50 protein-coding genes, 1 tRNA gene and 1 pseudogene (2 of these 52 running past the window's edge) are annotated in these 57671 nt (G+C 59.8%); 29 read left to right on the top strand and 23 right to left on the bottom strand.

The genetic code is table 11. From position 1 onward, the window contains the following. From J8I33_RS13510 to J8I33_RS13500, 3 genes are all read left to right on the top strand, one after another. Nucleotides 1–298, top strand: the final stretch of a protein-coding gene (locus J8I33_RS13510; protein ID WP_245172006.1) for a 2,3-dihydro-2,3-dihydroxybenzoate dehydrogenase. The gene continues 497 nt to the left of window position 1, outside the view; the window shows 298 of its 795 coding nt (coding positions 498–795); the start codon falls outside the window, past its left edge; the stop codon is at nt 296–298. A 34-nt stretch (nt 299–332) separates the two neighbouring features. Then, nucleotides 333–518, top strand: coding sequence for a hypothetical protein (locus J8I33_RS13505; protein WP_209925522.1), 186 nt, complete (start codon nt 333–335; stop codon nt 516–518). 63 nt (nt 519–581) lie between these two features. Next, entirely contained in the window at nt 582–1817 is a 1236-nt protein-coding gene (locus tag J8I33_RS13500) for an MFS transporter (protein ID WP_209936831.1), read from the top strand. Between the two features lie 106 nt (nt 1818–1923). Here the strand turns inward: J8I33_RS13500 and J8I33_RS13495 are convergent. After that, nucleotides 1924–2010 (bottom strand) — tRNA-Leu (locus J8I33_RS13495). Nucleotides 2011–2114: 104 nt separating this feature from the next. Next, complete coding sequence (locus J8I33_RS13490; protein ID WP_209936825.1) at nt 2115–3104, bottom strand: aliphatic sulfonate ABC transporter substrate-binding protein; 990 nt, start codon at nt 3102–3104, stop codon at nt 2115–2117. 671 nt (nt 3105–3775) lie between these two features. On the opposite strand from J8I33_RS13490, the gene J8I33_RS13485 reads away from it, so the two are divergent. The 4 genes and pseudogenes from J8I33_RS13485 to J8I33_RS13475 all read left to right on the top strand — a co-directional run bounded on the left by J8I33_RS13485 (nt 3776) and on the right by J8I33_RS13475 (nt 6401). Beyond that, the gene (locus J8I33_RS13485; protein ID WP_245172005.1) at nt 3776–4252 is read left to right on the top strand and encodes a transcriptional regulator; all 477 of its coding nucleotides are present in this window, start codon (nt 3776–3778) and stop codon (nt 4250–4252) included. Between the two features lie 122 nt (nt 4253–4374). Further along, nucleotides 4375–4625, top strand: a pseudogene (locus J8I33_RS34445) (addiction module antidote protein). 11 nt (nt 4626–4636) lie between these two features. After that, entirely contained in the window at nt 4637–5275 is a 639-nt protein-coding gene (locus J8I33_RS13480) for a DUF2026 family protein (RefSeq protein WP_209936818.1), read from the top strand. Nucleotides 5276–5366: 91 nt separating this feature from the next. Next, the gene (locus J8I33_RS13475) at nt 5367–6401 is read left to right on the top strand and encodes a tetratricopeptide repeat protein (RefSeq protein ID WP_209936809.1); all 1035 of its coding nucleotides are present in this window, start codon (nt 5367–5369) and stop codon (nt 6399–6401) included. A gap of 128 nt (nt 6402–6529) precedes the next feature. On the opposite strand, the gene J8I33_RS13470 is transcribed toward J8I33_RS13475, so the two are convergent. From J8I33_RS13470 to tssB, 21 genes are all read right to left on the bottom strand, one after another. Continuing rightward, nucleotides 6530–7636 (bottom strand): hypothetical protein, encoded by a 1107-nt coding sequence (locus J8I33_RS13470; RefSeq protein WP_209936802.1) that lies wholly within the window; start codon nt 7634–7636, stop codon nt 6530–6532. A 238-nt stretch (nt 7637–7874) separates the two neighbouring features. Beyond that, entirely contained in the window at nt 7875–8180 is a 306-nt protein-coding gene (locus J8I33_RS13465) for an H-NS histone family protein (protein WP_209936794.1), read from the bottom strand. 59 nt (nt 8181–8239) lie between these two features. Beyond that, complete coding sequence (locus J8I33_RS13460; protein WP_209936788.1) at nt 8240–8947, bottom strand: hypothetical protein; 708 nt, start codon at nt 8945–8947, stop codon at nt 8240–8242. 146 nt (nt 8948–9093) lie between these two features. After that, nucleotides 9094–9612: an Hcp family type VI secretion system effector gene (locus tag J8I33_RS13455; protein ID WP_059937824.1), complete on the bottom strand. Its 519-nt coding sequence runs from the start codon at nt 9610–9612 to the stop codon at nt 9094–9096. 322 nt (nt 9613–9934) lie between these two features. Next, nucleotides 9935–11035, bottom strand: coding sequence for a hypothetical protein (locus J8I33_RS13450; RefSeq protein WP_209936782.1), 1101 nt, complete (start codon nt 11033–11035; stop codon nt 9935–9937). Nucleotides 11036–11156: 121 nt separating this feature from the next. Continuing rightward, nucleotides 11157–11411, bottom strand: coding sequence for a hypothetical protein (locus tag J8I33_RS13445; RefSeq protein ID WP_209936775.1), 255 nt, complete (start codon nt 11409–11411; stop codon nt 11157–11159). A gap of 65 nt (nt 11412–11476) precedes the next feature. Beyond that, entirely contained in the window at nt 11477–12442 is a 966-nt protein-coding gene (locus tag J8I33_RS13440) for a hypothetical protein (protein ID WP_209936770.1), read from the bottom strand. 67 nt (nt 12443–12509) lie between these two features. Then, complete coding sequence (locus J8I33_RS13435; RefSeq protein ID WP_209936764.1) at nt 12510–12959, bottom strand: hypothetical protein; 450 nt, start codon at nt 12957–12959, stop codon at nt 12510–12512. A gap of 11 nt (nt 12960–12970) precedes the next feature. Then, nucleotides 12971–13963, bottom strand: coding sequence for a hypothetical protein (locus tag J8I33_RS13430; RefSeq protein ID WP_209936747.1), 993 nt, complete (start codon nt 13961–13963; stop codon nt 12971–12973). A 4-nt stretch (nt 13964–13967) separates the two neighbouring features. Then, nucleotides 13968–14324 (bottom strand): DUF4150 domain-containing protein, encoded by a 357-nt coding sequence (locus J8I33_RS13425; RefSeq protein WP_209936740.1) that lies wholly within the window; start codon nt 14322–14324, stop codon nt 13968–13970. A 1-nt stretch (nt 14325) separates the two neighbouring features. Beyond that, nucleotides 14326–15570, bottom strand: a complete 1245-nt coding sequence (locus J8I33_RS13420) for a DUF2169 domain-containing protein (protein WP_209936733.1) — start codon at nt 15568–15570, stop codon at nt 14326–14328. A gap of 16 nt (nt 15571–15586) precedes the next feature. Continuing rightward, complete coding sequence (gene tssI / locus J8I33_RS13415; RefSeq protein ID WP_209936726.1) at nt 15587–17683, bottom strand: type VI secretion system tip protein TssI/VgrG; 2097 nt, start codon at nt 17681–17683, stop codon at nt 15587–15589. A 27-nt stretch (nt 17684–17710) separates the two neighbouring features. Then, nucleotides 17711–18544: a type IVB secretion system protein IcmH/DotU gene (icmH, locus tag J8I33_RS13410; RefSeq protein WP_209936709.1), complete on the bottom strand. Its 834-nt coding sequence runs from the start codon at nt 18542–18544 to the stop codon at nt 17711–17713. A gap of 4 nt (nt 18545–18548) precedes the next feature. After that, nucleotides 18549–19883, bottom strand: coding sequence for a type VI secretion system baseplate subunit TssK (gene tssK, locus J8I33_RS13405; RefSeq protein ID WP_209936705.1), 1335 nt, complete (start codon nt 19881–19883; stop codon nt 18549–18551). After that, on the bottom strand, nt 19880–20827 hold the full coding sequence (gene tssJ / locus J8I33_RS13400) for a type VI secretion system lipoprotein TssJ (RefSeq protein ID WP_209936700.1): 948 nt from the start codon (nt 20825–20827) through the stop codon (nt 19880–19882). The genes tssK and tssJ overlap by 4 nt, the downstream gene beginning before the upstream one ends. Continuing rightward, entirely contained in the window at nt 20824–22203 is a 1380-nt protein-coding gene (gene tagH, locus J8I33_RS13395; protein WP_209936697.1) for a type VI secretion system-associated FHA domain protein TagH, read from the bottom strand. Before tagH ends, tssJ begins: the two co-directional genes overlap by 4 nt. Further along, nucleotides 22200–23207, bottom strand: coding sequence for a type VI secretion system baseplate subunit TssG (gene tssG, locus J8I33_RS13390; RefSeq protein ID WP_209936695.1), 1008 nt, complete (start codon nt 23205–23207; stop codon nt 22200–22202). The genes tagH and tssG overlap by 4 nt, the downstream gene beginning before the upstream one ends. Further along, nucleotides 23171–24937, bottom strand: coding sequence for a type VI secretion system baseplate subunit TssF (tssF, locus tag J8I33_RS13385; protein ID WP_209936693.1), 1767 nt, complete (start codon nt 24935–24937; stop codon nt 23171–23173). The genes tssG and tssF overlap by 37 nt, the downstream gene beginning before the upstream one ends. 20 nt (nt 24938–24957) lie before the next feature. Next, a complete protein-coding gene (gene tssE, locus J8I33_RS13380; protein ID WP_209936691.1) occupies nt 24958–25380 on the bottom strand; it encodes a type VI secretion system baseplate subunit TssE in 423 nt (140 codons plus the stop codon). Between the two features lie 14 nt (nt 25381–25394). Continuing rightward, entirely contained in the window at nt 25395–26870 is a 1476-nt protein-coding gene (gene tssC / locus J8I33_RS13375) for a type VI secretion system contractile sheath large subunit (RefSeq protein WP_209936689.1), read from the bottom strand. A gap of 48 nt (nt 26871–26918) precedes the next feature. Beyond that, entirely contained in the window at nt 26919–27425 is a 507-nt protein-coding gene (gene tssB, locus J8I33_RS13370) for a type VI secretion system contractile sheath small subunit (RefSeq protein ID WP_209936687.1), read from the bottom strand. A 454-nt stretch (nt 27426–27879) separates the two neighbouring features. Between tssB and tssH the strand changes: the two genes are divergently transcribed. The 22 genes from tssH to J8I33_RS13260 form a co-directional block, all read left to right on the top strand. Next, the gene (gene tssH, locus J8I33_RS13365) at nt 27880–30468 is read left to right on the top strand and encodes a type VI secretion system ATPase TssH (RefSeq protein WP_209936684.1); all 2589 of its coding nucleotides are present in this window, start codon (nt 27880–27882) and stop codon (nt 30466–30468) included. Next, the gene (locus J8I33_RS13360; RefSeq protein ID WP_209936682.1) at nt 30465–32048 is read left to right on the top strand and encodes a sigma-54 dependent transcriptional regulator; all 1584 of its coding nucleotides are present in this window, start codon (nt 30465–30467) and stop codon (nt 32046–32048) included. The genes tssH and J8I33_RS13360 overlap by 4 nt, the downstream gene beginning before the upstream one ends. Then, nucleotides 32045–32767, top strand: coding sequence for a type VI secretion system-associated protein VasI (vasI, locus tag J8I33_RS13355; RefSeq protein ID WP_209936680.1), 723 nt, complete (start codon nt 32045–32047; stop codon nt 32765–32767). Before J8I33_RS13360 ends, vasI begins: the two co-directional genes overlap by 4 nt. Next, nucleotides 32764–34182, top strand: a complete 1419-nt coding sequence (gene tssA / locus J8I33_RS13350) for a type VI secretion system protein TssA (RefSeq protein WP_209936678.1) — start codon at nt 32764–32766, stop codon at nt 34180–34182. Before vasI ends, tssA begins: the two co-directional genes overlap by 4 nt. Nucleotides 34183–34227: 45 nt before the next feature. After that, on the top strand, nt 34228–37920 hold the full coding sequence (gene tssM, locus J8I33_RS13345; RefSeq protein ID WP_209936676.1) for a type VI secretion system membrane subunit TssM: 3693 nt from the start codon (nt 34228–34230) through the stop codon (nt 37918–37920). A gap of 148 nt (nt 37921–38068) precedes the next feature. Then, entirely contained in the window at nt 38069–39589 is a 1521-nt protein-coding gene (locus J8I33_RS13340; protein ID WP_209936674.1) for a hypothetical protein, read from the top strand. A gap of 1228 nt (nt 39590–40817) precedes the next feature. Continuing rightward, on the top strand, nt 40818–41966 hold the full coding sequence (locus tag J8I33_RS13335) for a cupin domain-containing protein (RefSeq protein WP_209936673.1): 1149 nt from the start codon (nt 40818–40820) through the stop codon (nt 41964–41966). Between the two features lie 123 nt (nt 41967–42089). After that, nucleotides 42090–43238 carry a hypothetical protein gene (locus J8I33_RS13330; protein WP_209936668.1) on the top strand — a complete coding sequence of 383 codons (1149 nt, stop codon included), beginning with the start codon at nt 42090–42092 and terminating at the stop codon, nt 43236–43238. Between the two features lie 20 nt (nt 43239–43258). Beyond that, on the top strand, nt 43259–44527 hold the full coding sequence (locus tag J8I33_RS13325) for an HlyD family efflux transporter periplasmic adaptor subunit (RefSeq protein ID WP_209936664.1): 1269 nt from the start codon (nt 43259–43261) through the stop codon (nt 44525–44527). Between the two features lie 3 nt (nt 44528–44530). Beyond that, on the top strand, nt 44531–46687 hold the full coding sequence (locus tag J8I33_RS13320) for a peptidase domain-containing ABC transporter (protein WP_209936658.1): 2157 nt from the start codon (nt 44531–44533) through the stop codon (nt 46685–46687). 116 nt (nt 46688–46803) lie between these two features. Beyond that, nucleotides 46804–48330, top strand: a complete 1527-nt coding sequence (locus J8I33_RS13315) for an efflux transporter outer membrane subunit (protein ID WP_245171993.1) — start codon at nt 46804–46806, stop codon at nt 48328–48330. A gap of 106 nt (nt 48331–48436) precedes the next feature. Beyond that, the gene (speD, locus tag J8I33_RS13310) at nt 48437–48898 is read left to right on the top strand and encodes an adenosylmethionine decarboxylase (RefSeq protein ID WP_209936651.1); all 462 of its coding nucleotides are present in this window, start codon (nt 48437–48439) and stop codon (nt 48896–48898) included. 30 nt (nt 48899–48928) lie between these two features. Beyond that, on the top strand, nt 48929–49771 hold the full coding sequence (locus J8I33_RS13305) for a class I SAM-dependent methyltransferase (RefSeq protein WP_209936644.1): 843 nt from the start codon (nt 48929–48931) through the stop codon (nt 49769–49771). A gap of 3 nt (nt 49772–49774) precedes the next feature. Next, on the top strand, nt 49775–50455 hold the full coding sequence (locus J8I33_RS13300; protein ID WP_209936637.1) for a hypothetical protein: 681 nt from the start codon (nt 49775–49777) through the stop codon (nt 50453–50455). A gap of 1 nt (nt 50456) precedes the next feature. Beyond that, a complete protein-coding gene (locus J8I33_RS13295; RefSeq protein ID WP_209936632.1) occupies nt 50457–51230 on the top strand; it encodes a phytanoyl-CoA dioxygenase family protein in 774 nt (257 codons plus the stop codon). After that, nucleotides 51227–52048 carry a phytanoyl-CoA dioxygenase family protein gene (locus J8I33_RS13290; protein WP_209936625.1) on the top strand — a complete coding sequence of 274 codons (822 nt, stop codon included), beginning with the start codon at nt 51227–51229 and terminating at the stop codon, nt 52046–52048. The genes J8I33_RS13295 and J8I33_RS13290 overlap by 4 nt, the downstream gene beginning before the upstream one ends. Further along, nucleotides 52045–52884: a hypothetical protein gene (locus J8I33_RS13285; protein WP_209936618.1), complete on the top strand. Its 840-nt coding sequence runs from the start codon at nt 52045–52047 to the stop codon at nt 52882–52884. The genes J8I33_RS13290 and J8I33_RS13285 overlap by 4 nt, the downstream gene beginning before the upstream one ends. Further along, nucleotides 52881–53345, top strand: coding sequence for a hypothetical protein (locus J8I33_RS13280; RefSeq protein WP_209936612.1), 465 nt, complete (start codon nt 52881–52883; stop codon nt 53343–53345). The genes J8I33_RS13285 and J8I33_RS13280 overlap by 4 nt, the downstream gene beginning before the upstream one ends. Beyond that, complete coding sequence (locus J8I33_RS13275; RefSeq protein ID WP_209936606.1) at nt 53338–54411, top strand: pyruvate kinase; 1074 nt, start codon at nt 53338–53340, stop codon at nt 54409–54411. The genes J8I33_RS13280 and J8I33_RS13275 overlap by 8 nt, the downstream gene beginning before the upstream one ends. 244 nt (nt 54412–54655) lie before the next feature. Next, nucleotides 54656–55795, top strand: coding sequence for a hypothetical protein (locus tag J8I33_RS13270; protein WP_209936602.1), 1140 nt, complete (start codon nt 54656–54658; stop codon nt 55793–55795). Beyond that, nucleotides 55792–56931: a crosslink repair DNA glycosylase YcaQ family protein gene (locus tag J8I33_RS13265; protein ID WP_209936595.1), complete on the top strand. Its 1140-nt coding sequence runs from the start codon at nt 55792–55794 to the stop codon at nt 56929–56931. The genes J8I33_RS13270 and J8I33_RS13265 overlap by 4 nt, the downstream gene beginning before the upstream one ends. 3 nt (nt 56932–56934) lie before the next feature. Continuing rightward, nucleotides 56935–57671, top strand: partial view of a hypothetical protein gene (locus tag J8I33_RS13260; protein ID WP_209936589.1) — the 5' portion only. The gene runs 352 nt beyond the window's last position; 737 of the gene's 1089 nt are visible here — the first part of the coding sequence; the start codon lies at nt 56935–56937; its stop codon lies beyond the right edge, outside the window.

Here is a 57671-nt window from a genome sequence, read left to right as displayed (position 1 = left end):
CGCGCACCAGTTCACCCGCTGCCTCGGGCTCGAGCTGGCCGGTCACGGCATCCGCTGCAACATCGTCGCGCCGGGCTCGACCGACACGCCGATGCAGCGCCAGCTCTGGGACGGCCCGGCCGGCCCGGCGGGGGTGATCGCCGGTTCGCTCGACACGTATCGCACGGGCATTCCGCTCGGTCGCATCGCCGCGCCGGACGACGTCGCCGAAACGGTGCTGTTCCTGCTGTCCGACGCGTCGCGTCACGTCGCGCTGCACAGCCTGTGCGTCGACGGTGGCGCGACGCTCGGCGTCTGACGGTGTGCGACTTCCCTTCGAGAGCGCTTCAGCGATGAAACATGTCCCCGCCGAAGCCGGCACCGTGGCCGAACCGTACGGCGACGAACGACCGTGCGTCGGCATGCGGCTGCCGACGCCGGACGCACCGCGCCGCGATCTGCCGGCGACTGTCGCGACCGGGGACGCGCTGCTGCGCGCGCGTCGCCGCTGGTTCGCGCGAGGCGGCCGTGCCGGCTGACGGCGGCATCGGCGTCTTTGCGTGCTGCGCACGCGTTCTTCTTCAACCCACAACGGAATGGACATGTCGACGACTTCCGCCGAACCCCTGCAAGCTCCGGCCGACGCCGGCTCCCGCTACCTCCCGCTATTGCTCGCGAATCTCGCGATGGTGGCCGGCACCTACGCCTTCGTCGCGATCGCCGGCCCGCTGGCGCGCCGGATGAACCTCGAACCCCTGCATATCGGCGCGGTCATCGCGAGCGTCGGGCTCATCTGGATCGCCGCCGCGCCGCGCTGGGGGCGGGTGGCGGACGCGCGTGGCCGGCTGCCGGCGATGCGCGCGTCGATCGTCGGCTTCGTCGCCGGCTTTCTGTTGCTGGCCGGCTATGTCGGCTGGGCGCTGCGCGACGGGGCGGTTTTGCCGCCGGTCTGGGCGAGCTTCGTCGCGCTGCTGGCGACGCGCGCGGCGATGGGCGGCTGCTATGCGGGCCTGCCGGTTGCGGCGACTGCGTGGCTCGCGGACCGGACCGCGACCACCGGGCGCGCGGCGGCGCTCGCACGCTTCGGCGCCGCGGGGGCGGTCGGGATGGTGATCGCGCCGCCAGTTGCCGGCTGGCTCGCCGGTTACGACATGACGCTCGCGCTCGTGGTGTTCGCGCTGTTGCCGCTCGTCGGTCTGCCGGGGTTGCGCCGCCTGCGCGACGACGGGCCGCGGCTCGCGGGGCACGCGCAGGCGCGGCTGAAGCCGACCGATCCGCGCCTGCGCCTGCCGTGGTGGAGCGCGTTTGCGCTGTACAGCGTCGTGATGATCGCGAACAGCGCGCTCGGCTTCTACGTGATCGACCGGCTGCAGGTCGGCGCGCGCGACGCGTCGGCGGTGGTCGGCTACGCGCTCGGTAGCGCGGGCGTCGGCCTGATCGCGATGCAGGCGCTCGTCGGGCGGCTGCGGCGGGTCGCGCCGCGGCAGTGGCTGCGATGGGGCGCGCTCGTCGGCGGCGTCGGCTTCGTGTCGGTGCTGGCGGTCGAGCCGGCGCAGCCGTTGCTGATGTGCGCGAGCTATCTGGTCGCGGCGTGCGGAATGGGCGCGGCGTTCCCGGCAGCCGCGGCGCTCGCGAGCACGCGGGTCGAGTCGCACGAGCAGGGCGCGTGCGCGGGCGCGATGTCGGTTGCGCAGGGGCTCAGCATGGTGGTGGCGCCGCTCGTCGGCAATGGGCTCTACGAACTGCATCCAGCCGCGCCGTTCGTGGCGATCGGGGTGGTGCTGGCCGGGGTGTTTGTCGGGACGTGGCGGGAGCGGCGGGGGGCGTCGGGGCTATAGCACCACGCGTTGGCGGGAAGCGAACCCGCCTGCTTGCGCAGGCGCTTTGCTTCCTGGGCTGGAAATGAAAAAAGGCCGGCAGAAGCCGACCTTTTTTGAAAACAGATGGTGCCCAGGAGAGGACTCGAACCTCCACGATGTTGCCACCGCTAGGACCTGAACCTAGTGCGTCTACCAATTCCGCCACCTGGGCACGTTTCGCTTGCTGCGATGCGAAAGACCGCCATTATAGCGTGCTGACGAAGCCTGTCAATACAATTTCATTCGGGACGATAAAAATATGGTGCGGCGAGATCGTTACGCGCCGACCGGTTCCGCGCGCTTCGCCGTGAAGTTCCAGCGCCGTGCCTGGGTCGTATCGATGCGGGCGGGCAGCAGTCCGGCCGCCAGGAACGTATCGGCGATCTTCTGCTGTTCGCCGAAGTTTTGCGGCGTCACCGTGCGAACGAGGTAGCTGCGTCGCGCATTCGCCCGCGCGATCGTCGCGGCATCGAGCCCCCAGATCGGCGCGAGCGTGTTCGCGGCCTCCTGCGGACGGTCGCGCAGCCACGCGCCGGCCAGCGACAACTGGTCGAACAGAATCTGGACGACGTCGGGGCGCGCGGCCGCAAAGCTGCTCGATGCGAGGTAATAGCGCTGGTACGACGCGAGTCCGCTGCCGTCGGCCAGGATCCGCACGTCGGGATTCCGGTCGACCGACGCGACATAGGGGTCCCACGTGATCCATGCGTCCACGCTGCCGCGCTCGAATGCGGCGCGGCCGTCCGCGGGCGTCAGGTAATGGATCGCCACATCGGCGGGCGCGAGCTTCGCGCGTGCGAGCGCGGCAAGCAGCAGGTAGTGGCTGCCGGCCGCCTTGGTGACCGCGATACGCCGGCCCTTGAGATCGGCGAGCGTGCGCAGCGCGCTGTCCTGCTTGACGACGATCGCCTGCGCCTTCGGCGAGGGCGCCTCCTGCGCGACGTACACGAAACGCGCATGCGCGGCCTGCGCGAAGACGGGGACCGTATCGGCCACATCGGCACTGACGTCGACGGCGCCGACGTTCAGCGCTTCGGTCAGCGGCAATCCGCTCGCGAATTCGTGCCATGACACGCGCAGGCCGAGCGGCGTCAGCGCCTGCTCGAGCGTGCCGCGCGTCTTGAGCAGCGTGATCAGCGTCGACGATTTCTGGTAACCGATGCGCAGCGTGGCCGGCGCGTTCTCGGCGTGCGCGCCGACACCGGCGGCAGCGAGGCCCGCGGCCAGCATCGCGCGTGCGAATGCGCGGCGGTTCATCGACGTCATGATGGGGGCTCCTCGTTGGATGCGTTGAAAGCGAGGCGGCTAACGTAACAACGGGGAGGGTGTTTGATAACCGATAAATTCTGCTATCGATCGGAGCGGCCGACATAAGGGCGCGAAGACAGGCGCTTTGCTTCCTGGGCTGGAAATGAAAAAAGGCCGGCATAAAGCCGACCTTTTAAAAACAGATGGTGCCCAGGAGAGGCTTAGAAATATTTCATTAACTAATTGATAATATTGATATTTTTGTATTTTACACTGTGTAATGTACCGTTTGATGTACCAGTTTGAGCGAGTGGAAGTAGGTGGAACGAAATGCGTTTTGGTGGAACTGAGCGTAAGTTAAAGGTGTGTGGCGAGATTACAACGTTTGGAATCTCTGCTCTCCATGAGGCACCTTTTCGATAGGTGCCTTGACGCGTGGGCGCGCCGTCTGCCCAACGTCGTCTTGCTTACCGATCGCTACCCCGCTTGTTTGAGCCAGCCATTGGGGCTTGAGGTTGGTTCGGCTTGAACTCGTCGCCGATTGGGATGGATCGGCTAGCCCGCGCAATCTGCGTGGCGATGTCGGCTCGCGTGAACGTACATCGCCCCGATATCGCACGTGAACGACTCGTGTCGTCTTCGGATTACGATTAGAACAGGCATTCTGGTCAACCACCTGTATCTGACAGATGCCAACAATCGAAGAGAAAGGGGCCTTTTCCGCGCGCTTGAAGTTTGCCCTCCGGCGCAGTTCGCCGACACCAATTGGTGCAACAGCTCTTGCATTGCAGTTCAATCTGCGCTTTTCCACGGGCAGCCCGATCTCGCCACAAACCGCGCACAAGTGGCTATCGGGGCGAGCGATCCCGACGTCGGACAAATTACGTGTACTGGCAGCATGGCTCCGTGTCGATCTGCATTGGCTGCATTACGGGCCGCCGCCGAGTTCGTCAGCGCTATCTGTGCCGAAGCCGTTACCTCGCGATGCCAGCTATCCGCCGACATCTGAAATGATGACGCTGGCGGCGAAGATCGCTGCGCTACGCACGAGTGACCGATACTTGATCGAGGCACTGATTGACGTGCTGTACGACACCGCTGTCGAGCGAGACCGGCCCGAAAACATCCGCGGGGGTAGCCGCGCGGCGCCAGGAAACCATCGGTAGCGCCACCTATTAGGACGCGGGCCTTGGCAACGCCCGAGTCGGTAGCTTGATCATTGTTCGTTTATAAACGAAGATGAATTTCTATCGAATCGGGGACTACTTGACGCCGGGCGAGCGTCAGGATTTCTACCAAGAATGGCAACCTTGCCGATGGTGACCAAGCTGAGTTGCTGATCGTGTTGCACCAGATGGCGTAGGCGTTTGGTGCGGTGCAGGCCGTGGCCGGACAGGCGTGCCTGAATCCGCCACAGCTCTATCGCACGCTGTCGCCGAAGGGAAATCCGGCGCTCAGCAGCTTGTCCGCCATCCTTAAGGCGATATGGGTATGCGGCTGGCAGTGCAGCCGTCGGCCTCATCGGCTCACGCGACCTAAACATAGACCACATGAAATCGAAGCCTCTCATTCCCTTGCTTGACTACTTGCGCATTCACAGTGTCATCAAGTCCGTACTCGACAGTGTCGATGCGCATACAGCGCATGCGTGCATGTTCTTCAGTGTCGCTGGTGCTCGCATTCTTCGGGAGTTCTACAAGAAGGATGCCATACCAGTCGCCGGTGCCGCGTTCTTGCTTGTCGATGAAGAACGGCGCAATGCGATGTCCTTCGCGTCTTTGACAAATGGTCTGGTTCAAAGTACGGATACATCGTTTCATGCATGGGTGCTCTGTGACGGCTACGCAATTGATTTCATGACACCGGTTTTCCCGGAGACCTGTAAGGCAGAGGGTCACCCCTTCATTGCCCAGCGGCGCATCTTCCAGAAGCGATGGGCCGATATGGCTCAAAGCCATGAGCACTTGGACTGCGAAGGCGACTACTACTTCGTGCCCAATCCGGAATTGACGGCTGATCTGCTGGAGTCGTTCTTCAAGAAGCCTGCCGGTGGGGATCTCGTCAACGTTTGCCTGCACTGGTATCGAAAGCCACCGAAATCGATTCTTCCCGAGTTGCAAATGCAGAACGACCTGGGGGAAGTCATTCGGATCAAACTGCAAAACTGCACGGTGTCCGGCGCTTGGTGATCCGTTGGTGACGCGATCTAGTCGTCGATCTGGCTGTACATGGAATGGTCTGTGTGCTGCCGAGCATCAATAACAATCAGAGGGGCGTGCGATGGGCTTCATTTCCAAGGTGATGGAACTACTTGGCGGGTCGAAGAAGCCGGTTCCTGCGGAGATACCCCCAGTGAGCTCGCCCATGCAACCTGAGGGTGGTCGCACGGCACGTAACGCAGTTGTGCGGGACGACTGGCTCTCGTTGACGAAGCCGGACTTTTTTGGCCAGGCACATCGATCTCCGGGCAAGCGTTGGATCGTCGGCTGCAATGATTCCGATGGGGTCAGTAGAGGTGGGTACAGAGAGAGCGGCAACGGATGGGTGGTTCTGGTCGATCATCAGATGGACAAAGTCGTGCACGAGCTGAGGTGCTTTGCCCGCCCGACGGATGCCGCAGTTTCGGATGCGGGTACCTACATCGTTCTCGATTCGGGCTTCGGATCGGCGCTGCAAGGCGACGTTGTCGCTTTGGATTTGGATGGGCATGAAAGATACCGGCGACATTACCGCGCCAACGTCTTCAACGTCGGACTTTCAAGGTGTGGGAGATACGCGGCTGTCCAAACCGCCAATGCCCCTAATGACGACGGGAATCTGCTGGAAGTCCTCGACCTTGATAGAGGCGCCGCGGTGTTCTCCGTGCCGCCGGCCACTGGATGGGCCGACAAGTATTCGTTCGATGTGGATGCTGAAGGGCGCCTCAAGGCAGTCGGCGTTGAACACAAGAGGCTCGGCCGCTTCAGCTATTCCGCGTCCGGCGAGTTCCAGGATGCTCAAGCGTTTCAAGCAGCACGGCTCGATAAGGGAGACTACGCCACGAAGATCATGTCGGCCCGTGACCTGCTCAAGACCGACGCGACGCCGGACAATGCCAGGAGAGCATTGAGTACGGCCGACGCCGCGCTCGCAGAAGGTGCAAAAGACACGCCCGATTGGGCTTCAACCGCACATCGCGTGCGCGGCGAAGCCTATGAACTGCTTGGCCAATTGCCTGAGGCGCTTGAGGCCTTCGATCAAGCCTTGTCTCTGAATCCGAAGGTCGGGGTGCAGAAGCGGGCGGTGGCGCTCCGCAAAAAGCTTGGCACCGGCTGATTGGGGCATCGAGGCGCTCGCAATGCCGTCGAGGCCATCAGATACCGCGACTATGCACGGTTTTCTTCGCGGGCAACGTTTTTCTGGAAAGCATTGGCAAGAAGGGGGCTTCGGCCTCTTTCCTTGAGTCACCGCTGCTCGTCGAGATACTTGGCCATTTCGGCGAAGCCATTGACAACCGTGCAATCGGAAAAATTCCTGAAACCGATTCTCGCGTCGGACAGAAGGTACACTAGCTTTCTGTCAGCAGTAAACAGGGCTTGAGCCACAGGCAAGGCTGAGGCGGCCACCATGAAGTCGTTCGGATCTCCCTTCTGATAACGGCGCTTGGAATCGAGCCGCATCAATCCGTACAACGAACTCAACACGCGCAATGTTGGCAGCGCGCGTGACGATGGCATCTGATGCCAATGGTACAGAGCGGTGAGGGCGTAAAGGGCGATTTCCTGCGGGGTGGTGACTACTCCTTCTTCCGCGAACCATGCCGCGATGCAACCCTTTAGCTCGACGAAGATGCCCGTGTTGAGGTTTGCGATTTCTTCCTGATGTTCAATCTTTCCGGTATTGAGATCGGCGATACCGTGAGAGTTGTTCCATTTCCCATGCGGTGATGAGCCAGCGACTTTCAGTTGAATGGAAAAGGGCAGCTCCGCGAGTGCATCAAAAAACGCCTTGTTGAAGGTGTCTTCGTCCAACTTCGCTTTCAACAACTCGTGGAGCGAAACTGCCGGTATCCCAAGCAGCTCGACGGGGCTGCACAGGAAGTCTTCCAAACCTTCGCTGGTCTGCAAGTCGGTTAGCCGAAGCTTGCGTAACTCAGAGCCGATGCGCTCGGGAGATGGGGCAATGCAGAGCCCTTGGGAAAGCTCGTCAACCAGCCGTGTCACCGTATCGCGGGTAGCAGGATCAACCATCGAGTCCAACTCGAAAAAGGTGGGCAAGCCGATGGGGAAAGCAAACTTTCCTGTATTCGCTGCTTGTTCAAGGCTGGCCGCAAAGAGCTTCATCTCGGGCGTGACTTTTTCTTCTCTCCCAAGGAGGCAGTCAGCTAAGCATCTCCACGCATTCGTATCAAGGTATATCAGCCGGAACGCGCTGGCACGGGAGGCCAACTCCTTGCGTTTCGCTTTGACATGGACGCTAAAGGAAATTTCGGGATGCGCTTGGTGAATCTCGATGTAATGATCGATTCGCTTGGCAGCTGCCTTGATGGCTGAATCGAGGATCTGTGGCATGTGAAATGATCAACAATGATGCCCGGCGCGATCTTGATGGCGGGGCCGATAGAAGAATGATTGGCGGTGCAGTCGAGCGCGACTACACGCCACGTTGCCAGGGCCGAGATATTGAAGAGCGAGCGTTCCGGCGTCGTCGGTTGCGGTCGCACCAATCAGGCTCTTGGCACTTGGCGTCCAGTGGAGCATCCCATGTGCGGTGCTTTACTCCGCGCAAACCGAGGATCATCAATCGAGCTTATGAAGCCTCGACATCGATGAGAAATCGCATTGGATTCTTGCCCAGCCAGCTTGGAGCGCGTCCACGCCCGGACCAGGTTGCGCCGGTTCTTGGGTCGCGGTATTTCGGTGGGGGTTGCTTGCGTGTACGCATGCCGCCACGGCCGCGCGGCGGGTCAATATCATCGATGGTCAGCTCGTATTCGGCCATCAGTTCGCGGATTTGGGTGACGACGGCGGAGATTTCCTCTTGCCGCTTTGCCTCGATTTGTTCTTCGAGTTGCGCGCGCTGAGCAAGCAGTTCTTTGTAGGTTGCAGTTGTCATCGACGATTCCTTGAAATGAAAGGGGGCTGGTGTCGCTGCGCGCTTGCGGCGCGAATGTTTCAGTGCAGTAATCTGCAGGGTTTGTTGCGCGTGGCGGTGGTGGTCGCCGTGCTGATTTGATCGATAGCGTCGGCCATGTAGAGCGCGATGCCTTCCATCTCGCAGTGGTCGGCTTTCGTGGCGAAACCGCTGGCGCCGAGATCGAGAGGATGGGGTTCGACGATCTCGCTGGCTTCGATCAGCCCGGTGCGATGTTCGGCGGCATAGGCCAGTGCCTTGCGGAAGACGGCGAGCCTGCCATGGGAGAAGGCGCTGGCCATGATCGATGCGACGTTTGGGCAGCGGTCGAGATCCGATAGCAGGGCGACCACACCGGCTTCACTGAGATAGCAGCCAACCCGGTAGTTGGCGCCGAGGGTGTTTTCCCATTCGCCGAGCTGACCAGGTGGGATCAATTCGTTCCAGCTTCTCGTATAGCGCACAAACTCCGGGAATCGATTGATGACGAAGCTGCAGGCGCTCCCACGCAGATACCAGTATTTTCGATAGTAGCCGGCGACGGCCGCGAGGCAGAAGCCCAGGTTGTCGTTGAAGCTCGAATTTTCGAATTCGATATCGAGCAGTTGGCCGACAGTGTGGCGATCCTGCGCATCGAGTTGGAAGCGATCGAAGATCGCGGAGCGCGCGGCGCGATCCTGTCGCAAGTCGAGAAAGCATACCTGGATTTCTTCCTCGCGCATCGGATGGTAGGAAATGTCGAATCCCATTGAACGACTCCTTGGGTTGCAGACTGCCTCGATCGAGGCAGTCTGATAGGCAGAGGTCGACGACTTGCATTCATGTTGACCGGCGGCATGTGCGTGGACCCGGCCGGCGTACGGAACACAGGTGCTGGCCGGGTCCGTGTCGCGTTTTACGCTTCCTGCGGCTTGCGCCAGTCGTCCGAGGCTTCAGTGCCGGCCACGGCGTGGGTCCAGGTGATCTTGCGGTAGGCCATGGCAACCTTCACCAGTTGCGTGTACTCCGCCTTGCTGGGATCCTGCGCGTGCGGCAGCACGGTATTGATCGTGACGATGGTGGCGTCTTCCAGCTTGGTGGTGAAGAAGTGCTCCTGCTTGCCCTCGGTGGAGGTGCGATACCACTTCACTTCCACTTCCGGCAGCGTCTCGCCGGCCGCCAGTGCCTGGTACAGCAGCGGCGTGGCCTTGTTCAGCGGCGCGGTGAAGGTGAACGGCTTGTGCACGCGCTGGCCGGACGGCTGGCCGCTTTGCGGGTCGGTCGGCGTGGCGATCAGGTGCTCGATCTCCTGGACCAGGATCTGGTCTTCATGGCCTTCCTGGTAGACGTTGCCGACCGAATCGGCGGTGAAGGCGCCCTGGGTGATGTTGCCTTGGGTCTTGCCCTGGATGCTGATGTAGGCGGGTGTTGGCATTGCTGTACTCCATGTTATGGCGGGCCCCTATGGCCCGAGGTGCCATCGGTGATGGCTGGAGCCTTAACTGCAATCACTGTGCCAGGCGCGTGAAATTTCAATAAAACGCTTCAATATCAATGCGTTGAATGGTCTTTGATGATGCGGAATTGACCATCGAGAGCTTCATGCAGACCCATTCCCCCTGACCCGCGAGCCAAAAATGGCTCGCGGCGAGGCAACTATTTGAAATGAAAAGAGAAAGCGGCGGGTCATATCTGACCTGCCGGGCCATTTGTGGCCCGCCATCGCTCGTGGCAACGGCAGAGCTGTTTCAACGAGGCTACCGCGCGTGCTGAGCTTCGACACAAGCCTGCGAGAGCACATCGATGAAATCGAGAGCCCTTGTTCGAATGTGCCTGCCACGGGCTTCATACTCGGCGAATGGATTCGAACAAAAGAAGTTCACCGACTCGCGCTGCTGTTTGTCAGCATCGGGGGCATCGCTTTGCCATTGCCGAGTCTCGTGGAACGTGTGTCGCTCGAAGAGCACTTTGGCAAGGGTTTTGTCCATCGTTTGCCCGAGCATGACCGTATCGAAGCGCTGCTTGTACTGCCGTGACACGTCGCATATCTGCAGTAGATCGATGTCGCCCAGCCCCTTGAGTATGCCGCGTTTCAGCTCGTTCATTTGGGCAAGTGCTTCCGATAAGTTTCCGCTGGCAAACACTGGCGCATCGGGCTCGCTACCAGACTGTTGCCGTATGAGCTGCTCGATTCGGCTCGCGAAGGTGAATTTTACGTACCAGGGGCTGAAGTACTGGAGCGGCAGGTCGTCGGGAATCGCCTTGTAGGCGATGGCGAGCGGAATCTTGACGCGAGTTCCTTGCCGGAGGGTGAGCTTCCAGTCAGCCGTGTCGATTTCCTGCACGAACCTTGCCAGAAAGCGCGCGTCGCTATCTATAAGGTTCAGCGCGCTCACCAAGTCTTCGGGTGTGCTGAAGCCTATGGCATGGACGGGCAATCGCGTGATCGAGAGGAATCCTAGCAAATCCGACATGGCGGACTGCGCACCATCCGTGGTGACTGCTGCCCGGCGCCCCAGGTGTTCGTACACGGCCACGGCAGAAATGGCCAAGCGGGTGGGGCGGTCGCTCCAGCCGCTAACAAACCGGCAGAATGCGGTGTAAGCATGCGCATGCAGAGCGCTCGTCGCATTGTTTTCGCGATGCTTGAAGTCCTGAATCAAACTGTTGTCGAGGACCAGGCAAAGCTCCCCATCGAGCTCGTAGCCGGCTGCATAGTCGGTCACGAACTGCATTGTCAGATGGACAAACTTGGCCAGCTCTTCGTCGCTTCGGTTCTCCAGCAACCGGCTGATCTCACTGACAAAGGCTTCCTTCACGGAGGCGGGTGCTTCATAGTTATTTTCCAAGCTGGTCATGGCTTCTTCGGAGAATGTGGCCTGCTTTTGTGTATCGGCAGTCGATCGCAACGGCAACGCAGTATGACCAACTGGCAAATCGGCAGCACGGCGGGAACAACGCCCGCGGCGCAGGCGCTGGCTACAACTTCGCGGCTATCTTCGCAGCGAACTCATCTGCGGCCTTCTCCACATCCTTGGGCGTTCCCGGCAGGGCCGGCAGATCCTTCACGCGATGGTAAATGACGGCCCGCAGCTCGCTTTCCGTGGGGCGCGGGGTGAGCTTCTTGAGGTTGGAAACCGCCTGCCTGAGCACCTTGGTGTCGCTGGGATGAGGGCTGAACCAGGTGGGTCGTGAGGCCCAGCATTCGATCGCTTGCTGAACGTCTTCTCGCATGAAAACTCCCTTCATGAGTTGATTGATCTGGAATGCCCCAATCTCACTATTGCCAAGGATTGCTCTTAATCATGATCTTCAATGCACTTCCAGGTACCGGGGGCAATAATTTTTACCCTAATTAGGCGATTATCAATATTGCTAAATAAGACGTGAAGGGTGTACTCGTCAAAATGCCATACTGCATGCCCCGTCAACTCTGTGTTCGATTGTTGTGCCGGCGTTTCCGATATCTTGGAAAAGAGGGTTGCAGGGCTGTCTTCAAAGTCAAGTCCTTTTGGCAGCGGGCCTCCCCATCCGGCCGAGTCTTGATCTCGGTTTCGATGAAATGAGATGGAGCGAAATAATGCTCCGCTTCCACTTTCGACAAACCCGAGTGAGGCACCGAAAGATTCATTCAAATCTAGTTCGCCGTCGAGTTCGATGGACTCATATTCTTTCTTGGTCAGGGTGTCGGACCAAAGATTTTTAAATTCTGTATCATGCACGGTGTTGCCGAATGCATGGTGTATTTTTTCAATGCTTGGGTAAATAACTTTTGTCGTTTGAATAATAGGCTTGGGCAGCATTCTGCACAGAACCTTGTCAATGCCTGGTTCGTTATTTTTCTTATATGCTACGGTCAATCGATAGCCTTCGAGATCCCATGTGTCACTGACGAAGGAATGCCGAGTGGCCTCGTGGTCGGACAGCTTTTCACGGACTTCCGATCGACTATCTGAGAAGTCGAGGCCCGCTGGCAAGTGGCCAGAAAAGGGATGAATCTCATCTGTGCCAGAGTAAAAATACGCTTGTGCGAGAAGCAATTTTCCATGTCCCCAGCGAAAGCGACTGGTGGCAAGCTGAAACTCCTCATCTACAAATCCTAGTTCCAGCCCCTTCTTGCGAACCAAAACCCAGTCGTAGAACATTGAGTTGGAGGTGTCGGGTCGCTGCGGGCGACGGAGCGTGTTCAGCGCATGAAATAGGCTATTTAATCGCTCGTCATCACTGGCTACACCAAACATTGATACGATATCTGTCGCATTCATGCCGTGAAATTCCATTGTCCGTTTAATTGATCCAGAGCCTCAATTTTCGAAGAAATTATTCGATTGGCTAAATTGGTAGCCCGACGGAGACGATTATTGCTTTGCCGCCATTGTCGAGTGTGACGTGAACTCGGTGGTTTCCACGAACCCAGCGTAAGCGGCTCTCATCTGGATTTCTCCATTCTGGATCGCCAAGCAAGGAAATAAGATCGGATTTTTTTTGTCCGAATTTTATGCCATATGGTAGCGTCCCTTGGAAAATAGAGAACCCATCTATTTCTTTTCCATAGTATCGGACGTTAAACAATACAAGTGCTCCATCCGGATAATCTCGTTCCGGAAAATTCCGTGACTCAGAGTCCGAAAAGGTTAATTCAATTCCGGCAGCCTCGTTTAGTAAATAGGTATCCTTGTCTCCGCGAGGCAACACGGGGGTCTCATCTATGGAAAGCTCTTTCAGCAGAAGGTCGAGCTTTTCTTCGCCGTAATAGTATCCCAAGAATTCAAAGTATTCCATCACTGACCTCATTATTTGGGTTTAATAATTTCGTTTAATTTGGTGTCAAACCATTTGTTGTCTTTCAGAACTCTCTTTGCGGCCTTCTTGTATGCCTTTTTGCATCCTCCGTCCGCATCGTACTGATCGATTTTTTCGAGCATTGCTTCGACGTCTCTGCGAGCAGAGCCGGCAAGGTCTCTCGCGTCGTTTGCCGCACTAGCAAGAGACTGTCCATACGTTGGACTGATGTCAATATGCGCTTGTCTCGGAACTGCGATGGAGTTTCCCCACTTTTCGATTGCTTTTGCTTCAGCCTTGGTGAGTGGTTCTCCTTTCAGGGCTTCGGCACGCGCTTTCAATGCTGCTTTGGACGGAATGTGGTCCCGGTCGAACTTTCCCTTGCCGTTCTTTTTCTTCAGCTCACCGTATTTGCCGTATTCACCACACTTTAGCTTCTTGCGACCTTTGCCTTTACCGCCCAAGTTCTTCTTTTTCTGTGCGTTCTTGGCTGCTTCATCCGCGGCCTTTTTCTCGGCTTCTTCCTTGGCTTTTTTCTGGGCCGCGTCCCTGGCTTTTTTCTCAGCAGCCTCCTTTGCCGCTCGCTCCGCGGCTTCCTTGGTGGCCCTGGCGGAAGCTTCCTCGGCAGCCTTCGCGCCGCGTCGTCCGACTTTGCCCGCTGTGCCCAGCCAGCCCGCGAAGGGAATGGCCGAGACCAAGGACAAGCCTGCGCCTACAAAGTCGCCACGGGCCAGACTGATGCCGGCGTTGGCCAGGTCGGCGATTTCGCCAACGCCGGGAACCAGACCGACAACATCGAGCGTGGTCTGGAGGCCGTCCAGCATCTTATCGCCTGTATCGACCTCCTTGCCAGTCTTCGCCTCCACCGGCGGATTGGAGTCTTCGGCGGCCTTGCCGCTGGCTGGCGCCTCGCCGTTGACGCGCCCCTGGGTGTTCCCGTTGGGCGTGGTGCTGGCGCCGCTTCCTCCCTTAGCCGGGCGGGCACTAACAGGTATCTTGCTCACGGCGTCAACTCCCATTCATCCAGAACAGGTCGTCGTGCCGGACCAGATAGCGTCCCCCGGCCCGCACCGTGCTGCTGTGTTCCAGCGGGTGGCATTTGCCTTCCACGGTGCCACTCTTGATGCCCTTGGCCTTGCCAGCGGCGTCGCCGATGGTCTTGGGCGTGTAGCTGCGCTGGTAGACGACCACGGGGTGGCCGTTGTAGCGCACGCTGGGGACCACGCCGGTGCTGGTGTCTAGCTCGGCGGTGACCGGATAAGGCACCGGCGGGATGCTGCTGCCCATGGGGGTCTTGCAGACGTCGGGCGCGATGCCGATGACGGTCCACTTGCCCTGCTTGCGGGCAGTTACGTTGTCGGCCATGTCAGGCGTGCTCCTGTTCGTGGCGCGGTGCGCGGCGGATGATGGGGGCGCCCGGATCGGTCTCGAAGCGAGCTTCGAGCTCGCGGATGTCCAGGCTGGCCGGCAGGCTGATGCGGTGGGTCATCGACAGGGTCATGGCGTCGGTGTCGATGCGCAGGGTGTCGGTGAGCATGGGCAGCGGCAGCATCACGCCGATGTCCATGCGCATGAGCACGAAGGGGCGGTGGCCGGGCAGCGCGATGTCGCAACGCCCGTCACGGCTCAGCCGCGGGTCGACCAGGTTGAACAGGGTGATGCGGGCATCGGGCGCGGGGTAGGCGACCTGCTGGTCGGGCGGGGCGCCGTTCCAGTAGGTGAAGTCGAAGTCTTGCGGCAGGCCGGGCCAGTGGTTGTCTTCCCAGTTCTGGTCGTAGGTGCCGGCCAGGGCCAGGCGCGGCGCCCAGGCGCGGCCGACGGCGCCGAAGCCTGCTGGTGTGTAGCCGTAGCCGGCGGCGACTTTTGCCATGGCCGGGGCGTCGAGCGGGCCCGCGGGGTGGCGCGGGCGCAGCAGGCGCTCGATGGGTTCGCCCAGGTGCTCGATCTGCGGCGCCGGCAGGCGCACCAGCATGTCGCCGGTCTGCTGGTAGTGCAGCTTTTCATGGCGGCGCTCCAGCCAGCCGCGGCCCAGAGGGTTGCTGAAGCAGACTTCGTTGAGCAGGTACTCCGGCGCCTCGGGGTCTTCGGCATGGCGCGGGTTGGGTATCTGGCTGGCGCCACCGAAGGCATGCTCCCAGCGCAGCGGCACACAGGTGGCAGGTTCCGGTTCGGTGAGGCGCCAGCCGATGAGGCCGTGGCGAAACTCGCGCGGGCCGGTGAAGCTCAGGGTCTTGTCCAGCAGCAGGAGCGGCGTGCGCCGCTCGCTGTTGTGGGAGGCGGTGATGCGCAGGCCGGCTTCCCAGGTGCGCGCGGGCCGCCCGGCAGGCGCATGCGCGTGGCCGACGACGATGACGTCGCAGTGGGGCTTGAAGGGCGCCAGATCGCTTTCTTCGAGCACGGAACTGGTGCCGGGCTCGCCGTAGTAGGTGTCGGCCATGCACAGCGGCAACGGGTCTTCGTCCATGACCACGGCGCGGCACTGGCCGGGCTGGCCTGGAATTGGCTCGAGGCGGTAGCCGACCTTCATGGCGACGACGGGGTGTTCCTGGCCGTCCGGAGCGAGCGCGCTGTAGCACAGCGCGCCGAAGGGCGTGAGGTTGTGGAATTCCATGGCGGCGCTCCCAGCGCTAGTTGATGTCGACGACCTTGCTGGAGATCTGCGTGTGCTCGGTGGAGGAGAAGTCGAACTGCACGCCGTTGATGAGCACGGTGCCGTCGGATTTCATGACCAGGCTGGACTTGCCGACGGTGACGCGGAATTCGTCGCCCACGGTGGTGCTGTAGGTCTTGCCGACGATGACCGACTTGTTGACGCCGACCTGTTCGCTCTGGCTCAGGCCCACGGTGGTGTTCATGGCCGCGCCCACGCTGGTCTGGTAGGCGGCGCCGACGGACAGGGCCTTGGCCAGGGCTATGGTTTCGATCTTGGTCTTGGCGACGGTCTCGACCTTGTGCCCGCCGACGGTGACGCGACGGTTGCGGCCGATGGAGACGGTTTCGTTCTTGCCCACGTCTTCCTTGCGGTGACGGCCGATGGAGATGGTTTCGTCGTTGCCGACGTCTTCCTTGCGGTTGTTGCCGATGGAGATGGTTTCGTCGACGCCGACGTCTTCCTTGCGGTTGCGGCCGATGGAGACGGTTTCGTCGTTTTCCACACGCTCGCTGCGGTCGTGGCCTACCTTGGTGGTTTCGTCGTTGTTGACGATGTTGTTCTGGTCTTTCTGCGCGTGGATGAAGACTTCTTCCTGCCCGGCCTCGTCCTCGAAGCGCATTTCGTTGAAGCCAGTGCCCTTGTGGGTCTGGCTTTTGATGGTCATGCGGGTCTTGTGCTGGGGCAGCGGGTACGGCGGCATTTGGGTGGCCATGAAGGTCCGGCCCACGATGATCGGCTGGTCGGGATCGCCGTTCATGAAAGTCACGAGGACTTCCTGGCCGATCCGCGGGAGGACGATAGTGCCCCAGGTGGCGCCGGCCGAATGCTGCACGGTGCGCACCCAGCAGGAGCTGTGGTCGTCGAAGCTGCCCTGGCGATCCCAGGGGAACTGGATCTTGACGCGCCCCCATTCGTCGCAATAGATCTCCTCGCCCGGCGGGCCAACCACCAGGGCGGGCTGCGTGCCATCGATGCGCGGCCGGGGCAGGGGCTCGGCGCGCCATTCGGTGCGGTCGGTGACCAGCTCGGCGGTGTAGCGGTAGCGGGTGCCCTGGTCGGAGCCGGCACTGTCTTCGGCCTGGCTGGTGTGCTGCACGCCGTGGTGGCGCATGCGCACCGGGCGCCAGCCGCTGTTCCATTCCGTACGCGGGTGGCCGGTGAGCTCGAAGGAGATGCCGGGGATGAGCCGCGGGTCGTCACCTTCGACCAGGGCTATGCGCGCGTCGCGCCGGTGGCCGCGCAGACGCGCTTCGGTGAAGGGCTTGCCGGCCTCGTCAACCTTGTAGCGTCCGGGGTAGGCGTAATGCTCGTAGGGGCGGCGCGGTTCGTGCGCCAGGTCGCCGACCCGGCTGTGTTCCTGATCGTAGTGCGGGTGGGTGAAGACGTAGTCGCGCTGGGTCTGTTGCGCGGTGCGCACGTTTTCGACGTAGCGGAACCGGCGCAGCGCCGGTTCGTCCTGGTCGCCGCCGGCGTTGGGGTTGTAGACCACCGGGCCGCCAGCGATGCGGCCCTGCACGAACAAGCGGTCGCTATGGGTCAGCTTGTGACCACCCGCGGAATGGAGGAACTGGAAGTAGAAGCCCTCTTCGCGGGCGATGCGTTCGAGGAAGTCATAGTCGGTGTCGCCGGCTTGTACGCAGTACTCGCGTGTGAGATGCGTGTCGGTGACGATCTGCTCGTACTCGAGGATGCCATGGCGTTTGAGCACGCTCTGCAGGATCTCGGGCACGCTCTGGGTCTGGAAAATGCGCCAGTCGGAGCACAGCTTGAGCCGGGCCAGTTCGGGCTCGACCACGGCGCGGTAGCGCGTGCGGCGAAAGCCGGTTTCGCCCTGTTCCAGGGTGCTGACCAGGCCGTGGACATAGCGCACGGGCTGTGCGCCTTGCCACAGGGTGAAGAGGGCGGGGCGGTCGAGCACCTGGCCGAAGTCGACGGCGGGGCTGGTGCTGGCGAGGTCCAGCTCGAGCCGATAGGTTTCGGACAGGGCTTCGTGCAGGGTGAACTCGATGACTTCGAAGTCCATCCCTCCCACGATCTCGAAGGTGAAGCGCAGGTCTGACTGATGTGGCATGGCGTGCTCCTTGCTGGCCGAATTCCTTCAGGACTTCAGAATGTTGTTCAGCGATTGCAGGACCTGGTCGGTGGACCGGGCCAGCTTCACTTCGAAGACGGTGTAGGCGCCGGCCAAGACGACCAACGCCAATGCCCAGGGCGCCCACAAGGGGAGCGAGCGGCCGAGCCGTTGGCGCTGGTGGGCAACGTTGGCGTGCGCATCGGTCAGCCGCTCGGCGGTGTCGCCGCGCAGCGAGCGCAGCAGCTTGTGCAGCTTGGCGATGATGGCGTTGAGGGTGTCGGGGTGGTCGTGCTGCCGTGCGTATTTGCCTTTGAAGCCCAGGCACAGGCACAGGTATTTGAACTCCAGCACGTCGCGGTATTTTTCCGCGTCCAGTTGCATGCGCGCGAGCACGGTGAAGAACTTTTCGCCGCCCCAGGTTTCGTTGTGGTGGTAGCTGAGCAGCGAGCGTTGCGACCAGACGGAGTTGCCCCAGGGGGTGGCCATCACTGCTTCGTCGATGTGCGCGCACAGCGCGTAGCGGTAGGCGAGCAGCGTGGCGTTGTCGTAGCCGTGCTGGCGGACTTCGTCGCTGAGGCCGGTGATCTGGTCGCGCACGGTTTCGTAGAGGCTTTCGACTTCGCTGAATTTGTCGAGCCGGCGCAGCCGTATGACGAGGCCGAGCAGGGGCTGCGCTGCGTCGACCAGCGGGTTGAGGCTGTGCCCGCGCAGCGCGAAGCCGAGGTCTTCGTCGTGGTCGAGCTGGGTGACGTGTTCGTAGGCGAGATCCCGCTTGCCGCCGACCTGCGGCGGTGTGGGAACGCGTTTCAACGTGCGGCGGTCGTTGCCGATGGTGACTTCGGTGCCTTGGATAGCCATGGTGTCAGTTCCTGATGGCCCAGAACTGCAGTTCCAGCCCCGGGTAGTTGCCGGCAATGTGGAAGCCGAAGCCCGGCGCGCCGGTCATCATTTGCCAGTTGACGTTGCTGCGGTCGAGCTGGAAGTAGCTGAAGCCGGCGTGGTAGGGCAGGTGCCGCGGCGCGACGGGCAGCGGGATCATCGGTATGCCGGGCAACTGCAGGCGAACGAATTCGTCGAGCTTGCCGATGGATGCGACCTTGACCTGTTGGAGGAACTGCTGGTGGAGTTGCTCGAGCGGCATCTGCGCGCGCACGGCGAGAATGAAGTCGGCGCCGTCGTACAGGCGCATGTCGGGCACGGCAGCCGTTTGTACTCCGTACTTGTGCTGCACCAGCGGTAGTGCTATCGCACGCGGTTGCAGCACGGTGCTCAGCACGCGGCGCAAGGTGTCCTGCAACTGGCGGAACGATTGGCGGGGCTGGTCGTGCTGGTAGGCAGGGTATTCGTCGGGCAGTCGGCCTTCGTCGATGAAGGTGACCAGCTCGCCGCAGGCCTGGCTGAAGGCGATGTACAGGTTTTCCGGGTGTGTCTGGCGCGTTTGCGCGAGATGCCGGAACAGCGGGTACAGGCGGTTGAGCGTTTGCAGGAGGTTGAAGTCGGTGACGTCGGCCACCCCGGACTGGCCGGGCGAGGCGATACGTTCGGCGATGCTTTTGGCGCGCTCGCGCATGAGCGATGTCGCTTCGTCGAGAAAGCGTGCCAGGGGGGGCATGGCCTGGGTCGACAGGCCGGTGGGCATGAAGTCCTGGTCCAGCACGAGGCTGCCGTCGGGCAGTCGATTCAGGATTCGCGCCAGCGCCAGGCCGGTATAGGCGCTGCGATCGTCTCGCTCCAGCGCCAGTTGCAAATTCAGCCGGGCCAGCGCGACAGGGGTGTAGTCGCCCTCTTCGCTGTGGGTGTCGCGGATTTCTTCGAGCCCGTGGATGTACCGGGCATTGCCGTAGGTGTTGGGCCAGCGGATTTCCAGGCCGCCTTCGGACTTCAGGGGCAAGGTGAGATAGACGGTCTGGTTGATCGCGTCGGTGTCGGTGATCGCCAGCGGCTCGGGCGGCGCATGGTCGGCCGGGATATCGAATACGGTGCCGTCTTGCATGACGCCGCGGGCGCGAATGATGGCGACCTTGCCGAACGCGAGGAACTCCTGGTTGATCTCCAGCTCGGTGAAGCCGTAGAGGTGTTGGCTGACGCTGTTCACACGTTGGCTGGCGTGGTGTTCCAGGACACGGGCCTGCTGCTGGAAGTGCTGTGGCTTGACGAACAGGCCTTCGTCCCAGATGACGGGTCGCTTGCTGGTCATGGTTTTTTATCCGGGTTGGGTGAATTGGTGCCCACGCGCGGCGGTGCCGGAAGGCTTTCATCGGTGATGGCGGCGCGGGTGTTGCTCAAGGTGACCAACAGTGCGTACTTGCGCCCGCGCGGCTCGACGCGGAACACTTGTTTGACGGCCTCCGGGGTGGCGTCGTGGAAATCGGCGACGACCGCGATGAAGCGGGTGTTCTTGTCGATGTCGGCGTAGGGGATGAACTTGAACTGCCCCGGGGCCAGCAGATAGTCGTCGGCGTTCAGGTAGGTGCTGCCGAGTGTCTTCTTGAGGTTGTCGCGCAGCAGGGACGGGTCGGCATTGAGCAGCACCGAGTCGTCCTTGAGCTGCACGATCTTGAAAGGCACCGGCGTGGACACATAGCGCTCGACGCGTGCTGGCAGCGGGGTGTCGGGGATGGCCTGGCCATCGCGGTACTGGCCCAGGCCCGCGAGCGGTAGCGGAGCGGGAATGGCCGGGACGCGTTTGCCCCGCGTGAAAACGCGGTCGCTCTGGCGCGGGAGGCCCACCGGCAACGGCGGCCAGGGGCCGTCCTTCTCGATGGTGGCGCGCGGCGTGGCGGGACGCGGCGCATCCTCGTTCTCCAACTGGCTGAGCATGGCCTGGAGCGTCTCGATCAGGCCCGTGCGGGTGGCGCTTTGCAACTGGACGGCATACTGCCCGTCGACGGTACGCGTGGCGGGGGAGGCGCCGGCCTGCTCCGGTCCGGTCTCATCCTTGCCGTCATCGACGGTCGGGTTGGGATTGACGAGCGGGTCGGCATAGAGGCTCAGTGCGATCTGCGTGGGCTGATTCTCGGCTGAGCCGACCTGGATGGATGGGTCCATCAGCACCTGGCCGGTCTTCTTGAAAACGTTGCCCACGGTGCTGCACCCGGCAAGCGCCAGGGTGAGCAGCAACAGGGAAGCCGTCCGCTTCATTGCGGCTCCGTGCGCAGATGCCGGTCGTAGTGCTGCTCGAATACCTCCCAGAACAGCTTGTGAAAACCCCGCTGGCGTGCCGACGTGAGCTCACCGTAATAGCTGACGAACATCTGCCAGGCCCAGTCGCCTTCCTCCGGCTGTTCCACATTGCTGGGCCGATAGCGCTGGAAGCGCTGGTGCAGTTGCGAGGGAGAAAACGCGTGCAACAAGGCGTCCAGGCCTGCCTCGATGGCTTGCAGCATGGCTTGGCGCTGTTGTCCAAGCTGCTCAAGGCTTTCTTCGACAGCGGCGGCGGGGGAGAGATGCACCACGCTGCGCTCGTCGGAGAACAGCGCGCGCACGGTTTCCGGATAGCTCTGGCCGAGGTGTAACGGATTGTCTTCAATGGGCTGCAGTGTTCGTCCGCGCACGGTCAGGCGGCGCTGGTCGCCGGCTTGCTGCTGCGCATGCAGGCCGGCCAGTCCCTTGATGAGGGCCTGCAGAGCCTGGCCGGCCTCGAGCTGGACACGATAGGCGCCGGCTCCATCCAGTTGACCCAACGGCGCATCCAGGCCCTGGATCAGCGGCGATACCAGTTGGGTCGGGTTTTGTTCACCCAAGGGTTGGCCGTGCAGCCAGGATTGGGCGGCCGAGGTCCGCGCATCTTGTTGGGACATCGAAAAATCTCCAGTGGTACGCTTGGGTGTGCCAGATACGGCTTCGAATCGAGTGGCGGTAAGGTCGGCCTGGGTCGTTGATGGCGAGAGGCCGTAATGCCGCGTGTCGAGCACGCCATGGGCGTCGAGGCTCGCGTGTTGCCGCTGTTCAGCCGCTTCCAGTGCGGCCAGCGGGTCAAGTGCGGTGTCCAGGCGCTGCGGCGCCGCGAGCGCCTGAAACTCGGCCATGCCTTCGATCACACTGGGCGTGTCGATCGACTGCGCAGACTGCATTGGCCCATCGGGCAGGTACGTATCCAGGCGCGCATCCGGGGCGTTCAGCAGTTCGTCCAACTCGTATTGCGCAAGGTGGCGGTCGCCGTTGGCGAGGCCGTGCGAGTCATCATGCAGATTCACCGCGAGCAGGTACGGACCGATGTGCAACTGGTCGCCCTCGCTCAGCGCCACGCAAGCATTGCTGCCGATGGGCTCATGGTGGTCGTTGATGCGCGTGAGGCCGCAGGTGTCCACCACCACGAAGGCGCCATCTTCAAAGATGATCTGGCAGTGCTGCGGCCGGACGCGTTGCCCGCGGTCGGCGAGCACCCAACTGGCGTTGGCCGAGCCGATCGTGCCGCCAGCCGTGTCGAATGTGTGGCGCGGCAAGCTGCCCTTCTGCAGGGCTTGCGGGTTGGCCACTACCAGCGATAGCCGGCGGATGGGAGCCAGATCGTTCATAGGCGTACCTTGATGCGTACAGGGCGCAGGTGGTGCCGCCCCAGGAAGCTGGTCCAGCCGAGCTGGGTGTCGCCCGCGCGCTGGAGGTTGAAAGGGGATACCTGGTCCTCGCGCAGCCCGAGCTCAAGGTCGTAGGCTGTAGGGTCGCGCAGCAGGAAATCGATCAAGGTGCGCAGGCGCGGGTAATCGTTGCCTGTCGGCAGGAAGCCGTAGAAGCGGTCCCGGGTGAGGTCAGGTATCGAAATGGTGAATTTGCTGTGGCGCGTGCGCACGCGGCGGCCCACGGTGAAGCTCTGGCCGAGGTTGCCGTTGTGTTGCCCGACCGCGCCCCGGTCGCAGTCGTCGAGCTCCGCGTAGCGAAACTCGAATTCGCGTACTTCGACCTTATCGAGGTCGAAGCAGTGCGCGATGATGCCCGCAACCATGGTTGGCGGGCGGCCGCGCAACGCCACCAGCCCTGCGAAGCTGAGCAGCCGGCTCCAGGGGAGCGGTGTCGCGCCGCGCATGTCGGCGTCGCCCAGACCGATCAGGGCGAACACGTAGGGCGAGAACCGGTCCCGGGCTCCGCTCTGGAAGCGGATGTAGTACCGGTACTTGCGCCACACCTGGTGCAGCAGCATCAGCAGCCGGTGATTGAAGAAATCGAGGAACTCGGTGCGAATGCCTTCTTCCTGCCCGTACTCGTAGGCGAGCCGGTCCAGGTAATGGCCCGGAAGGGGCGAGTCCGCACCGTGCAGGCCGAAGAATGTCGCTTGCACGTGGTACGCGTGCGGCGCCACCTCGGTCCGCTCGGCCAGCGCCACGTCGGAGGCCGGGAAACCGATGGCGGGCGAGACGCTCAGGCGTATGCGCTGCTGGGCCGCGTCGAAGCCATGTTCCGACTCCAGATCGTCGCCGTGGAGGTTCGACAGCAGTTCCAGCAAGCCGAAGAAGTCGTAGTTCTTCCCGTTCGCCAGCGCCCGGTCGGCTACATCAGCGGTTGCTGGCCGATCCGCATGGACCATGTGTAGCGCTCCTGATTGCTGGTGTTGACGATTTCGAGCAGGTGAAACGAGTTGATGCTCGAATAGAGGGAGAAGAAGTGGCTGAGCACCGTGCCGAACAGGTACATGTCGCCCTCGCAGAGGAAGCCGCCGGGGTCCAGCCGGAGCACGGTCTTCATCCCGCGCACCGGCAGGCCGTGCACCAACCGGTCGATCGGCTTGGTCACCGCGTCGCCAATGGCATCCAGGCGCTTGCGGGTGGTCCGCGCGCGCCGGATGTCGTGGAGGGCGGCAAAGTCATAGGCGGCCAGGACCGCCTTGAGGGGATCCGCCGACTGGAGCGACAGGTAGTTGAGCGAGAGGTTGGAGATCAACCGCCATTGAAGCTGGCCATCGAGCACGGGGCGGTAGGATGGAGTCGGCTCCCCCAGGTTGCGGTAGGTCGCGAAGTCGGGCGTCGTTTGCGTTTTCACGCAAATATCGCCCGCCGCAAGCGCTAGCGGCAGATCACGGTTGGTGCAGGTCAGCGACAGCGAGACAGTCTCGTTCTTGCCGACGAACGCGGTTTCGTCGCCGCGAACGAAGGCGATGCGGTGATGTACCCCTTCCTCTTCCAGGGCGGGCTCGATACGTGTGCGGTAGTACAGCGCCGCGTGCCCATGCGCGTGCTCGATCTCGTGCTGCAGCGATTCGAACGATTGGTAGGTGCGCTGGCGGTTTCCGTGCTGTCCCAACTCGTGGTTGTGCGTGCTGCTGACCTGATCGATGCTGAATATCTCGTAGGCGTCCGGCCGGTGGCCGCTGGGAATCACTCGCTGGTCGACAGCTGTTCCATCGAGACTGATGGGTTCGGCATCGTGCTCGAACAGATTCACCGCGGGTGTGCAGTACAGCGCAAGATCCTCGGTGCGCACGCGGATGTCAGGCGGCATCGGTCGCTTGAAATGGAGTTCGAAACGAACGTGTTCGACTGCTTCGCCGGGCCAGAGATGTTGCAGGCCCGTCAGCCGGAAGAACTGGAATCGTTTGTGGAATATGAAGTACTCCTGGAGAATCCGGTAACCATCGAAGGCGTTCTTCGGATAGGGCAGCAGCGCTTCGTTGGGGGAGAATCCAGGGAAGACGATTTGCTCAGTCGACAGGCGGCGCATGGTGCCGCCGCACTCCATGCGGATTTCGCCGACATACTGGGCGAGCCACAGGTACAGCGTGAGCGCCGTCTGGTCGCTGCCGCTGAGGTGAAACTCCAGTTCGTCGCAACCGAAGGTGCTTGGCGCATTGGTGCCAGGCAGCGCCAGATCGATGCGTAGGATGGACTTCTCACGGGTGTGCGCATCGCTGACTTCATCGATGACGAAGGGGAACACATCGACGTCGGTACATGTGCGAAACCTGCAGCGGATACCATCGACCGGCCGGGCCCCGACCTCGGTACCCTTGGCAATGCGTTTTTTGCTGGTAACGGCTTGCGGCAAGGGTTCAAAACGAATGATCGCGGCGCTGGGCAGCGGCCGGAGATAGTTGGGCCACAGCAGTTGCAGCATGGCGTGGGTCAATTCCGGCAGGTCGTCGTCGATCTTCAGCCGCAGCTTGGCGGTCAGAAAGGCCAGGCCTTCGACCAGCCGCTCCACGTCCGGGTCGTTGGCTTCCTCGCCGAGAAAGCGCGCCAGTTGCGGGTTGTCGCGTGTAAAGACACGACGCAACCGACGCAAGTAGTCCATCTCCTCCAGAAACTTTCGTTTCAGCGGCATTCCTTTCCCCTGAGCTATGCCTATGTGGTTACGGTCGTTTGACCCTGGCGCGAAACGGTGAGGTCGATTTCGAGCATTTCTTCGATGTTGTTGAGCGACGCCACGCACTGGAGCCGGAACTGCAACTGGAGGTCGTCGCTTGCGATCGGCAGCACTTCGACCGCCTTGACCCGAGGCTCGAAAGCCTCGACGGTCGCCCGGATGTCTTCGCAAATTCGAGATCGCAGGTCGGTGCTGTTCGAGGTCGCGTCATTGAATTCCTGGAGCCCCAGGCCGGGGCTGCTCTGCGAGCTGCCCCGGCGCGCGTTGAGGAGCCAGGAGAGGTGCCGCTTGATGGCCTGAATGCGCTCGGCAGCCAGATCCCGCCGCGACCGTGTACGTCGCGGCGGGACAGCGGGATCGAGTCGCTCGAACAAGCTGCCTTGCCCTGGCGTTCTTGGCATCCCGTAGGCTCCTCTCAGTCCTTGTCCAGCCGGCCGACCAGGGACAATTCAAAGTTGGCGCCCATGTACTTGAAGTGCGGACGCACGGCGAGCGAGACCTGGTACCAGCCCGGATCGCCATCCACGTCCTGCACGACCACACGAGCGGCACGCAGCGGCCGCCGGCTACGTACGTCGGACGAGGGGTTTTCCTGGTCGGCGATGTACTGCTTGAGCCAGTTGTTGAGTTCGCGCTCGAGGTCCGAGCGTTCCTTCCAGCTGCCGATCTGCTCGCGCTGCAGGACCTTCAGGTAGTGCGCCAGGCGGTTGACGATGAACATGTACGGCAGTTGCGTGCCGAGCTTGTAATTGGTCTGCGCGGCCTGACCCTCTTCGGTCTTGGGGAAGAGCTTGGGCTTCTGCACCGAGTTGGCGGAGAAGAAGGCCGCGTTGTCGCTGTCCTTGCGCATCGTCAGCGGGATGAAGCCGGCTTCGGACAGCTCGAACTCGCGGCGGTCGGACACCAGGACTTCGGTCGGAATCTTGGCCTGCAGCTGGCCGAGGGATTCGTAGAGGTGGACCGGCAGGTCGTCGACGGCACCGCCGGAGAGCGGGCCGATGATGTTCGGGCACCAGCGGTATTTGGCAAAGCTGTCGGTAATGCGGTTGGCGAGCAGGAACGAGGTATTGCCCCACAGGTAGTTCTTGTGGTCGCCGTCGATGCCTTCGCGGTAGACGAACGTGCGGGTGGGGTTATCGAGCGGGTCGTAGGGCTGGCGCAGCAGAAAGCGCGGCATCGTCAAGCCGAGGTAGCGGGAGTCTTCGGACTCGCGCAGGCTGCGCCATTTGGCGAAGCGCGGGCCTTCGAAGATGTCGCTGATTTCCTTCAGGTTGGGCAGTTCCTGGAAGTTCTCGACGTTGAGAAACTCCGGGCCGGCCGCGCCGAGGAACGGCGCATGTGCCATGGCGCCGATGGCTGCGACGTAACCGAGCAACTTGATGTCGGGAGCCGAGGGGCCGAAGGTGTAGCTGCTGACGATGCAGCCCACCGGCTCGCCGCCGAACTGGCCGTAGCCCGCAGTGTAGACATGCTTGTACAGGCCGCTTCGGGTGATGTCGCCCGCGCTTTCGAGATCCTCGAGCAGTTCGGGCTTGGTGACGTGCATCATGCCGAACTTGATGTTCTGGCGGGTGTCGGTGTTGTCGACCAGGTTCTTGAGTTCACGCCATCGCGCTTCCAGGTTCTGGAATTCCTCGCAATGGAGAATCTCGTCAACCTGAGCAGTCAGTTGCGCATCGATCCGCCCGATCATCTGATCGACCAGTATCTTGTTGATGGGCGCATTGTGATCGTCCGACTTGAGCACTTCAGCGATGAAGGCCAGCACGCCGCGCTCGGCGACGGCATATCCCTCTTGCGTGGGTTCGATGCGGGTCTGCGCCATGATCTGCTCCAGCAGACCTTGCGAGTGAGCCGCTTCAACCTTGGCGACAGCGCTTTCTCTCTTCATGTTCTTGTCCTTGAAACCAGTGGTGTGAGGTGATGCGCGACGCGGCCGTCAGGTAGCCTGGCCGCCCAGTGCCTGGCTCAGCTCCTTGGTGAGCTTGTCGCGCGCAGCTTCGTCCCCCAGCAGGGCTTGGAGTTGTTTGCGAAAGGCCGGGATGTTGCCCATCGGCCCCTTGACCGCGACAAGCGCCTCGCGCAGCTCCAGCAACTTGCGCAATTCGGGTACTTGCTGGGCCACGGCATCGGGACCGAAGTCCTTGATGTGCTTGAAATCCAGCTCGACGCTCAGGGTGTCGTCGGGCTTGGCGTCGCCCAGCCGCATGGGGACGGTGGTTTTCAGCGCCACGCCGGCTTCGCTAAGCACGTCGTTGAAGTTGTCTTTGTTGACATTCACCACCGGCCGGTCTTCCAGCGCGGTTTCCTCTTCGTGGCCTTTGAAGTCGCCAATAACCAGCAACTTCAGCGGCAACTCGATTTCCGCCTTCTGATCGCCCGTTGCCGGTACATAGGTGATATTGATGCGTTCCTTGGGGGCAACAGTTCCCTCTCTCTTCGCCATAACGACTCCTAGTAAAGGCGTTGGTTGGTACAAGTGCGACTGAATTACGAATTGAGACACCCCGGAAATGGGGGGGACACCATACGAAACCGCCTCACATTCTGATGAGACAAGTCCTAATCGAGTGCGCTTGGCGGTCTTCGGCGGACTTCGGTGGAATGCGGCGGATAAATTGCGTTGCGACCAAACGGCGAGTTAACACCTTCGAAAAATTCCTGTCGATAATACTTGTACGAAGCAGGAAGAATTATTTGGCAGATGAGTTCGATTTTCTCTTTTGGATATTCAATCAAGAAAAAATAACGACTTTTCTATTTACTAATTCTTCATATCGTGTTTCCTTATCGGGCTTGTCGATTTAGCGGCCTCGTAAGCAGTCCTTTTTGTGTCGCGTACAACCAAAGCGCACTGACCACCTCATTTTTTACTTGCATCCATTAACGGATTGCCCCTCATGATCCGAATCGAACTTGCAGCAGTGTTTGAGCGCTTGAACTCCCTGACCCGGCAAGCCGTGGAGGAGGCCGCCAGTCTGTGCATCAGCCAACACGGCGCCGAGGTGACGGTTCCGCATGTGTTGTTCAAGCTGATTGATCAACCGCTGGGCGACGTTCGCCTGCTGCTTCGCCAGGCCGGGCTGGAGCTCGACGCGGTACGGCAGGCGTTGTCGGCCGGGTTCCCGAGCCAGGAGACGGCTGGCGGCCAGTACCCGTCGTTTTCCCCGCTGCTCGTCGAGTTGCTGCAGGAGGCATGGCTGCTCGGTTCGCTCGAGTGGGGGCAAGAGAAGATCCGTGGTGGCAGCCTGCTGCTGGCCGCGTTGCTCAACGTCGGGCGTTATCTGCCCTTGCCGGCGATCCGCTTGTTCGAAGGCGTGAACCGCGAAGCGTGGCGCAAGGACTTTCCTGCGCTGCTGGCGCAGTCCGCCGAGACGCCTCAAGCCACAGCCAGCGGCGCCCCGCAGCTGGCTTTGGGCACCACTGATTCGGCGCTGGGGCGGTACGGCCATGATTTCACGGCCCAGGCGCGGGCCGGAAAACTGGACCCGGTGTTGTGCCGGGATGGCGAGATCGACCTGATGATCGACATCCTCTCGCGCCGTCGCAAGAACAACCCGATCGTGGTGGGCGATGCCGGTGTGGGCAAGAGCGCGGTGATCGAGGGGCTGGCGCTGCGCATCGTTGCCGGGCATGTCCCTGAACCGTTGCGCCCGGTTGCGCTTTGGGGTCTCGACCTGGGCGCCCTGCAGGCCGGTGCGTCGGTCAAGGGCGAATTCGAGAAGCGCCTGAAAGCAGTCATCGACGAGGTCAAGGGTTCGGCCACGCCGATCATTTTGTTCATCGACGAGGCGCACACGCTGATCGGTGCCGGCAATGCGGCCGGCGGCAGCGATGGCGCGAACCTGCTGAAGCCGGCGCTGGCGCGCGGTGAGTTGCGCACTATCGCCGCGACGACCTGGTCTGAATACAAGAAGTACTTCGAGAAGGATGCGGCGCTCAGCCGGCGCTTCCAGCTGGTGAAGCTCGACGAGCCGTCTCCCGAGACAGCGGTTCACATCCTGCGGGGGCTTCGCGAGACCTACGAGCGCGCCCATGGTGTCTACATCAGCGACGAGGCCTTGCATGCCGCGGCAACGCTTTCGGCACGCTACCTCTCGGGCCGGCAACTGCCCGATAAGGCTGTCGATGTACTGGACACCGCTTGCGCCCGCGTGGCGACGGCGCTTGCCGAGCCGCCACGCCGGCTGCGTGCCCTGGAGCATGAGTTGTCGCAGATCGACGCCGAGTCGGCGCTGCTGCAGCGCGACGTGCGCGCCGGTCTATGCCATGACGACGGGCGGCGCCAGGGTGCTCTGGACCGCGCTCGCCGGGAGGTGCAGGGGCGCATTGGCGATCTGATGGATTCCTGGGCCGTCCAGAAGCCATTGGTCGACGAGATACAGGCACTGCGCGGGCCGTTGAGCGACGTGGACGCAAACCAGGAGGGTGCGCCTCGGTCTGTGTTGGCCGAGAAAGTCGCAAGGCTCGCATCGCTGCAACGTGAGGGCGCGCTGTTGCGTTCGGAGGTGGGGCGCGAGCAGATCGCACAGGTTATCGCCGACTGGACCGGCATTCCGGCGACGACCATCGACAGCGACCAGATGGCGCGCCTGGCGTCGCTGCCGGAGGTGTTGCGTGAGCGGGTCAAGGGGCAGGACATCGCCATCGAGCGCATTCACAAGCACCTGTTGACCGCCGTGGCTGATCTTCGGCGGCCCGGCACGCCGATGGGGGCATTCCTGCTGGTTGGCCCGAGCGGCGTCGGCAAGACGGAGACGGCCTTGGCTTTGGCCGATTCGCTGTTCGGTGGCAAGCAGTTCCTGACCACGATCAACATGTCCGAGTTTCAGGAGAAGCATACGGTGTCGCGCCTGCTCGGATCGCCACCGGGCTACGTTGGCTACGGTGAGGGTGGCGTGCTGACCGAAGCGATTCGCAAGCAGCCCTACTCGGTGGTGCTGCTCGACGAGGTCGAGAAGGCCCACCCTGACGTGCTGAACCTCTTCTACCAGGCGTTCGACAAGGGTGAACTCGCCGATGGCGAGGGCCGCGTGATCGACTGCAAGAGCGTGCTGTTCTTCCTGACCTCCAACCTCGGCTTCGACCAGCAGGATGCAAGCCTGGCAGATCAGGATGAGACCGCGCTTCGCGACCGCCTCACGCAGTTCTTCAAGCCGGCGCTCCTGGCGCGGATGCAGGTGGTGCCGTATCGCTACCTGGACGAGGCCGTGCTCGGCGAGATTGTGGAGAGCCGCCTGCAGCGGCTGCAGCGTCAGTTCGCCCAGCGCTACGATGCGGCCCTGACGTTGGCGACAAGCGCCCGTGACGAGCTCAGGGCGCGGTGCATGCGCCATCAGAACGGGGCGCGCATGCTCGATGCGAGCCTGGACGGCGAGTTGCTGCCGCCGTTGTCGCTGTCCGTGCTGCGGCGGCTTGCCGAAGGCGTAGCGTTCCGCCGCGCCGAGCTGTCGTGGAATGGCAGCGCCTTCGAAGCCGTGCTGGAATGACCCACGCCGTGCATCTGGACCCGCTCGCGGTTGCTGGGCTTGCGCGGGATCTGACGTGGGCAACGACCCCGGCGGAACTGGCGATGCCACTGCTGAAGACGATCGTTGAGTCCTGCGGGCTGAGTCAGGGGGTGTGCTATTGCCTGAACAGTACCGGCGACCAACTGCAGCCCTTGGCGAGCTTTCCGAAGATCGCGTCTGGATTCCCCGATCAGGCAATGAGCGAGCTGGACAACCCGCTGGTCTATGGTCTGGTCGGCTGCCAGCCCTGCACGGTAGAGCGTATCGACGCGCTGGTGAATGTCGGGACGACGTTCGAGAGTCTGCGCGAGCACTTGCCGATGCAACAGGGTGCTCTGGTCTTGCCTCTGCGCGATACGAATCGACGTGCGTTCGCGGTACTGGCCTTGTTCGGCGAGGCCGGCACTTTGCGCGAGCTTCGCCATGCCCCTCTCTGGCAGACGCTGATGCAGATTCACGAGCACTTGTTTGCCAGGCTGAACAAGCATCTTGGCGATGAAATCCAAGCCCGGCATGCCCGGGCTGACCAGGCGCATGCGAACGCACGTTCGCGCGAACGCGCGGCTCGGTTGCTGGCCACCGAGTTCGTTGGCACCAGCGCCGCCGCGCGCCAGTTGCGCGACGACATGCTGGGCATGCTGGATTCGGCGCTGGCGATCCTGATCACCGGTGAGACCGGGGCGGGCAAGGACCATGCCGCATGGCTCATCCATCAGGCAAGCAGCCGCGGCGGCAGGTTCGTACCGGTGAACTGCGCGGCGATCCCCAAGGAACTGATCGAGGCCGAGCTGTTCGGCAGCGAGCGCGGCGCCTTCACCGGGGCCAGCCAGGCGCGCAAAGGCCTGGTGGCGGAGGCCGACGGCGGCACGCTGTTTCTGGACGAGATCGGCGACATGCCTCTCGAATTGCAGGGACGACTGCTGCGGGTGCTCAACGAGAAGAAGTACCGCCCGGTGGGCGCCAACCAGGAGCGCCGCTCGGACTTTCGGTTGATCTGCGCTACCCACCAGCCGTTGCCGCAGCGCATCGCCGAGGGACGTTTCAGAGAGGATCTGTACTTTCGCATCCGCCAGCAGACCTTGCATGTCCCTGCATTGCGCGAGCGCCCGGAGGATATCGCCGTTCTGGCCGAGCACACGTTGCTGCAATACAACCGCGAGTGCCAGGTGCACATCCCGGGGTTCAGCGCTAGCGCGCTGAGCCTGCTTCAGGCGCATTCCTTTCCGGGCAACGTGCGTGAACTGCGCAGTCTGGTGCTGGTCGCCGCCGAACGCACGAAGGCCGGCCAATCAATCACGCCTGAAGCGCTGCGAGGTCTCCAGCCGGATCGGAAGCGCAACGAAATGGCTGCGGAGCTTCAGCACCCCCTGCATGACCTCTGGCACACCGAAGATCTGCCTGAAGCCTTGGCGGCGTTCGAGAGCCGCTTGATCGACGAGCGCCTGCGGCTGGCGAACGGTTCGCGCACGCTCGCGGCCCGGAGCCTGGGCATTCCCAAACGCACATTGGCCCGTAAATGCCTGAAATGGAATCTGGACAGGGAGGATTCAACAACATGAGATCAATCAGCCTGGCACTGGCGCTCGCGGTGCTCGCGGCCGGTTGCGATGCCGGCAAGCAGGCAGATGCCAACCGTGCACCCGCCGCCGCCAGCGCCACGGGGAAAGCATGCACCGGCATCGTTTCGGCGGTGGAGCGCCTGGCCTGCTACGATGCCGCGGCCGGGGGCCCACCCGCGCAGACGATGCAGCCGCCGCCAATGGCCGCTGCGGGATCGTCGAATAGAGGCAAGGCGTCGGTGAAGCCGCCGGAGATCGTCGGCCTGGTAAGCCTTAACGAGGCTGCCCGCGTAGCGGGAGAAACCGGGTTCCGCCTGTCACACAAAGGAGAAGCGCTCCCCGGGCGCTGGAGCGTGGTGATTTCCGCGCCAGCCATGGGCGGTTCAGCGGAGGCACCGATACTGGCCATCAGTTGCCTTTCCAACATCTCCCGCCTGCAACTGCTGGCGAGCCGTCCCGTCGACCCTAATCGGATGAATATCCGCCTGCTGCTGGACGGCAAGCCCATTTCGCGGCCGCTTCCATGGCAGGTGCTGGAAGACGGCACCGTGGTGGATGCGGGGCGCGGCCTGGTCGCCATCGAGCAGCTGCGCCATCTGGTCGGCGCCGGTGGCCGCCTGCAGGTGGAGAGCGACTATCCGCCGTTCTCCGACTTGGTGTTCGATGCGACGAATCTGCATGCGCTGATGAAGCAACAGCGTGAGGCATGTCATTGGTGAGCAGCTCGATTCCACTTGATATCGATGCGCTGCTCGCGCCACTGGATGGCAAGCAACCGGCGGGCATCTACGACGAGGAAGAGGAGACCTTCCAGGCAATCGAGCACGAGATGGTCAAGCTCGGTGGCCTGCACGCGTCGACGATCGACTGGGCCTATGTCGACGAGGCCTCCCGGCAATATCTCTGCAGCCAGAGCAAACACTTCCGGATAGCTGGGCATTTGATCGTGGCACGTCTGCGCTGCCGTACCTGGGGCGGGTGGGCGGATGCCGCTGCGCTTCTGGCCGGCATGATCGAGCGGTTCTGGGAGAGCGGCTATCCCAAGCCCGGGGCGACCGGGCTGCCCGCCAAGCGGAAACTGGTCACCTTGCAACTGGACCGTCTGGTGGATGCGCTCTCGGGATTGGATCCGGCCAGCTTCGCACAGCAGTGGCGGGACACCGGCCTGCAAGCCTTGGATAGCCTGCAGGCCAATGCCGGCATGGCCAGGCTGGACGAGCCGACGCTCACTCGATTGGTGGGGCAGTTCAGACGCCGTGTGGAGGAAATGCGCTCGCCCGATCAAGGCCGGGAATCGGCGCCGATCGCCTTCAAGACGGAGCGAGCGGCGATCAGTGAAGAGTTCTTCGGCACGGCGGCCGGGAGTCATGGCAATGAGCGCGAAAACCGACGCTCGCTCCTGACCATGGCGGAGATCATCAACCGCCAGGATGCGTACGATCCCACCGGCTATCTGCTGCGCCGCTTCGCCTTGTGGGCGCACTTGAATTCGGCGCCGTCCGCAAGCAAGGGCAGCCGAACCGAATTGATGGCCGTGCCTGTCGATATCGTGGAAGGCTATCAGGAGGCCCTTGCCTCCAATGCGCTCACTCCCGTCTTGTTGCAGCGCGTGGAAAAGAGCGTGACGTCGTCGCCGTACTGGATACGGGGGAGTTTTCTGTCCGCCACGATCGCCGAGCGGCTGGAGATGCCGCAGGTGGCGGAGGCTATCCGGCTTCGAACAGAGCACTTTCTATTGCGTTTGCCGGCGTTGCTCGACCTGCAGTTCGGCGATGGCAGGCCATTCGTCGATAGCGACGTGCAGGAATGGGTGAGCGGCGCCGGCTGCCCCGGTTCTGCGCCGAGCATGGTCACCAATGACTTTTCTGTGCTGCGCGACGAACTGGCGGCGCGACTGGATGCCGGAGTCGAGCCCTTCCTGCAACTGCTGGAGCAGATGCAGGCGCAGGCGCCTTCTTCCATGCGCGAGCGCTGCCACACCATGACGATCGCGGCTGATCTGCTGCACGCTCGCGGGCACTCCTGGCTGGCAACGAATCTTTACGCCGCTGCCCACCAGATTATCGATAGGGCCGAGCTCGCGCTGTGGGAGCCGGAACTCTACAACCATCTCGCCAAGCAGACGGCTTCGTAGCGCGCTGCTGCATCAGGACGCAGGAAACAAGAAAGGAGCATCACTATGTGGAAGGTATGGTCCAATTTCCAACGCTACGCCCGCCCCGTGCGGAGGTGGGCAAAGCAAGGAACGCCGCTGTTACTGCTGCTCGGACTCGTGTTCCTGTTGGCCGCCATCTGGTGGCTGGGCCCGCAGTGGACGATCGCCGGGCGTAAGCCGTTGGCTGGCCTCGCGATGAGGGTATTGGCTACGGTCGTGCTGTTGACACTGCCGCTGCTCGTGTGGGCACTGTCATTGCGAACGCGAAACCGCCGTCTGGAGGCCGAGCGCACGGAGGAGGTCCGGCGACAGGAGGATCCTTGCTTGCGCTTCGTGCAGGCCCAGGAACGCGCGCTGGATCGGAGTTTGGCGATCTTGCAGGGCAGCCTCCAGGGGCGCAACAAGCTGTATCAGCTACCTTGGTATCTGGTGCTGGGCCAGGAGAAATCAGGCAAGACCAGCTTCCTCAATCGTTCCAGCCAGAACTTCACCCTGACGGGTGAGGTGAAGGCGGGCAGCCGAGGGCTTCACGACGATCCCGATCTGGTGTACGCCATCGACTGGTGGATGGGTGATCAAGCTGTGCTGATTGACCCGCCTGGCGAGCTGATCAGCCATGTCCGCGAGGACGGCACTGCGCACGAGGGTGAGCAAGCCGATGCGGGCAGCGTGGCCAAAGCCGGGAAGGTAACCGCCGCCTTCGCGGCTTCCGGGCAAGCGCTTCCCGAGAATCTGCACACCCGCCTCTGGGACAGCCTGATCGGCTGGCTGGGGCGCAATCGCAGCCGCCGCCCGCTCAATGGCGTGGTGCTCATGGTCGACGTAGTTACCCTGCTGAACCAGCAGCCGAGCGACCGCAAGGCGCTGGCCATTCTTCTGCGTACTCGGCTGATAGAGCTCAGCCAGCAACTGGGAACGCGCCCGCCACTCTATGTGGTGCTCAGCAAGTTCGATTTGATGGACGGGTTCGAAGCCATGTTCGCGCGGATGCAGCGTTCCATGCGCGAAGACATCTTCGGCTTCACCTTTACATTGGACTCGGTGCAGGACTATGACGCCTGGCTTGCCGAGCTGGCGGAGCGGTACGACGGATTTATTGCCCGACTCAACGACCAGATTTTCGATTCGCTCAGCGAGCCGGTCGAATTGCGGCAGCGCGAGGCCTTGTATTCGTTGGTCCGCCAGCTTTCCGGCATGCGGCCGGTACTGCTCGGCTTCCTGGCGGATGTCCTTGCCAGCGACCGCTATTCGACGCCGGCGTTGCCGCGTGGCGTGTATTTCTCGTCGGTGCACCAGCAAGGGCTACTGAACAATGCGTTCATCAACTCGGCATCGAACGTGTATGGCGTGGGGGAGTTGACTTCTTCGGCACACCCCAGCGGCCGGTCCTCGGTCTACTTCGCCCAGCAGTTGTTCCAGCGCGTGATCTATCCGGAATCCGGCCTGGCTGGCGACAACCTCAAAGTCATGGCGGATAAGCGGCGCACATTGGCGCTCAGCTTCGGTGTTGCGTCGCTGGGTTGCGTGGTCATTATCGGCACCTGGTCCCACTACTACGGCATCAACCGGGACAAGGCCGCGATGGTGCTGGAGCGCAGCCGAGCCTACAGCACGCATGCCATCGATCGGCAGACCGATCCGACCGGCCGCAACCTCCTGCAGCCGCTGGACCAGATTCGCAGCGCCGTGGCAGTGTACGAAGAGTATCGCCACGCATGGCCCGTACTTGCCGATTTCGGCTTGTACCAGGGACGCAAGATCGGTCCCAAGGTCGATGAGGCCTATCTCGCACTGTTGTCCCAGCGTTTCCTGCCGGCGCTTGCAGGTGGTGTGATGGCAAGGATGATTGCTCCCGATACTCCGGACGATACCAAGCTGGCCGCACTGCGGGTGTATCGGATGATCGAGGATCGTACCAACCGCAGGCCGCCCATCGTCGAAGATTGGATGGGCAAGCAGTGGCAGGCTGCCTTCCCGGGGCAGGACGGCGTTCAGCGCGCATTGATGAACCATCTCGACTACGCCATGCGCTTTGCGGACACCAGTCTTCCCCAGTTCAAGAGCGAACTGTCGGCGGTGCAGCGCGACCTGCGGCTGGTGCCGATGCCGCAACGCGTCTACATGACGATGCGCCACCAGGCCGGCGAGGCGCTGCGCACGCCGCTTGATCTGCGCAACGAGATTGGCCCGGCCTTCGACATCGTCTACCAGCCGGGCGCGGCGAGCGCAGCGGACAACACGCGTGCCGGTGCCGGCGCACGTATCGACGCACTGTTGACGGCCAAGGGGTACACGAACTACTTCGCACCACACAGCAAGGATCTCACCGAGCTGGCGATGATCGATCAGTGGGCGCTCGGGGAGCGTAGCAATATCGATTACTCGGAAGCCGACAAGCAGGCGCTGGCCGACCGGATCCGCGCCATCTACAGCCGCGACTACATCGACACCTGGCAGCGCGGCATCAATCAACTGGAAGTGCGAGACTTTGCCGATCTTACCCAGGCTGTCGGCGTGCTTGGCGCCGTCACCAGCCCTGCCGCGCCGCTACGGCGCCTGGTAGAGACGGTGCGGGATAACAGCGGGTTCGGCGGCGAACAGCGCGGCGCATCTGCCGCGGATGGCATCGTAGCGGGAGAAGCGAAGGAAGGCGTCGCCAAGAAGCAGCTTCCGACGTCCATCGCCGATATCACGCATGCCTTCGCACCGCTGACCCAGTTGCTGATAGCCAAGGGGGACAAGCCGGCCTACCTGGACGAGACGATGCTGGCGATCGGGGCAGTCTATGAGACGGTCAAACGCGTTCAAGACAGTCCAAACCAGGGCAAGGCGGCGTTGACTGTCGTACTCGACCGCTTCGCCATGAAGGGAGCCGATCCCTTCGGCAATCTGCAAAGGGTGGCCGCCGGCCTGCCAGAGCCGCTCAATCATCAGGTATCCAAACTGGCGAGCGAGGCCGCGCAGGTGGTGCTGATCGAAGCCCTGGGTGAGGTGGAGCGCCGTTGGGATACCGATATCTATCGCTTCTACAACGAGCGCCTGGCGCAGCGCTATCCCTTCAATCCCGCCAGCAAGCAGGACGCGTCGCTGGATGATTTCACGGCGTTCTTCGGCCCCCAAGGAAAACTGCAGCAGTTCCGGGAGCAATATTTGAAGCCGTTCGTTGACGACAATCTCGAGGTGCTTTATTCGGAACGTCGCGGTGGCTATCTGATCAAGACCGACGTGTTGACCCAGCTGGAGGCGGTGGATCGAATCAGGGATGCGTTCTTCAATGCTCGCGGGGCGCTCGGCGTGCAGTTCGTTGTCGAGCCGCTGGGGCTGACGCCCACACGGCGCAGCAGTTCGCTCAGCATCGAAGGGCAACTGATCACTTACAGCCACGGCCCCACCTTGAGCACGAGCCTTATCTGGCCGAACACGCTGGCCGAGAGCAACGAAAGCCGCCTGACCCTCATCAACGGCGCCGGTAACAGCAGCAGCCTCACTTTCCGAGGTTCGTGGTCGATGTTCCGCTTGCTCAGTCAGGCCCGGCTCAATGGCGCCACCGCAAGCAGTGTGGACCTGAGCTTCCTTGCCAGCGATGGTGGCATGCGCTACCGGGTCACTGCGGAGAAGGCCAACAATCCGTTCACGCAGCCGCTGTTCAAGGGGTTCGTGTTGCCGCGCACGCTGCTGTCGGCGCGGCCCGAGCATGACACAGTGGCGGCACAGTAGCCGCAGTATCACGTTACTCGACGTGTCGCGTCGGTAGATCGGCAGACCGCCGGCTACCGGCGCGCGTCGGCCACAACGACACCGTTGGTCAGTGCATCAGCATCGTGAACGTGAACCAAATACCCGAAACATTTTTGCAGGAGCTGGTATGAACGCTGCTGGCCAACGCATCGATGTCAACGATGGCGCAACGCGCGATACCGGCGATCTGATTTGCATCGCGCTGGAGGCCAGCTTGGCCTTCAGGGGGCGATGGATTCGATGCAGAGGCATCGTGCCAGGCGCTACGGTGGATGTGACGAGCGGCGAGTTCGTTCCGCGTGATCTGGGGGAGAAGCTGCAGGCCATCGACGATATCTGGACGCTGTTGCGTCCCAAGATGGTGGCGTGGCTCTCCGGGCGGAAGGTTTCTCCGCGGTATCGCGCCGATCTGTCCTACGGCATCCGGTTCGAGTTCTACTGGGGTGGCAAGGTGCTGCCGCAGCCTGCCTTCTTCGAGGTCTGTGTCCATTACGAGGCATCGTTCACGGCGAGCTATGCGCAGACCCGCCGGCAACGCCCTCTGTTGGTAGCCCCACCCAACGGCAACCGGCTTGAGCGGCAACGGCTGGTCCAGCTTCGCCGGCTGCTGATCGCCGCGATGGACAAGAGCCGACTAGGTCTCGGCCGGAGCTACGAGCGGCTGCCTATCCCGGTGAGGTTCCGTGTGTCAGGGGCCCTGGCTGCGTGGAAGGCATTGCGCGATACGCTCGATCCCCCGTCGCTGGGCGATCCGCTCACGGCGGCCTTGACCGACGCCCCGATCATCCAAGCGATGGACCGCGTGCGCGCGCTGGTCCGCACCATTCTGCCGGGCGGCCTTAAGGGGCTGTCGTTCGACAGCATGGACGACGATGCCAGGCAAAGCGCTGTCTGGCAGGCTTTCGAGTTGCGTGGAGGTATGTTCTACGAGCCCAGCATTGCCTTGCATCGCCTGCTCGACACAGCCAGCATTGCCGATGACGTGCCTCTGGGCATGATGGAGCTGCCGGCCGACACGCTCTGCATTCTCCCGAAGGGCGGTGACAGGAGCCGCGGGTCGGGTAGTGGTGAGCTGATCGCGATCTTTCGTAGTGAGAAGACCATTGATTTCCTGGCTTGGTCTCCCCGTATGGATGTCGACGGCGGTGAGAGGCTTGAGTTCCGCGCGATCTCGTTCGGCCGCGATGCGCCGGACATGACCATTCGTGAAGCCTTGGACCGCGTGTTTTCCAAGCCATCGGCGGACGGTATACCCCCGCGGAACGAGGACCGTGAGACCCAAACGCAATGGCGCGGCACCCTGGATTATGTGATCAAGATGCTGCTGTACCTTAACGCCCGTCAGGCCGAGGTAACACTTGACCGCGCCTATACCGATGCGGCGCGGGACTTCAGCGGCCTCGGTAAACGCCGGCGTGCCGAGCGGTTGGAGGAGATCGAGCAACTGTACGACCGCTTTATCGTGGGGCCGGCGTTGCTGGATGAGGAACTGGCCGACCAGCTACCGGCTGCCAGTAAGCAAGGCGAGGTTTCATCGCATTGGCGCGCCCCATATTTCAAAATGCAGCATTACGGGCCCCGGGCTTCTCTGCGCAAGCTGGTGTTCGTCGGACCTGTCATCGTCAGGGCCGATCGCCTGGGCGTGTAGCGTGGGGCAGGGTTCGATGGAGCAACACTGCACAGAACTTCGCTGTCCTGCGACGAATCGCGCTGAACCTGCTACGCGAGGAGCGCACGACAAAAGTCGGATTGAAAAACCGGCGCATGTTGGTATGTGCCAATGACCGCTATCTGGCGAAGCTCGTCGGATGGTCGCCAACCGCTCACTCCGCGAACGTAAACTCCTCGTAACATTTCATGCGATTGCCCTGATTTAACATTTAATTTTGATTGATTTTCGAACTCGTCCTATTCTATTTGACCCCTTTAATGGGTATTTTACTTGGTAAGCGTTTAACGGGGAAGATGCAGGTGAACTCTAGCTCGTGCTGCTGGAATGCAACTGCTATCAGTTCGCCATGAAATTCTGCTTGAATCGTGTTTGGCGTTCTTCCGGAATACACCGGAATTCCGGTTTTCCCTTGGTCGGTTGATGTTTGAAATAATTGAAAAAATTTTCAGAAACACGAATTCAATAAGATATTCTAGTGGATCTAAATGCGTCGGCGTAACGTTCGTGCGATGAAATGGAGCGCCGTCTATATTGTTGCGTAATGAAATTGAAATATTGTAGTATATCGTTCGACGGCTTAATGGTATATCTATCACAACTACTCAGTCGCTCGATCTGATGGCGTAGATCAAGATGTGATGGTGTGATCTCGCAACCGAGGTAGATAGCATTTTTTCGCGGGGAGGATCTGCTGCCTTTGGTAGATCTTCATTTTTTTATAAAACGAAGGGGAAGTAAAATGTCAAGCAATGGCCTGCAATTTCATTCGGAACTAAAAATCGAGCCTGCAACTAGCCGGCTCAACCTCGAGCGATTGAGCGGCGGTCGCGCAAGCTATGGGGATCTGATGGATGCATTTGCTCGTGAGCTGACGTCCGACGAGATCCTTCTCATTTCGGGCGCGGCGAAGTCTGGTGGCTCTTACAGCGGGGTCGCGTACGCTTAAATTAGGCTGGTCTGATAATAGGCTAATTCTGCTGCCAGATTAAATTCTGGCGGCAGGCGTCGAGTATCGGGCGAGAGAGATAATAAAGAGTCGCGGTAGATTTCGCAACTCGAACATCGCATGTGTGGATCCTTAAATCGATTTAAAAGGGGCTCGGCCACTTGTCGAGGAAAAAGGGGCGCGAGAGCTTCTGCGTCGACGGCTTTTGATTGGTCGTCACTGCTGAGAACCCATAAATCTGCCATCGGTTTCGTGAGAATGATAATTAATTTTAAGATTGGTGCGGAAGAGTTTAAGCGAAAATATCAGGAGAGGCGGCCCATTATAATCAAAGGGGCGATTGATGTATCGAGCGTTCGATGGGAGGATGTCAATGACATCATTTCGAGATGCAATCCTCATTCGGAAAATTTCCGCGTTTCGTTTCCAAGCGGAAATGTTGATAAAGAGCGGTATGTGCACACGTACTTTCATATCGGGGACGTTCGGCGAGAACTGAACAAGCCTGCGCTCTATGATTTTCTGCGTCAGGGTGGGACGTTGGTCGCCAATCACATCTACGATGAGCCAAAGTTCAATGATTATGCGAAAGAAATTGCACAGTTTACGGGGCGCCAGACTGTAACTTCAGCATATGTCGCCTTTGGAAAGACGGACTCCTACCGCGAGCACTGGGATTCCAGGGATGTTTTTGCAGTGCAATTGAAAGGTAGAAAGCGATGGGTAGTATATGCGCCCTCATTTGAGGCGCCGCTCTACATGCATCAAAGTAAATTTCTGGAAGATAAGTTTCCATGCCCGGAAGAGCCATATTTGGACTTTGTTCTTGAGGAGGGCGATGTATTCTATATTCCCCGCGGTTGGTGGCATAACGTCACCCCTCTTGGGGAGCCAACGGTTCACTTGGCCATCGGCACCTTCCCGGCATTCGCAGTTGACTACGCAAAATGGGTGTTTCGGCAGCTGCCGGAGTGCATCTACGCGCGGATGGCGCTTGAGAACTATGCTCAGGACAAGGGAACCATTCGTTCGCTTAGCGACGTTATCTTCGAGCGCCTGAACGATCCCGCTTGCTACCAGGAATTCATGGAGGCTCATGTTGCGGATCAGGTCCTCGAAACAAGACTGAATCTCGAAAAGCTGGGCGACGCCAGTATCGGCGCCTTGGCGCGCGACGCACGGATACGTCTCAATGTGTTGAGAAGCGATCTTTCGAAAGATTATTTTGTCACAAGCAATGGGAAAATCTGGTTTCAGAGTGAATTGCAGCTCTTGAAAGATTTCCTTGTTGAGAATAGGGAAGTAACGATTTCTCAAATTGAGAATGAATTTCCAAATCATGCTGGCACCGAGCTTTCTGAGGTTCTCTATTCGCTGGCGACAAATGGAGCGATAGAGATTATTTGAAACACAGGGCGTAATATCCAATCGGGTTGTTTGGTGTGTTGAAGGCTGGCATGGAAATTCGGTGCGCAACCAATGATTGGCAAGATAACCAAAGGACAGTTGTAGTATATAGATAACGCAAAGATGGCAATCGATCTACCTTACCCCTTCGGGCTTGATTTCATGAAGCGAAATAAGGCGTTCATGATTTTCTGCCCGCCAGATTGCCTGGACGTAGACGGTCGTCCGGTTTTGGAAGGTCGATCGGTGTTGTACAAACTCGATAGCTCGGCCTACCAAGCGTGTCACTATTCAGACTCAAGAGCGAATACCGAGAAGCCGATCAATGTGGAATCGCTACGAGCATTGGTGCAGCATCAAAATGAGGTCGCCGCATTTATACGAGAGATCGCCTGGCATTTGCGCAGCCGAAATATCGTGAGCAATACCATGTGCGATCTTGGTGACTTATATACACTCGCTTATGTTTGTTACAAGTCGCCGGGGTTTTATTTTGTCAATAAGATCCTTGGTGGGTGCGTCGAAGTGCCCGCGGTCTGTTCCATTGCTTCGCGCTTCTTTCATGGTCTTGTAAATCTACTCGCCGTCATTGCCCTTGAGCATCACGGGGAACTTTCGCGGGTTAATTTGACTCCCGACGAGATATATTGTTTTGCCGATAAAAGTGGGTATCTGATTGGGAGAAAAGAGGCCTGCGCCGCATCCAGGGCGACGATAATTAAATACATCACGATGGCTCAGCAGGCCCTCTTTTTTGAGGGTAATGGACCCGGGCCAGTAGATGTCTCATTGCCCAGCAATATGGCGGAAATATTGATTCAGTCAGCTCAGGTTGCAGCGAGCTTTGAGTTCTATAGTTTGATCTACGAGACCGTTCGCTGTTGTTTCTGGCGGCAGAACAATCGGCTTGATTCGTCTCGTGCGGAGCTCAAGGAACCACTTCCGAGGTTCGCTACTACGCATTGCTTGGTCGCAAAAAAACTGTCTTTGAATGAGCAGCCTTTCGCACACATTCTTTTCAAACGAGTCCACAACCTTTCAAGGTCTCTATTGATTGATGTTGAGCCGGCGGAGCGATTGATCGATTTGGCAAGCGAGTGCATTAATGCAAGCATGAAACAAGATGGGCGGAGAGAGCGAATCAGGGCACAGCTCAAGTCTAAAATATTGAAAATTATGATGGGACATCAGATATTCTGTGCCGAAAATATTGCAGGAGAGGGTTATCTTTCGGTTGATTTGGATGTCTTCTTCGGCCGGTGGCCGGAGTAGATAATTGACGATCGGCGTTCATGGATAAAAATGAATTATTTAGGAAGGATGCGTTGGAGGCGCGAAAGGAGTCGGCGGGCCTTTATGGCGATGTCCTCTTGTTTCTTCCTCGGTCGTATAAAAAGGTGCTTGCGTTGGTGTCGATTTCTATTTTCGCGATCCTTCTGGTAACGATATTCGGATCCTACGCGAGAAGGGTGGCGGTAAAGGGAGAACTGATCTCTACGCTCGGGGCGATACCGGTATATCTGCCGAAGCCTGGAGTCATCAATAAGTACTTCGTAGAGGAAGATGGGATTGTCAAAAAGGGCGCGCCGCTGTTCCTGGTTTCGACCGAGGTATTTGGCTTGGCCAACAGGGGAGCCTCGACCGAGGCGATCAACCTTCTCAACGAGCGAAAGGATTTGCTACGGAGGCAGCTCGAGAGCGAGAAGTCGACTTATGCACATAGCTTGAGGAACATCGAATATCAAATCCGTTCGAAACAGAATGAGCTGAAGTTGATTGGCGTGCAGATAAAAGATGTTCGGCAAAAGAATGAGTTGCTGTCAGCGAGCTTGAAGCGGTATGAGGTAGCGCGAGCCCAGGAGGCGATTTCCGAGGATACGATGGCTGAAAAGGTAATCTCGACAATCAACAGCAGAATTGACTACAAGGAACGGCAAAAATTGTCCGAAACCTTGAGTCGAGACATCTCGAACCTTTCCTTTGAGAAGGACAAGGAGGCGTCGGATTTCGGGAAGCGAACCTTATTGATCAAAGGCGAGCTGTTGGTGCTTGAGGAGCAGATCTTGGCTGCGGAGTACCAGAAGGGCGCCATCATCAAGGCTCCGGCATCGGGAAGAGTCACTGCGATTCAGGGTGTCGACGGTTCCTACTACGACAGCACCAAGCCTGTCTCCTTCGTGGTGCCTTTGCAGGCGGAAATCGAAGCCCGGCTTCTCGTTCCGGCCGCGGCCATTGGCTTTGTGAAAAAGGGCGATGTCGTGTATCTGCGATATTCGGCTTTTCCGTATCAACAGTTTGGCCAGGGAAAGGGTGTCATCTATTCGATCTCCGAAACCTCCCTGATGCCGGACGATATCGCGTTGGGTTCCAAGCTGTCGGTGTCGGAGCCCATGTATCTGGTGAAGGCCCGTGTCGAGCGGCAGTTCGTGAGCGGTAACGGCACAAGCTATGCGTTGAAGCCAGGGCTGATGGTCGAGGCTGACATCATGGTGGAACGGCATCGAATCTATCAATGGCTTATGCGCCCGATCTTCGCCGCGTCGGAAAGAATCAAACAATAAGCAATGGAAAAGAAGGCATATTTCGAACGTATATTCGGTACCCGATTCCCGACGGTCCTGCAGACTGAGTCGACGGAATGTGGTCTCGCGTGCGTGGCGATGCTGGCAAATTACCATGGCCACCACGTGACACTGCGCGACCTCCGGCTCAAGTTCTCCGTGTCGCTGAAGGGGATCTCGCTTGGTTCACTACTCCGCGTGTGCAAACACAACGGCTTGTCCAGCCGGCCGATCCGTACTGAAATTGCCGGTCTTGAGCAGATCAAGCTCCCGTGCATCTTGCACTGGAACTTCAATCATTTTGTCGTACTGAAACAAATCGGCACCGAGCACGTCGTCATCGTCGATCCCGCATACGGCGAGAGAAAAATCGAACTGGGAGACCTGTCCAGAGCGTTCACCGGGGTGGCCATCGAGGTATGGCCGGATCCGGAGTTCATCGTCGTTGAACCACAGAAGAACATTCCCCTGAGTCAACTGGTGGGCAATCTGCGGGGGCGAATGAGAGCGCTCACCACGATCCTGTTTTTGGCAATTGGGCTGGAATTTCTCGTGGCGCTGTCCCCGTACTATATTCAGTTGGTCATCGACAGTGCGATCGGTGCCAACGATCAGTATGTCATCGCCGCGCTCGCAGCAGGCTTTGGCATTGTCTATCTGCTCAAGAATTTTATCGGTTCGGTGCGCAGCTGGTTCCTGATGTATCTGAGCACCAGCCTGAACGTTCAGTGGAAAGACAATGTTCTGGAGCACATGCTCGCCCTGCCGCTCGAATACTACGAGAAACGGCACATGGGAGACGTGCTGTCCCGATTCGGCGCCATTGACTTCATTCAGCGAATGCTTACCGCGTCATTCGTCGAATCGGTGCTTGACGGTGCATTCTCCGTCGTCATCCTGCTCGTGCTGTTCATTTACCAGCCGCTGATGGGGACCCTGGTCCTGGTCAGCGCGCTTCTGTACATCGCGGTGCGTTGGCTTCTCAACGCCTCGATTCTGGATGCGTCGAGAAATGAGATTGTTCATGGGACGAAGCAGAGCTCTTACCTGCTCGAGACTATTCGTGGCATGCGGCAAGTCAAGCTCTATGGTCAGCAGGCGCAGCGCCGACTCACCTGGATTTCGCTATTCGTCAAACAAACGAATGCCAAGATTAAGACGACGAAGATTGATGTTTGGCTGAAGTTCGCCCGGACCCTGATATTTGACATCCAGAACATCGTGGTGGTCTGGTGCGGTGCTGTCTTGGTCATCGAGCGGGAATACACGGTGGGCGCATTGATCGCCTTCATCGGATACAAGCTGCTGTTCGAAAGTCGCGTGATCGCGCTCATTGATAACGTGTTCGTCATTCAGAACATGCAGCTACATGCTGATCGGCTGGGCGACATCGTGCTTTCGAAGCCAGAAGGAACTCGCCATGGCCTGGGAAATGATATCGCCAGATTGTCTGGCAGCCTCGAGTGCAAGGACCTGTCCTTCCAATATTCGCTATTCGAGCGAAACGTGATTGATGGATTGAATTTCAAGGTCGAGGAAGGCGAATCGGTGGCAATCATTGGGCCTTCAGGATGCGGTAAGTCGACGATTTTCAATGTCATTCTGGGCATCTACCAGGGGGCTAAGGGGCGAATCCTCATTGGCGGGGAGGATGTCGAATCGATGAGCGTGGAGAAGGTCCGCAGTGTATTCGGAACCGTTCTGCAGGATGACATCCTGTTTGGCGGATCGATCGCGGAAAACATCTCGGGATTCGACGCATGTCCGGATCATGAGTGGATCGCGAAGTGCGCGGCGATGGCCAACATCGAGGATGAAATCGAAGCCATGCCGATGAATTATTCCACACTCGTGGGCGACATGGGCGCGGTTCTGTCCGGAGGTCAGAAGCAGCGCATTTTGCTGGCACGTGCGCTCTACAAGCGTCCGAAGATCCTGTTGCTGGATGAGGCGACCAGTCATCTAGATGTGTCGAACGAGAAGGCTGTGAATCGGGCGATCAAGTCGATGAAGATCACGCGCGTCATCATCGCCCACCGCCCAGAGACGGTCCTTTCCGCGGACCGGATCATGCTTATGAAGGGCGGAAGAATCGATTCAATTCTCACTCCGGTTGAGGCAATGACGTTGCTTGAATCCATCAATGGATCCTCCGCATAACCAGGGTCTTCGGTCGCAGGTCGGTGTTCGAGTGGAGTGACAGTCTCCGTGTTCGCAGTATCTATCTTCAAGGGTGGCGTGATGTCGAAGTCGTGGTTTGCGAGTGGTGTCAGGGCATGATCGTGCTGCTTGCAATAAAGGTCTGCCTCGCGAGGAATGACATGCGGAACATGTCTATTCCGGGCAGGCTTCGTCGAGTCTCGTCCGTTGGTTCCAGGCACGTGGTGCATGAGATCGCCCTCTCGCGACCGAGGCATTGCATCGTTGGCACATTTATCTCGGCGAGTGTCGTTTTGGCCGGTTGCTCGGGCAACGTGTATGAGCGTCCATCGCTCGACATACCGGCTCGCTGGGCACATGCGAATACCGTGGGCGCGCATTCGATGACGGATATTGCGCCGTGGTGGACGCGTTTTGGGGATGCCCAACTCGCGCGACTCATTGCTGCGGCTTTGTCGCGCAATAACGATCTCGCCACCGCCGCGTTGAATGTGCGGAAGGCCCAGCTTCGCGTCGGACTCGTGGGCGATCCGCTCCAGTTCGGGCCAGAGGCCGGCGTCAATGTTCGGCGTGACTTTCAGCTGGATAGCGGCGGGGAGGCCCGGAACGACAACGGCATGTTGCGCGGGAGCGTAAGTTACACGGTCGATCTGTGGGGACGGCTCGCACGGCAGCAAAGCATCGGTCAATGGGCGCTGCAAGCGTCCGAGGCGGACCGCGAAACCGTGCGCCTCAACGTGATTGGGACTACGGCGGACCTTTACTGGCGATTGGCGTACCTAAATCAGCGTCTGGTCTCAGAAGAGCAGAGCCTCGCGACGGCGTTGCGCACGCAGCAACTCGTAAATGCCCAGAATCTGGCGGGGATCGTATCTGCGCTCGAGCGCCGGGAAGCGGAGCAGACGGTTCTGACGCAAAAGAGCAGCCTGTCGCAGTTGCGACAAACCCAGGTTGAAACGCGCAATGCGTTGGCAATCGTGTTAAATGCGGCGCCTGGCGGCAATGTGCTGGAGGAGGTGCTCGGCCAGGAGCCGGCTGTGTTGCCTGCCGGAGCGTTGCCTGTGGTGGAGAGCGGGCTGCCCGCGGATCTGCTCGGACGTCGCCCTGATATGCGCGCTGCCGAACTCCGGTTGCGCCAGAGCCTGGCCAATGTCGATGTGGTTCGCACTAGCTACTACCCTACCTTGTCTCTGACTGGTGCGATGGGATCGAGCAGCGCATCGCTCGGTAGCCTGCTTGCGAATCCGGTGGCGATTCTTGGTGCTGGGCTGAACCTGCCATTTCTCAATCTCAAGGCGATGCGCGTTGACACGAGCGTCGCGCAGGTGGAGTACGAGTCGGCGGTAATCGGATTTCGCCAGGTGCTCTATCAGGCCTTCGCGGACGTGGAAAACGCACTGTCGGCGCGAGTTCGCTTGGCCGAACAAGCCGATTTTCGGGCGCGCAACCTGACTGCCGCGAGAGAGGCTGAGCGCATTTACGAAATTCGCTACCGCGCGGGCGCGGTGGCGCTGCGCATGTGGCTCGATGCCCAGGAGTCACACCGTACCGCGGAACTTCTCTGGACGCAGACTCGCCTGACCCAGTTGCAGAATTTTGTCACGCTCTATCAGGCCGTGGGAGGTGATATGTCCGTGCGATAACCAAAGAGTAGACCCTGGACACGACATAACACGGTTCTCATCAAGTTGTTGTCCGGGCACGAAGAAAAACACACCCCAGGAAGCCGGGCCACCAGAATATCGAGCAATGCGGCAATCAATAGAAATGGAAACAAGCGCGATACACCTGCTGTGTGAGGTAAGTGATTGTGACGAGTCACTTTTGGCGGACTATTCGTACGTGAAAAAGGCATGCGAATTGGCGGCGCTGGATGGCGGGGCGTCGATCATCGCTTCCAACGGGCACAAGTTTTCTCCTCAGGGCGTTAGCGTGCTCTTGTTTCTGGCTGAATCTCATCTGTCGATTCATACGTGGCCTGAGCATAAATATGCCGCGGTCGATGTGTACATGTGCGGCGCAGCGGTATCCCCCTATCGGGCGATTGGCAGATTGGTCGAATTGCTGGACGCGAAGCGAGTCAATATCCGCGAATTTATAAGGGGGAAGCAGCAAGGAGCGGAATATTTCTCGGTGGAAAAAATGCACGACGGCTCCGGCTCGCGCGAGTGTCTGGAAAATCATATCTGCGGAATTTCGAGAATAGCGTGAGTGCGGTCTGATCAAAAGGGAGCGTGGCTGGTGAAAGAAGCTCTGAATCCCTCATGTGGATCTCATTCCGTGGGTGAGCAAAACACTCATGTTCTATCGTCCTTTGAGGCCAAGGGTAACTATAACTATGGGTATCGCGCAAAGACTTATCATCTGGAGCAATGCGATGATCGTGATTTCGAATTCTACCGGTCCCAGCTGGATAATTCACCGGGGCCGACCTTAATCGTCCCCTGCGGAGTTGGGCGTTTACTTCCGCTATTTCTTGACAGGCCAATGACCTACTACATGGACCTGGAAGTCGAGATGGTTCGAATACTTAAGGAAAGGTTGGTGGTCGTCGGCAGAGATTCAGGCAATGCGTTGGTTGGAGACATGCTTGCATTACCAAGGGAAAGGTACACGAATATTGTGGTGCAGGCCGAAGCGATCCAGATGTTTGATCCGACCAAGATCGGGCTGGCGCTGTCGAGTATCCGTGGTGCCCTGATGCCAGGAGGTATCGCGCTCATTGATATGGCGACGTTCCTTCCTGGAAATGGAGCACCTTCCTATTTTGATGTACGGCGAAAAGATTCGGAAAAGTGGCTGAGTTGGGAAAAATCACTTGGCGGCGATTCCGTGATGCGGCGCTACGTTAGTCACACTCGACGGCGGGATTTCATCGACTTCGATTTCGAGTACGTGAATCTGAAGAAAGGAATCGAGATCGAGCGCCGATGGGCTAACGTCAAGTTGTGGCTATACGATGATTTTCAGTTCAGAAAATATTGTGATGGCGCCGGCTTGCGTGTCGATGTCGCCTGGCGAGGGTATTCTCAAGGGCAGACGCCCAATGGCGCTCGGTTGATATACAGGGTTTGCAAGAGCTGATTTATGATTGAATATAACGATCAGTATTACGAGAACTATTTTCGCGAAAATTACAATGCCTCTTTGTTGCGGGGATGCGGCGCGGATGAGTGTCTTGACTGGGCGTCGCACGCTTTTCAAGCCGGCGACTGGCTTGATGTTGGCGCGGGGCCTTGCTCGTTCTTCTGGGCTAGCGCGGCACCCACGAATCTTTCTTCGATCGTTTTGGCTGATCGCTCCATAAAGGCTCTTCACATCACGAGTCAATTAGCTCAGACACGAGACTGGCCGGCCGGATATCGGGAGGCCGCCGAGTATCTCGGTCGATCCGCTCAACACTTGGATTTGCTCAGCCGTGTTCCGTTGGCTGCAATCGCATTCGATGCATTTTCCGAATGGCCGCCAATGCAACGGTTCCACTCGATCTCCGCGTTTGGCTTACTTGGTCTTGCTCAAGTCGACGATGAGGTGCGGGTTTTTCTCGTAAATGCGAAGCGGTATTTGGCGCGAGGCGGCATCTTGTTCGGTGCGTCTTGGGTCTTCAGTCCCGCGTATGCGGAACGACTGGGGGGGCGGAAGCAATGCCTCACTGGGCTGCGGGACCAGTTGTCGAGTCTGGGCTTCGAAGATGTTGATATCTCGACTGTGCCGCTTGCCAATCAAGACGATTACATCGGCATCGTGCTATTCCGTGGACGAGGATGATATGGACAGTCAACGATGGGCGGAGAAACTGGATGAGAACGGCTTCGTTCACTGTCGTGGAGTTCTGACTGACGAACTGGTGTTGTCCATCAGGGCGCACGCGCAACGCTGTGTCGAGGCAGTGAACCGGACTGGCGCGCATGTCGTCGCGCGGCCGACCGGCGCCGATGTGCTGGGCTTCTCGGCGCTTTTGACGCGTCCTGAGCTGGTTCGAACGGCGCGCGCGGCACTGTCTCCCGACGTGAAGATGAGCTTGTTGGAGGTCGTCTCCACGGGGCGGGAGGATGGGGTGGTTTCGTCGAGCGATCAGTTAATAGCGCTTGGCTACGATGCTTCGACGGGCGTGGGCGTCCATCGCGATGGCGCCTGGATCGAGCGGGATTTGGCCATGGCCAGCACACCGCGGCTGACATTGAAGGCGGCGGTTTGGCTATCGAACGTTGAAAAAGGCGGGGCCAATCTGCGGCTTTTTCCACGTACGCATGCGCTGGATCGGTCGGTGGTGGAAACGCTTGATCCTGCGACCCTCGAATTTTTCGACGTTGAGGCTGAAGCGGGAGATGTGACGTTCTTTGACCGACGCACGCTTCATACGCGAACCTGGAATCACTCGAATCGCGAACGGTTAGTCGTGTTCGTCGAATACTCGGTCACATGGTTATGCCGCAAGCAGCCATTCCGTGTGTGCAACCTTCTGGCAAATCATGCGGATCAAGTTCTGTTAGGCGATCTTCTGAAGGAACCCACAGATCCATGGAGTCACTACTGGCCATGAACGAAAAAGACATGCTTGCCGAGATCCATCGGCAGTGCGATGAGATTGAGATGAATGGTTTCTCAATTGTCAGAAATCTGATTGATCGGGATGTCGTGTCCGAATTGAGTCGCCACGCTGATTCGGCATGGCGGCGCCTCGCTGATCCGAGTCGTCCGCGTAGCAAGGTGGAGATCGCGGGTGCAGAAGTTGAGGCAGTCGATGCGGTGCGATCCGTCGCACGGGAAGCACGCCTTCTCGGCACCATGCTGGCGCTTTTGGGCCCGAACATTTATGTGAATTACGCGGGGTTTACGATCAATCCTCCACAGGCTCGCGACAAGGCGCCGATGGAGTTTCATACCGACGGCGGGCGTATTTCCCGCGAGCATATCGGTAGCGCTGAACCTCGCTATTCGATCAAGACGTCAGTGTGGTTAACGGACGGTGCTCAACTTGGCGTAGGCAATTTTCACGTCATCCCGGGGAGCCATAAATGGCGATCCAGGCCGCATGTCGACCTGGATGCCCTTGCGGTTCCCGTACTGGTCAATGCTGGCGACGCGATCATATTTGAGCGCCGCGTCTGGCATACCCGTAAGCCCAACATGTCGTCCAAGACTCGCAAAGTATTGTTTCTGGATTATGCGCCGCGTTGGATGGAGCGAAAGTGCCCGTCGACAGCGCTGCCGTTGAACTACTATCCTGATTCGATCGAAAATCAATTGTTCAATAATCAGGCGGGTTGGTCCGCATTCGCGCCAAAGAAGCACATGATTCCATGTCTGCCGTTCATGCAGGAGCTGGGAATCACACGTCGCGAGGAGCCTGTCGGATGAGTTTCTCACTGAGCAGTGTGCGTTATCTGACCTGGTTGAAATCGCGACTGTCGCTGAGTGGTCCCGTGCTGCTTCTAGGACGGCAGATGGTATTTGGTCGTCGCGCGGATGTCGCCTGGGCAATCAGAGCGCAAGGCGAAGAGCCCTACGCGCAGTCGCCCGAGTTCGATGGACCGAACATCGTCGGCCTGGATCCGGATCGCTTTTCCGGTTATACGAACGACGTATGCGTGCTGCGTATGTTGCTCGGTGATGTTGATGTGGAGGCGATGGACATCGATGGCTATCAGGGCGCTGACCACATTCATGACTTAATGCAGCCCATGCCTGATGGGCTGAAGTCGAAATATGGCCTGATCATTGATGCAGGAACACTGGAGCACATCATCAACCCCGTTCAGGTCATGGAGAACCTGATCAGCGCGCTACGACCCGGGGGCGCGATTATCCATATGACGCCGACAGCGGGATATGTCGACCACGGTTACTTTCAGTTTAGTCCGCTTTTCTTCGATACGTTCTATCGATCGAAGGGCATGACGGTCGATGGCATGTGCCTAGTCGAGCAGCCGGCGCGTCGTACGAACCACAGCCAATGGCGATTCTGGGCCTGGAACACGGCGCTCAAGCGGAAGAAGCTGCTTTCCATGGATCCGCTTTCGACCTTTTGTGCAGCACGACGCACGATCGATGGCACTTCCTCCAGAAGCACCGTTCAGAACTTTGCCGAGTATTTAGGCGCGGAAAGTGAGCGAGCGCATGAAGTCAAGCCGTGGGGGCTTGTCGAAGTCGCCGAATTGCGAACCCGCGCCGACTATCCATTGGAGCAGCTATGACTACCCAGATGTGTATCAATCTTCCAACCGTTGAACCTGTCGTGCCGACGGAAATCGTGTTGAGTCTCCAGGACCGCGCGTACGAACTCATCAAGTCAGGTGTGAAGAAGCTTGAATTTCGTAAGCGCTGGCGCAGCGGTCCATGTGTCGCCTACATCTATCGAAGCGGATCCAAGAAGGAACTGTCGGCCTATATGAAGCTCGGCATGCCGATCTACGGCACGCCCCAGGAAATTGGCCGTCTGGCTGAGCAAATGCTGCCGGGCAATGGCCCTGCCGTGGAGGAGTACCTGGTGTCGACGCAAGGCGGCTACGCCATCCCGATCGAGGAGTTCCGCGAGTTCCCCCCTTTCTCCCTTGCCGAACTTCGCGTGATGGGTTTTCATCCGCCACAGTATTTCTTCTATCTGTCGAACTATCCCGAACTCAAGAAAGCCTTGGAGGTGCGTCGCAATGGCTGACGCAAATGAGATCCGCGTGCCCAGGATTGCCGCGACGATTGGACAAGCAACGTGTCGTAGCGAGACGCTACGGGAACTTGGCGAGGCCGGCGTCAGATTATTCAGGTACAACATGGCGGCCCAGCTCGGACTGGATGAGCATGGCCGGCGGATGAACCTCTTTCGCCAAGTTCAGGCGGAAAGAGGCAGTGACATCGAACTCATGCTCGATCTCCCTTTGCCGGGGGCGAAATTCCGCATCGGCATGCTTCCCGAGCCGAGGCACCTTATCGAGAAGGGGACGCAACTGACCTTCGCAACAGGAGTCGAATCCGACTCTATCGAACGCATGGTTCCCGTCGATGTCGCCCGATTGGGAGAGCGGGTGGAAAAGGATCAGCTTGTCACTGTGGGGGACGGTGAGCTTGCATTTCGGGTGCGGGAAGTCATTGATCACAGTAGCTTCCTTGCGGAGGCATTAACCACGCACTACCTCCCTTGCCAAAAATCGCTGAACGTCGGGAGTGTTGATCTTTGCGCGACCGATCGGAACGACGCGTTGGCCGCCTTCGTCGCGAGTGTTCGGCCCGAGTACATCGCCTTCTCGTTTGTGGAGAGTCTTCTGAGCGCGAGAGATGCCTTCGCTCTTCTCGAGCGCCATGGGCTCAGGCAGGGGGACTACAAAGCAATCGCGAAGATCGAGACGCTGACGGGTATCAAGGCCTTGCCCGAATTCATTCGCGAATTCGATAGCGTTATGGTTGCAAGAGGAGATCTGGCGCTGAATCTGGACTTTGCCTACCTGGGGGAGGCACAAGAGCACATTATCGACACCTGCCGAGTGTTCGAGCGCAGCTGTATCGTATCCACCCAGCTGTGTGAGAGCGTAAATGCGGGCGGTATACCGAACCGTTCGGAGTTAGTGGGTATGCACCACATAGCCACTCGAGGCGTGGAGTACATGTTGCTTGCGAAGGAAACGAGCACACTCGCCGAGCCAATGCGCGCCGTGCACACATTGCGACGGATCATTGATGCCGTACGTAATCCAATGTTCACGGGGCCTCGTGTGAGTGCTGAGGGTTAAATGCACATCCTGTTTCGTCAGTGTCTGGGTGCTGCCCGGAGCATGATACGTTGCCAGGTTTCCATGCCTTTCTTTTGTGCGTTTCGAATGCAATGAACAAGACAATCTTCCAAAAGACGCGCCGTGGGAGTTCCATTCCGAAGCATCAGTGGACAGGCGTGGCGGAGTCTCGAGCCAGGCCGTTGGTGGTACCGGGTCGGAGCGACGCTATAGGGATCGATACATCGGTTTTCGAGGAGGTGAGATGCGCCTGACGCAAGCCGAACGCTCTCTCGCGATGGTTGGTGTGCCTAAAGAAGTTCGCGGCGGCGAACGTCGCGTCATTTTGCTGCCGAGGACAGTCAGGATGCTTGTCGATCGGGGTTGGAATGTCGTCGTGGAACGGGGCGCGGGCCACGGCATCGGGATTGACGATCGGGCCTATGAAGAAGCCGGCGCTCGAGTGAACGACGCCGAAGCGGTCTGGACCTCGTCAGACATCGTGCTGAAGTACAAGGCGCCTGTTCCCGACGAATATCGCTTCTTTCGTCCTGGACTTGTCCTGGCGGGGATCTTGCACGCCGAAGGCGATCCCGAATTGACAAAGGCGCTGCTCGATTCACAGATAACGGCCTACTCGTACGAGTTCTTTCAGACAGCAGATGGAGGATTTCCGCTTGCTGTTGCTGGCGGCCGTATTGCTGGCCGGATGGCGGCACTATACGGAATATGGCTTCTCCAGTCGCATCATGGTGGCGTGGGAAAATTGCCGGGACTCACAGGAGAGGGTGTTGAGCCGGTGCGGTGCGTAGTGATCGGGGCGGGCAACGTGGGGGCGAGTGCGACTGACGCTCTGCGCGCGTTGGGATGCCATGTGACGCTTCTGACATCGGGGGCGGCCGGTCTTGATAAGGCGCGCGCACAGTTCGGAGTCGATCAGGATGATTTCCGGATCGACATCAATACTCCCGAGCTGCTGGCCGGCTGCGTTATGTGCGCCGACCTAGTGATTGGTGCAATTCTCGTATCGACCTTCGACACGCCTCCGATGATGACGGAAGAGATGGTTCGCTCGATGCGTCCCGGGGCGGTTCTTGTCGACGCAACCGCGGGATACGGCGGGGGTTATATGCCTAGTTTTGATCGCCTGACCGGACTTCCATCTCCGTCCTTTGTGAAAGACGGCGTGGTGCATTGCAAGATCGACAACTATCCTGCCGCGGTACCGGCGACAGCTGTGCAGCTGGTCAACGACATCTACACTCCGTACCTGATGGCTCTGCTCGATAGTCTCCGCTCGGGCGAGGAGGAGCCGATATCTCGACGCGGCATGGTCACCCATGCGGGGCAGATTATGCACCCGGAAGTGTTGCGTCATGCTCAATATCAGGGGCTGACCGAGTGATCTCGCTCGATGATTTTCATCAGCGGGTAACGCTGCGGCAGCTATACGCAGTGACACAGCGCGCGTGCCTGCCTTCCGAAATCGCCTTTCGAGCCGTGGGGCTCCATGCGGCACGCAGGAAGACGCCGCATATGACTCTCGTGGGCAGGCTCGCGTTTGTCGGCACGCAAGCGAGCCTCACGCCGCCTGACCGATGCCCGCTTGTCAAGGCACCGTTTATGCGGTCGACACTGCATTACGTGCTCGAGGACGAGTTTGCGGAGCTTCACTGCGCCACGCTGGAATACCGTATAGCGCGCCGTCATCGATCACTGAGGCGGCTGGGATTCGATGACGACGCCATCCAGGCGTTGCGGCTGAATTTCATCGATCTCGTGCCCCAGCGGGAGGTTTCGGAGGAGGAACTCTTCGATCTTGGCCGGAAGGTGTTGTACCACGTCGGTACCCCATGGAGAGGTGTCTCGGATGCGCACGTTGCGTGGCAACTCTGCCGACTTATGTGGGACAACGGGGACATACGCATGACCAATACCGCTTCCAGTTGGCGAGATGAACAGCGGTGTTTTCGAGGATCGGCCAGTCCGCGCGTCGAACAACGGTATGCGGTGAATCATCTCATCTTGCGATATGTCGCCGCGTATGGCCCGGTGAGCCTGAAGGATATCGGGTGGTGGTCGGCTCTGAGTGCCAAGCTTCTGAGAAGTAGTCTGGACGATCTGCTCGCGATGGAGAAGATTGTCGTGATCAATATCGCGGGCAGGACGTTATATGCGACGCACGACGAACTTCGACCTGCCGTCATCGAGCCGACCGATATCGATCCGGTCTACCTTGCCTATGAGGATCCGTTTATCAAGGCATATTTCGATACAAGGGACCGTTATGCGAGTCCATACGCGCTCAGCCGGTTATTTCACTCGACAGGCGAGGCAAAGGCGTGCGTCCTGATTCATGGCCGCGTCCGAGGCGTCTGGGAGGCCGCGCCGCAAGGAGAATCCGCTCTTTTGACGTTATGTCCAGCGTTGCGTCGTGCCGAGCGCGAACGTGCCATTGAAATGTGGGAGAAGCATCTGTCGGCACTGTATGAGGCGGATCCGCACCGCGCGGTGACGTTGGACACACAATCCTATCAATAGCAGATGATGCAATATCCAGATGTTTTTGCGCCCGTCGCACTCAGCCATATCTGTGATCAGGTCGCGGATCTGGTTTCGACCCGGGTGAATGGACGAAAAGCCATTGAGCTGAATACTTCGGCTCAGCCGAACAGCAACCCCCATCTCGGCACAGTCTCGACGATATTTTCCGCATTTTCCCTTGGAGAGCATCTTCAGGAACGGACTGGCGTCCCCGTTCGGCTAACGTTCGACTATCTCGAGAATGCTCGCGGCTCGGCCGAGGTGATGAGCGGGGCTACTTATCAACGCTCGCTGGCGGATACGCTCAATGAGGATGGCAGATCAAAGCTGGATTGTTACCTACCGGAGTTCGAGCGACTGATCCGTTTCGCGTCAGTCCGCACCGGGGTCGATGCGATCATGCAGTCATATTCGGCGTTCCAGGCGACTCCAGCCGTGCGCGGTTTCCTGCTGAAAATGGTTCAGCGTAGAGCGGAGTTTCAACCGCTGCTCGGCACGCGCGAGCCTAATATTCATGTGCGATTTCCGTGCCCGGTGTGCGGACGAATCGAAAAGGACGCAGCATCACTCCGGGTGAAAGAAGTGGATCAGGAACAGGCTGTTCTTTCCATGGATTGCCCGATTCATGGGCGACATGTGGTGACGCTTAGCGTGACGACGGACAGCTATATCGATACGGGAACCGCAGTTCGCGACGTCGTGAAGATGGCTGCGCTCGCTGTGCAGGCGCGTGAAAA

This window comes from Burkholderia sp. AcTa6-5 (genome assembly GCF_017815075.1).
Lineage (GTDB): Bacteria > Pseudomonadota > Gammaproteobacteria > Burkholderiales > Burkholderiaceae > Burkholderia > Burkholderia sola.
Note: the sequence above shows the minus strand (reverse complement) of the source record. Positions and strands in the feature narration are given on the sequence as shown.

Coding starts and splice junctions, on each gene's coding strand:
- J8I33_RS13505 (WP_209925522.1), top strand. CDS start 333: ATGAAACATGTCCCCGCCGAAGCCGGCACCGTGGCCGAACCGTACGGC.
- J8I33_RS13500 (WP_209936831.1), top strand. CDS start 582: ATGTCGACGACTTCCGCCGAACCCCTGCAAGCTCCGGCCGACGCCGGC.
- J8I33_RS13490 (WP_209936825.1), bottom strand. CDS start 3,104: ATGACGTCGATGAACCGCCGCGCATTCGCACGCGCGATGCTGGCCGCG.
- J8I33_RS13485 (WP_245172005.1), top strand. CDS start 3,776: ATGCCAACAATCGAAGAGAAAGGGGCCTTTTCCGCGCGCTTGAAGTTT.
- J8I33_RS13480 (WP_209936818.1), top strand. CDS start 4,637: ATGAAATCGAAGCCTCTCATTCCCTTGCTTGACTACTTGCGCATTCAC.
- J8I33_RS13475 (WP_209936809.1), top strand. CDS start 5,367: ATGGGCTTCATTTCCAAGGTGATGGAACTACTTGGCGGGTCGAAGAAG.
- J8I33_RS13470 (WP_209936802.1), bottom strand. CDS start 7,636: ATGCCACAGATCCTCGATTCAGCCATCAAGGCAGCTGCCAAGCGAATC.
- J8I33_RS13465 (WP_209936794.1), bottom strand. CDS start 8,180: ATGACAACTGCAACCTACAAAGAACTGCTTGCTCAGCGCGCGCAACTC.
- J8I33_RS13460 (WP_209936788.1), bottom strand. CDS start 8,947: ATGGGATTCGACATTTCCTACCATCCGATGCGCGAGGAAGAAATCCAG.
- J8I33_RS13455 (WP_059937824.1), bottom strand. CDS start 9,612: ATGCCAACACCCGCCTACATCAGCATCCAGGGCAAGACCCAAGGCAAC.
- J8I33_RS13450 (WP_209936782.1), bottom strand. CDS start 11,035: ATGACCAGCTTGGAAAATAACTATGAAGCACCCGCCTCCGTGAAGGAA.
- J8I33_RS13445 (WP_209936775.1), bottom strand. CDS start 11,411: ATGCGAGAAGACGTTCAGCAAGCGATCGAATGCTGGGCCTCACGACCC.
- J8I33_RS13440 (WP_209936770.1), bottom strand. CDS start 12,442: ATGAATGCGACAGATATCGTATCAATGTTTGGTGTAGCCAGTGATGAC.
- J8I33_RS13435 (WP_209936764.1), bottom strand. CDS start 12,959: ATGGAATACTTTGAATTCTTGGGATACTATTACGGCGAAGAAAAGCTC.
- J8I33_RS13425 (WP_209936740.1), bottom strand. CDS start 14,324: ATGGCCGACAACGTAACTGCCCGCAAGCAGGGCAAGTGGACCGTCATC.
- J8I33_RS13420 (WP_209936733.1), bottom strand. CDS start 15,570: ATGGAATTCCACAACCTCACGCCCTTCGGCGCGCTGTGCTACAGCGCG.
- tssI (WP_209936726.1), bottom strand. CDS start 17,683: ATGCCACATCAGTCAGACCTGCGCTTCACCTTCGAGATCGTGGGAGGG.
- icmH (WP_209936709.1), bottom strand. CDS start 18,544: ATGGCTATCCAAGGCACCGAAGTCACCATCGGCAACGACCGCCGCACG.
- tssK (WP_209936705.1), bottom strand. CDS start 19,883: ATGACCAGCAAGCGACCCGTCATCTGGGACGAAGGCCTGTTCGTCAAG.
- tssJ (WP_209936700.1), bottom strand. CDS start 20,827: ATGAAGCGGACGGCTTCCCTGTTGCTGCTCACCCTGGCGCTTGCCGGG.
- tagH (WP_209936697.1), bottom strand. CDS start 22,203: ATGAACGATCTGGCTCCCATCCGCCGGCTATCGCTGGTAGTGGCCAAC.
- tssG (WP_209936695.1), bottom strand. CDS start 23,207: ATGGTCCATGCGGATCGGCCAGCAACCGCTGATGTAGCCGACCGGGCG.
- tssF (WP_209936693.1), bottom strand. CDS start 24,937: ATGCCGCTGAAACGAAAGTTTCTGGAGGAGATGGACTACTTGCGTCGG.
- tssE (WP_209936691.1), bottom strand. CDS start 25,380: ATGCCAAGAACGCCAGGGCAAGGCAGCTTGTTCGAGCGACTCGATCCC.
- tssC (WP_209936689.1), bottom strand. CDS start 26,870: ATGAAGAGAGAAAGCGCTGTCGCCAAGGTTGAAGCGGCTCACTCGCAA.
- tssB (WP_209936687.1), bottom strand. CDS start 27,425: ATGGCGAAGAGAGAGGGAACTGTTGCCCCCAAGGAACGCATCAATATC.
- tssH (WP_209936684.1), top strand. CDS start 27,880: ATGATCCGAATCGAACTTGCAGCAGTGTTTGAGCGCTTGAACTCCCTG.
- J8I33_RS13360 (WP_209936682.1), top strand. CDS start 30,465: ATGACCCACGCCGTGCATCTGGACCCGCTCGCGGTTGCTGGGCTTGCG.
- vasI (WP_209936680.1), top strand. CDS start 32,045: ATGAGATCAATCAGCCTGGCACTGGCGCTCGCGGTGCTCGCGGCCGGT.
- tssM (WP_209936676.1), top strand. CDS start 34,228: ATGTGGAAGGTATGGTCCAATTTCCAACGCTACGCCCGCCCCGTGCGG.
- J8I33_RS13340 (WP_209936674.1), top strand. CDS start 38,069: ATGAACGCTGCTGGCCAACGCATCGATGTCAACGATGGCGCAACGCGC.
- J8I33_RS13335 (WP_209936673.1), top strand. CDS start 40,818: ATGATAATTAATTTTAAGATTGGTGCGGAAGAGTTTAAGCGAAAATAT.
- J8I33_RS13330 (WP_209936668.1), top strand. CDS start 42,090: ATGGCAATCGATCTACCTTACCCCTTCGGGCTTGATTTCATGAAGCGA.
- J8I33_RS13325 (WP_209936664.1), top strand. CDS start 43,259: ATGGATAAAAATGAATTATTTAGGAAGGATGCGTTGGAGGCGCGAAAG.
- J8I33_RS13320 (WP_209936658.1), top strand. CDS start 44,531: ATGGAAAAGAAGGCATATTTCGAACGTATATTCGGTACCCGATTCCCG.
- J8I33_RS13315 (WP_245171993.1), top strand. CDS start 46,804: ATGATCGTGCTGCTTGCAATAAAGGTCTGCCTCGCGAGGAATGACATG.
- speD (WP_209936651.1), top strand. CDS start 48,437: ATGCGGCAATCAATAGAAATGGAAACAAGCGCGATACACCTGCTGTGT.
- J8I33_RS13300 (WP_209936637.1), top strand. CDS start 49,775: ATGATTGAATATAACGATCAGTATTACGAGAACTATTTTCGCGAAAAT.
- J8I33_RS13295 (WP_209936632.1), top strand. CDS start 50,457: ATGGACAGTCAACGATGGGCGGAGAAACTGGATGAGAACGGCTTCGTT.
- J8I33_RS13290 (WP_209936625.1), top strand. CDS start 51,227: ATGAACGAAAAAGACATGCTTGCCGAGATCCATCGGCAGTGCGATGAG.
- J8I33_RS13285 (WP_209936618.1), top strand. CDS start 52,045: ATGAGTTTCTCACTGAGCAGTGTGCGTTATCTGACCTGGTTGAAATCG.
- J8I33_RS13280 (WP_209936612.1), top strand. CDS start 52,881: ATGACTACCCAGATGTGTATCAATCTTCCAACCGTTGAACCTGTCGTG.
- J8I33_RS13275 (WP_209936606.1), top strand. CDS start 53,338: ATGGCTGACGCAAATGAGATCCGCGTGCCCAGGATTGCCGCGACGATT.
- J8I33_RS13270 (WP_209936602.1), top strand. CDS start 54,656: ATGCGCCTGACGCAAGCCGAACGCTCTCTCGCGATGGTTGGTGTGCCT.